Here is a 57,671-nt window from a genome sequence, read left to right on the forward strand (position 1 = left end):
GCCGGAAACTCTAACCTCCGGCGCTCCAACGTTGGGGTTCGGTCCACGCACGCCGGAAACTCTAACTCCGAACGCTCCATTTTTCAGGGACCAGACCACACATCCAGTCGGCCCACCATCCGGATGTTGTGGCCCCTGGTGAGACGCGCACACTCCGGCGCCGGCATGGGCTTTGCAAAAAGGTAGCCCTGTCCATAGCGGCATCCGAGCGCCTTCAGGTACTCAGCTTCCGTTGCCGTTTCGATCCCCTCAGCTACAATCTCGGTTTCGAGGCTGAGCGAGATCAACGCAATGGCCTGGACAATGGCTGTTTCGACACTGGTCCTCCCAAGCCGCGAGACAAAGGAGCGGTCAATCTTGAGCGTATCGACCTGAAACTCACGCAAATGGGATAGGGACGCGTACCCGGTCCCGAAATCGTCAAGAGCAACCCGGATACCTGCCCGCCGGAGTTGGCCGAGCTTGTCCTTTACGAGAGAAGCGTTGCGCCCGATAAACACGTTTTCCGTTACCTCAACCTCAAGGCAGGAAGGCTGAAGCTGGTAGGTGTTCAGTCGGTCCAGAATGCCAGCGACGAGACTGCCATCAGCGAATTGGGATGCTGACAAGTTGACGGCAATGCGCCCAAAAGCGACGTCGGCGTCAGTCCATTCCCGAGCCTGCCTGACCACCTCGTCCAAAACATAGTCTCCGATCTGCCGCGACAGTTCCGGATCATCGAGCGCTGCCGAAAAAGCTCCCGGCGCGAGCACTACACCGTCGGGCTGGCGCCAGCGGACAAGAGCTTCGAATGAAGCGTGCGCTCCTGTCGCGAGTTCGACCTGCTGCTGGTAGTGGACTTCAAGCTGCCGGTTGGCGAGCGCTTGATAGATTTGGCTAATGTGGGCGGTCTTCGCCTCCGCAGCTACTTGTAATTCGGGAGTAAAGAACCGCCAAACGCCCCGCCCGGCATCCTTGGCAGAATAGAGTGCCAGATCCGCGCGCTTCATCAGGTCGCTGACTCCACAAACAGCCGTCACAATGCCGACCGATGCTCCAAGATGCACCTTGGCTCCGTTGCATTCGATCGGCCGGCGGATTGCTTCAATAATCCGTCTTGCCAACTCCCCCGCGTCAGCATCTACCGTCCGGTCCGGGATAATCGCGAACTCATCGCCGCCGAGACGGGCCACAAGAGCCTCGGCCTGTAGCGACCTCAATCGTGATGCTATCTGACGAAGGCACTGATCACCCGCCGCGTGCCCGTGGGCGTCGTTGACGCCTTTAAAATCGTCCAAGTCGATGAGCAGCAGAGTGACCGGCTGTCCAGCCGATTGTTTCACGGCATCCTGAAGCGCGGCTTGGCAGGCTGACCGGTTGGCAAGGCCGGTCACAGGATCTCTGCGAGCCAACGTCTCAAGCTTATACTTGAGGCGCTTTTGCTCTGTTATGTCCTGCTTCATCCCACACCAGCGTTCAGAAGGCTGCCCCCAATCGACAGGAGCGCCGACAACCCGGAACCACCGCTTACGCCCATCTGCCGTAATGGCAGGCCCTTCGACATCGAACGGCTCTCCACGTGCATGGGCACGGCCCACAGCTTCCTTGAGGCGAGTCCTGTGTGGTTCGAGGTACATGTTATAATGCGGGCCGTAAGGGACCGGCGTTCCGATCTCCATCCCGTGGATCTCGAACATTCCGTCGCTCCAAATCAGCGCACCCGATTTGGTGTCTGACTCCCAAGCACCGATCTTCGCAATTTTGGCAGCCTGATCCAGAACGCGCTTCTGCGTTGCCAAAGTGACGGCTTGCGTGCTGATGATTGTTGCTTGTCCGGCAAGCTGCGCAGCTTGCGTTTCTGCCGTGACCCGCCGTTGGTGCGCTTTTAGGAGCGACGAGGCTACCTCGGCCAACTCTATTAGAGCCTCTTGGTCTGCTATGCTGAAGGTCCTGGGCTGCACATCGACGATGCAAACCGTACCGAGAGAGACATCGGCCTCAACACCGATGGGACAACCGGCGTAAAAGCGTATCCCGCCGTCTTGGGTCACGAGCGGGTTGGACGCAACGCGAGGATCAGCCGTCGCGTCCTCAATTGTTACGATCTGTCCGGATGCGATCGGGTAGTTGCAGAAGGCGAGTTCACGCGGGGTCTCACAAAGTTCAAAGCCGTGCTTTGCTTTGAACCATTGGCGATCAACGGCCACCAACGAGACGAGGCAGATCGGAACATTGAACAGCCGCGCACCCAGTTTGCTGAGTGCGTCAAACTGCGGCTCTGCTAACGTGTCAAGGATCGCCAGATCGTCTAGTGCTTTAAGGCGCGCAGCTTCGTTGGCCGGGATGGGAAACTTTGCGGGCATATTCATCGGGATGTACCTTCAGACTTGAAGCGCGTAACCTCGTCCCCGAATGGTACATATCGCGCCACTTCCCAGCTTTTTGCGCAGACGCGATATCTATACCTCGGTGACATTCTCATCGGGATTGTCTAAACCGCCGTAAAGATGGTCGAGTAGCAGCTCCCTTGTAGCTGCGGCACCGTGACACAAAGCTAACGCTGCAAGAACGGCGAACTCCTTTCGATTGAGAACAAGTTTCTGCCCATTTCTAGCCACGCGACGCTCACCGAGATCGATAACGATCTCGCCGCACTCGATAAGCGAGCGCGCGTGACCGCAGGATCTCCGAACAACCGAATGAATACGCGTGGTCAGTTCCTGAAACGCAAACGGCTTTTCCAGGATGTCGTCTGCACCGCATTTTAGAGCAGACACCTTGGTCGCCACCGACCTGTCGGATGTGAGCACGATGAGCGGCGTACGAACTTGCCGGTTCCGAAGCGCTCGAAGGGTCGGCTCTGCGCCGCCAGGAATGCCGTCTTGGTCCAGGATGATCAGCCCAAAGTTGAAGCTCGAAGCAAGATCTACCCCTTCATCAATTTCGTGGGTCGGTTCGAACGTATTGTCGGATACTGCAAGTGCGGTAGCCTATGTACCGACTGCGCACCGTTGGCTGCTGATCAGCAGAATGCGCATGTACGAGCCTAATGGCGTCAGTGTAAGAAACTGCCCCGAGAACAGCTCGTTTCCGTCTGCCGAGCTCTTTCAGGGGTGGGAGGGGTGGCAGGGTCGCGGCCACCCCAGCTTCATCAAGCGGCTTTGACGCCAGCGAGGAACCCGTCAACTTCGCGGCGGAGATCGCTTGAATGCTTAGCAAGCTCTCGGGCGGCACCAAGGACCTGAGTGGCAGCAGCGCCGGTCTGGCCTGCGTCATACTGCACACTCAGAATATTGGACGTCACTTCTTCAGTGCCCTGAGCTGCTTGCTGAACGTTGCGCGAAATTTCAAGCGTGGCAGAATCTTGCTCCTCGATCGCGGCAGCGATGATGGTCGAGGTTTGCGACACCTGCCCGATAACTGAACCGAACTCTTCGATTGCGTGCACCACCTCCGTCGTGGAAGTCCGGATCGATCCAATTTGACTCCCGATGTCGGCGGTAGCTTTCGCAGTCTGATTGGCCAGCTCCTTGACCTCTGCGGCAACGACCGCAAACCCCCGTCCGGCGTCGCCAGCACGAGCCGCCTCTATGGTTGCATTAAGAGCGAGAAGGTTCGTCTGAGCAGCTATGGTATTTATGAGTTCCACGATGTCACCGATCCGCTCTGCTGCTTCAGCAAGACCACGGACTTTGACGTCTGCTTCACGAGCGCTGGACACGGCCTGCTCAGTCACGCTGCGAGACTGATGCACTTGGGACGCGATCTCCTTTATGGACGCGGCGAGTTCCTCAGTCGAAGCAGCCACTGTTTGCACATTCGCGGAAGTCTGTTGGGCAGCCGTGGCGACTCCGCTGGAGGTCCGGTTCGTTTTATCGGCGACGCCGGTCATGGACTCGGCAGTCGCTTCCATCTCCGTAGCCGCAGCAGACAGCGACCCTGTTAGCTGACCAACGGTTTTCTCAAATGCCTTGGTCAGCGAGTCCAACGCCTGCGCGCGACGCATCTTGGCGGCGTTCTCCGCTTCTTGTTCAGCAGCCAGCCGACGAGCTTCGACAGCGTTGTTCTTAAAGACCTGAAGCGAGCGCGCAAGCCGGCCCACCTCGTCTTTGCGATCTACTCCGGTAACGGCCACGTCAAGATTGCCTCCCGCAAGGGCGTCAAACGCGGAGGTGACGCCGTTGACTGGGCGGGTAACCATCCCAACGATCATCCAAGCCAAGAAGACAACTGACACTACAGATCCGAGAGCGGCGCTGCCGATTAGAGTAGTTTTGGTGTCTAGCGCAAGCTTTTCCGCAGCATTCTTCTCGCCTTCAAGCTCAGCAGCGACTTTCTCTTGACGAGTCCCCAACAGTTCACGCAGCGCAACGCGAGCGGTCCTGCCCTCACCGACGGATATCAGCCGTGCTTCCTCGTTCTGGTTATTCATTCCAAGCGCTATGCTCCGCCCCAGAATGGAATAATACGCATGAACAGAGTCTCTAATCTGTTCATTAGCTCGGCGACGATCTTCGGTGTCGGCGAGTTCGATGAGCCTATCCGTGACTCTGGAAAGATCACCCTCTGCGGAATCAAAGTCCTTTTTGTTTCCTGCAAGAACTTGCACGTCGGTGTTAATAATTATGTTCTTTTCCTGGATTGTAGCTTCGTTAACTACAGCCTCAAGCTCAGCCAGCAACGCCTTGCGCTCGGCTGAAACATCTATGACCCGATCCGTTGTTGCCGCGAGTGTGGTTAGGCCATCAGCAGCCAGAAAAACAACGGTTGCAAGCACCAGGACCAAGACAGTTACTGGAATAGCGATTTTTTGTAGAAGACTGAGGTTGCGTAGCGACTCCATGGTGCCCGCCAAATATGCTGTGCTTACCGGACGCAGCCAAGTTAGGGGCCGAAATAGTTAATAGACGATTATACATAACCTCCATACATACTCCGAATCGTCAATCTACGGGTGCGGTTCTAGTTTCTGCCGACGCCGCTGCACGGGAGATGTTCATAATGCTGATTGGTACTGGTAAGATCGATTTGTCGGCTGTTAACGCTGGCGTGTTTTGAACTGCTACCCTTTCTTGGACCGCTCGGCTGGGCCATCTCCAGGGGGTTTCGATCAGGGCGTGCCGGGTGCCGCTGACCGATTTAGAAGCGTGATCGGGGGCTTGTAGCCGATCGCGCTGTGCGGGTGTTCCAACCGGGGCTCCAGCGCCGGCGAGAACCGCGTGTAGGTGTCGACGACCGTCAGAATCCGGATCTTGCGGCCGGTGGCGAGTTGATCGTGGACGGAGCCGAAGGCGGGCGCGCAGCGACCAATTCCATGGCCCAGGTCTCGTTCGCCGCCACGGCCGGGCGACGGTCCTCGCGCAGCTTCGCCTTGACCCGACGCTTCGGCACCTTGTTCCGGAGCTGCAGACCTAACTCCTCGTAGAGCCTGTAGAACGCTTGGCATTGACCATCCACCCCTCGCGCCGGAGCAGCATGTGCACGCGCCTATAGCCGTAGCGCACACGGGTCTCGGCGATCTCCCGGATGCGCTTGATCAGAGCGGCCTGCGAGCGACGCTTCCCCTTGTAGTGGTAGGTCGACGCCTCGGTCCCGAGCACGCTGCAGGCTCGACAGATCGAGACCTTCCACGCGCCGTGGACATCGTCGACCAACCGGCGTCGTCGCGCAGGCCTCAAAGCTAATGGGATGGCCCGCCCCGTCCTCCCGTCGCACCCTGCATCGACGGGGCCAGAATACATCGGCTGGTGGCAAACCGGAGGAGTTGATCATGATGCGCAACAAGCCTCGCGGAGCCGCGGGCTACGGCATCGACCTCGGCGAGAACCTGTTCCACGTCGTTGGCACCGACGCCGATTGACGTCCGGTCCAGACGCTGAAGTTCCGCCGAGACACGCTGCTGACCTTCTTCGAATGAGCCGAGCCGGCGCTGGTCGGCATGGAAGCGTGTCCCGGTTCGCAGTGGCTCGCGCGCAAGATGGCCTGCTGCCGTTTGTCGGAAAAATAGCGACCACCTCACCGATCGGCAGTTGCTGCACCTACGAAAAACAGCGCACCATGCGCCAAGGCTTTAATTCAAGCGGCATAGAGGTTCAGCGGCAGGTCTATGTTTCTCAGAACGATGCCAGAAGAGGGCAGGAACCGCGTGCTTTTCCGCTGAGTTTGTCCTGACTACGCCGCCATTGGCATCGGACCCGCCGAGGCTACTCCTTGATGTTTGCTCTCCCGCCTGGGAGTGATTAGAGCATCAGCACTCTTCGATTGATTATCTGCGGCACTCACATTGGTACGGATCTGATGATGGCTTCAGGGGCCAGTGAAACCGAGTTTCTGAACTTCCCAGGGGAATGCGCGGCGCGTATGCGGGAGATCGACTGGGCCGCCACGCCTCTCGGACGGCCGAACGGATGGCCGGCCTCGCTCCGAACCGTTGTCGGGCTGCTGCTCTCCTCCAGCTTCCCCATGTTCGTCGCCTGGGGTCCGGACCTCAGGTTTCTCTATAACGATGGCTATGCGGACATTCTGGGCCGTAAGCATCCGGCCGCCATGGGAGCCCGGTTTCAGGACGTATGGTCGGAAATCTGGCACGAGGTCGGCCCCTTGGCGTCCGTTGCGATGGCAGGAGAGGCGGTGTATCGGCGCGACCTGCCGCTCTTCATGAACCGTCACGGTCGATATGAACGGACCTGGTTCACCTTCTCCTATTCGCCCCTTCGAGATGATAACGATCAGGTGAGGGGTATGTTCTGTGCCGTGACGGAAACGACCGAAACGGTCATTGCGGGTCGTCGGCACGATTTCCGCCGGGGACTGGAGGAGCGGCTGCGCCCCCTTGCCCAGCCGCGCGACATCATCCGCGCGGCGGCTGCCTATTTGGGGGGGGTCCTCGGCGTCGGACGGGTCGGCTACGGGGAGGTGGAAGGCGACCAGACCCATGTGACGATCGAAGAGGACTGGACCGACAGTACTATGGCGAGTGTGGCCGGGCGGCTCAACATGAATGCCTTCGGTCCGCCAATCATCGCCGAACTCAAGTCCGGCCTGACCATGTCGGTCGACAATGTATCGGCCGATCAGCGGCTGACGCCCGATGCGGTAGCCTCCTTCATGTCCATCGAAGCCCGATCGGTGCTTGCCGTTCCTCTCATCAAGGGAGGCGTGTTCCTGGCCATGCTCTTTCTCCACACCAGAGCGCCGAGAGCGTGGGACGCAGAGGAAAAGCGGCTTGCCGAGGAGGTGGCGGAACGGACCTGGGCGGCTGTCCAGAAGGCCCGAGCCGATGCCGCCCTTCGCGCCAGCGAAGATCACTACCGGAATGCCATCGAACTGAACCCCCAAGTTTCCTGGACGGCGCGCCCCGACGGACAGCTCGACCACGTTTCAACCCGTTGGAAGGAATGGACGGGGACCACCGGACTCGGCGCCACATGGGCCGAGGGCCTACATCCCGACGACCGGGAACGAACCTTCGAGGTTTGGGCGACATCGTTGTCCACCGGCGAGCCATACGACATTGAGCACCGCGTTCAGCGCCTGACCGGTAAATACCGATGGGCGCGGTCGCGGGCGTTTCCGCGGCGGGACCACCGCGGGGAGGTGGTCAAGTGGTACGGTAACACGGAGGACATCCACGAACGCAAGGAAGCGGAAGAAGAACTCAAGCGCGTGATGGGCGAACTAGCCGATCAGGCGGCGGCGCGCACGCGCGAACGCAACCGCCTCTGGGAGCTAAGCCGCGATCTTTTTGCGATCATGGGCCTCGATGGCTACCTCAAGCTGGTCAATCCGGCCTGGACACGGCTTTTGGGTCACAGCGAGCAGACACTTCTCACGACCCATTTCTCCCACCTCGTTCACCCGGATGATCACGAAGCCATCGCCTGGCTGGTTCAGCGGCTCTCCACGGGACAGACGGTAGAGGGATTTGAGGATCGCATCCTTCACGCCGACGGCCGCTATCGCTGGATCTCGTGGACTGCCGTGCCGGAGGGTGAGATCTTCTACGCGGTCGGACGCGACATCACCGAGGATCGGGAACGCGAGGAACACCTGCGCCAGGCGCAGAAGATCGAGGCCATCGGCGCCCTGACCGGCGGTGTCGCTCACGACTTCAACAACCTCCTGACCGTCATCTCCGGCGGGCTGGATATGCTCGGACGCACCGACGACCGCGACCGGCTCCGCCGCATTATGGACGGGATGCGGCAGGCGGTCGACCGCGGCGCGACGCTGAGCCGACAACTTCTCACGTTCGCTCGGCGGCAGCCGCTGAAGGCCGAGCCCTTCGATGTCGCCGGACAGCTGGATGGGATGCGGGACCTGCTCGACCGGAGCCTCAGGGGAGACGTGATCGTCCGCTTCGACCTCGCGGACGGGCTCTGGCCGGTGAAGGCCGACCCGGGAGAGTTTGTCCTCGCGGTGCTCAATCTGGCCGTGAACGCCCGGGACGCGATGCCGCGCGGTGGTACGATCATCCTCTCCGGTCGCAACCGGTCCGGATTGACGCGGGGCGACGACGCTGTCGAGATATCCGTGGCGGATACAGGCGAAGGCATGTCGCCGGAGGTGCTCGCGCGGGCCTTCGACCCCTTCTTCACCACCAAGGACATCGGCAAGGGATCCGGCCTCGGACTGGCACAGGTGCACGGGTTCGTCACGTCCTCCGGGGGACGTGTCGAGATCCGCTCGTCCGTCGGCGCCGGCACGACCGTGTTGATCCGCCTGCCTCGTTCGGACAAGATGCCGGACTTGCTCGCGGCTCCCGCTGTGCCGGCCGATCTGCCTCCTCCACTAAGTTGCGGGAAGGCGGGGTGTATTCTGCTGGTGGAGGACGACCAGGAAGTCGCCGCGCTCGCCGTGCAGATGCTGGCTGATCTCGGCTACGAGGCAATCCATGCGGCCAACGGGCACGACGCGCTGGGGGCGCTCGCGAAGGCTCGACACATCGACGCCGTCTTCTCGGACATAATGATGCCGGGCGGGATGAACGGTGTCGAACTTGCGCGCGAGATCAAGGCCCGCCGGCCAGGGTTGCCGGTCATTCTGACAAGCGGCTACGCCGATGCGGCCGTGCTCGGCGACGGAGAACCGGGCCAGACCGTCCTTCCGAAACCATACCGACTGAGCGAGCTGGGCCGTGTTCTCGGCGACGCTCTGGCACGGGAGCGAACGGACGGGATCTGACCGGAGGGCTGACCCGGCCCGGTGCGCGACGGTCCCGTACCGCGGCGTTGGCCGGCGTCGGAGGCTTCTGGGGCTATCCTCCGGCATGATCGACGCCCGCTCGGATCGCCTCAGATACCCTGGCCGCCCGAGACTTCGATCCTCTGGGCACTCACCCAGCGGTTCTCCTCGGACAGCAGGGTCGCGATCATCGGCCCGATGTCGTCCCGCACGCGACCCGACCGAGGGCGGTCATCTCGGCGAAGAAGCGGTTGAACTCCGGCGTATCCCTAACCGCCCCGCCGACGAAGTCGGTCTCGATCGCGCCGGGTGCGACGCAGTTCACCGCGATGCTGCGAGCGCCGGATTTCTTGGCTATAGACCGTGAGCACCTCGACCGCGCCCTTTGCCGCGGCATAGGCCGACCATTCGGGCACGGAGACACCTGTCAGGCCGCTGGGCAGGTTCACGATCCGGCCGCCGTCGGTGATCAGCGGCAGCAGCGCCTGGTTCAGGAAGAAGTCGCCATTGAAGTGCACATCGACGATAGCGTCGAACCGTGCCTCCTTGGACTCAGCCAAGGGGGCGGTGTCCCCGTGGCCCGCATTGTTGACGGGATAGTCGAGGAGATCGGCTCCGAAGTTCTCCTGCAAGGCGTCCGCAGCCGATCGGCAAAAGCCGCGAAGGCAGACGCGTTGCCCACGTCGAACGGCAGGTCAGCAGATGCTCAAAGCTCGTCGTGAGCATTGGACGATGGCGGCCACGGGAATTTTGAGCACTAGTTCACGGAAAGCGCGCTTCGCTTCGCAGCCTCCTTCGTGGAACAAAAGATTCCGGCGCATGCGGTGGTCCTGTGCCACAACGCGGTCCTCGACGTAGTGACCTCCAAGCTCGAAACGATGCGGCCTCGGTCCCGTTTTGGTCTGAACGCGGAGGCGGTGCGGTCGCACGAGCGGACGCTCACTGTGTTGCGATAGGCGACTTGATTCGACATCGAAATTCTTATCGAAGCCTATGCGATCACCGCAAACGCTCAGCGCCGGCGGCAGCTGGAAGGTATCGCCTCCGGATTCAAGAGCGCTGTTGGCGGCGTCGTGGACCAGGTCGGTCGTGCATCGGGCGAGCTCCGTTCGACGGTGCAGTCGCTGTCCGCGGCATCGGAGCAGGCCTTGGCCCAGTGCTCGGCTGTTGCCGCCGCTTCGGAGCAGGCTTCGGCTAACGTGCAGACTGTTGCTTCCGCGGCTTAGGAGCTGACATCCTCGTTTTCGGAGGTCAGCCGTCAGGTCCACGAGGCGTTCAGCGTGGCCGGTCGGACCGTCGGCGATGCAGACTGGACGGCTGCTCAGCTCCGTGAACTCTCGGCATCGGCTCACAAAATCGGCGAGGTCGTCGAACTGATCAGTACTATTGCGGCTCAAACCAACCTGCCTGTTTTGAATGTCACGATTGAGGCGGCGCTGGTAGGAAAAGTAGGCCGCGGTTTTGCCATCGTCGCCGCCGAGGTGAAGCAACTCGCCGACCAGACTGCCAAGGCCACCCAAACCATTTCCGCCCAGATCGGCGAAATTCAGGGAGCAACCGATCAGGCAGTCTCATCGGTGACGGAGATCGGTGGAGTTATCAGACACCTCAACGGCATTGCTTCGGCGATCGCCTCCGCCGTCTAAGCAGCAGGGTACTGCCACGCGGGAGATCGCCGTCAACGTCAGCCAGGCATCAACCGGGACGGCAGAATTGTCCGGGAACATCGTCGGCGTCTCTAAGGCGGCATCTTCGACGGCCGAGGTCTCTCGTGGCGTTCTTCCGTCTTCCGACGTTCTGTCCCAACAATCAGGTATATTGCAGACAGAAATCGGGAGATTCCTGGCATCCATCCGGGCGGGTTAATTGTAACAGTTTAATAAGGCGGCGGAGTGGTAGTGGTTTTTTATTCCATTTTAGCGCCTAAATATCTTCTCAGTTTTCTAAGACTAGCATGCCATGCTTGGACTGCTTCCGTATCTCGTGCTTGATTGTAGTACGCTTCAGAAGTCGCGTAGTCAGAATGGTGAAGGAGCGCCTGTGCGATGTGTATGCTTTCTGGATGCAAGCGACTGAGTGTCGTTACGGCGCTGTCCCTGAACCGGTGTGGTGGGATGCCTACACCGAATGCTGTCTTTGTTCTCGACCTTATCGCTCCATAGAGCGACGCGTCAGACATCGGTTGAGCGCGCCACGAGATCCAAACGCGATCGCTATCTCTGCCATTGAGGAGGAGTGGACGGAACCGCTGGAGATATTGGTCGACATGCTCGGTGAAGTGCGAGCTAAGAGGCTGATCGAAAGTTCGGCGGTTCTTCGTCTCTGCCGGACTGAACGCGATGTAGTAGCTCGTGCCCTGCTTAATCAAGTGATGATCCAGCCTCATGGCAGCGAGGTTCCGCCGTCTGATAGGCCTACAAGCGAGAAGCGCGATAGTGAGGCCGTCACGATACACTGCAGCCCGCCATACCTCTCGACCCTCGTATTCGTGTTCGGCTTGCCTCATTAAATCGAAGCCAAGCCGAAGCAATTCATCTACCGGTACGATCTGCTCATGCTTGTTCCGGGCCGGTCGCGCTCTCGTTTTCAAGCGAGCGCGAGCACGCCTGAGAAGCGTCTGGTCCATCTCAGGTGCCATGACGCGAAGCGCTTCGGATAGGTTTGTGATCAGGTTTCTGCAGGTGATCGGAGCGACGGACCCATCCAAATTTGCAAGGTATCTGCGTAAACGATCCTCTGTGAACCGCTCTGTCGGGCTTTCGTTCTCGTCCAGCAATCCGTTGAGTTGAAGGAAGGTCAACCAACGCCCGTACGCATCCAACACAGCTTTTTTTGTGGTGTCACGCCAGTTCGCAGCCGCTCCGCCCACTTCGAGAAGCCCTCGTTCCGCAGTTGCATCGAGCCATGCGGCTCGGTCTGCGGATGGCCAATGCTCAAGCTTCAGGCACCGATGACTGAGATTGCTTTTATAGTCAGTCACTTCCAGACTCCTCGACGACAGCGGTGCGAAGTTTGAGGACAAGATCATCGAAGCGACCTACCGCGTGTTTATCTTGCACACCTGAATAGCTATTCTGAGTTGTTTGGGCGCTACGGTGCCCTAATACGCGGCGCATCACTTCAATTTCACCAGGTCTTTCCGTTAAGTACAGCGTGGCTGCAAAGTGACGTAGAAAGTGGGGGTAAATGTTCAGGCCAGTTTCGGCGTGGATGCGTTTTTTGAAGTACCGACCGAAATGCGCTCCACACTTCGGCCGATCCGGTGTTGCACCTGGGAACAAAAAACCTTTCGGGTTATGTCCTAACAGGGGAAGCCATTCACAAACGTAATTATCTAGAAGCCGTGCACTTTCGGTAGGGAGCTCGTGCTCGATTTGCATTCCGTTCTTCACGTCGGTCCCGTCCACAGCAACGATTGTTCGGGTGCCGAACTTCTTGATATGAACGCCAAGCCGCAAGCTAAGAAGGTTGGTGCTTCTGATGGGACGCACGAGCAAAAGCTCTAAAGCAACGGCGATCTGCATCAAAAGGGCGTTTCTGGTTGTCTTGCTGGTACTCCGACGCAAACGCTTTTCAATCTTGATTGGAAGTAGAAGAATCGTTTGGCTATTCTTTGGGTCAGAAAATTGCTGAAGTGCCTTTTTCGGCAGAGGCCGCATGCCCGCATTCCTCGGAGTGAGGTTCTGGCGAAAGCGCGCGATCTTATACACGGTCGCTGTATCGGCTCTGACAGCATGCTTTGCGATTAGGAGGAGGACATGTGCGATCATCGACAGCATCGTGCTCGGCTCCCCATTATTTCGATCGAGGTGGAACTGGAGAGCGAGCTTGGGCGCATCGCCTTTGACGAGATCGCTGAGCGATTTGATCGATGCAAGTGGACGGCCACTATGACAAAGCCCGGCAACAATCTGGAGGACGCTATACCGATAGGACTTAACGGACGCGGGCCGAAGCGGGCGATTAGGTCCATTCTCGGCAAGAAGATCACCTTCCTCGGACATCGCGGAAAGCCACGCGTCAACTTCGGCCACGAAGCTCGGTACAATGTCTTTCCAAGCCGGCGTGTACACCTCCACTCGGGACGGGATAGCCACGCTTTTCAGCCCCAGTTGGCTATCGGTGGCCAGCTGGCGCCAAACTTTGCAGACGTCGTAATAGTGCCTATCCGGGTCGGTCTTAAACGTGGTTTGGCGGTAGGCATCGATGTAGCCGGCCAGAACCGTATCATCGACCGCCCTCGGGCCAATTCCTTGTTCCAGGCAGTACCTGATCAACCGGCTAAGCGCCCAAGGCATTTTGCGCGTTGCCAGGCAGCTTCTTACGGCCGCCCATTCCTTATCTTGCGCGATCATCTCCTTTGTCGACGACACCTTAAGGACGAAGCGCCTCAGGGCGAAGCCGACTTCAGACCGGATGGTTCGCCAGCGATGCGGCCTCATCTTCGCGTGAGCCGGAGAGAATTTCCCGAGCCGATCGCGAAAGAAGTCGAAGGAGGCCGTGGCCGATTCAGGCTCGAACCCGAGAACCCGGCAGAAGCAGCGGATGGAGGACGTGAGATTGCGCCGGCGGCTTTCCGGAAGGATCGCATCGGCCTGCACAACAATCATGAGATCCGCCATAGTGGCGACGACCTCAACCGCTGAAGGCCTTTTACTGCTAGAAGCGCTCATTGCAGATGCTCCGGTTCGGTTATTACGAGGACGCATGCGGTATCGAGCGGACACAGATGGACATGTTGTCCAGATAAGGACAACGTACCATCTTTAAATCCGGTCATTAGACGTGGACCGTTGTCCTGATTTGCTTGTAAGTGCTTGAAAAGAACGGACTAGACCGGACAGAGATGGACAGTCAAACCAGCCCTGTCCTGCGCCTATTCTAGAAGCTGGCGAGCGCGGTAGGCGCGCAGGTCGCTCGGCCTTATGCGGACGAGTCGACCGTCACGGATCGCCGGCAATTCACCGGACGCAATCCGCCTTCGGATCGTTCGTTCGCAGGTCTGCTGAAGGTTCGCGACGTCCCTGATCGTCAGTAGACGTTCAGGCACAGGCTGCCGGCTTCGTTGAGCGGCAGTTGGTTCGACGACGGATGAACTTCGGAGGCGGTCTGGAGCCGCGCGCCCACCCGGCGGACTTTCGCCTCTGGTCCTGTGGCTCATTCTGCCCGCTCCTCCTCGAGCCGCTTCACAAGCGCCTCCAACTCGGATCGGGGGATGAGGACACGGCGGCCGATTTTGATGGGCCTGATCCTGCCTTCGTTGATCAGGCCGTAGAGCTTTGTCCTTCCTATACCGAGGACCCGGCACGCGGCATTAACTCGGTAAGCGAAAGGCTCGTCCATAAAGCGCATTGGAGCCTCCGTTCGTGGAGGCTCTCTATTGATCACTCCTAACCGCCGGTGTCTTCCCTATTAATTCGGTCAGCGGGGACCTAATTTTTGAGGACTCGGCCCTTCCTAATGTTCACAAATCGGCGCGCTAACTCAGCCTGACGATACGTGACATTGAACAGGTTTCTATTGGTCAGGTACCGCCACGATATAAGTCTCCGCAGTATCTCTGCAATAGTCCCTTGTAGAACTTCATCTTTTCGGCTTATTGATGCTGTCCCTTCCCAATCTTCAATGTCTATGATAAGCTCGGCAATGTACATAGCGATAACGCGACTACCAAAATATCTTGGTCGACCTACCTTGATCTCTTTTTCGGCTTCCCTGATACCTATCTCACACGCAAGCTCCAGAAGATATAGCCGTGAAATGAAATCGTCACAATCTATACTTCCGCCGTTTTGGCCGCCTCCGGCATTTTCGATGTAGAGGAGAGCGGCAGCACTTACGTCGTCGTCGCTTCCCGTCAGTAAACGGCCGAGATTTTCGGTGACTTTTTGAATGTTTCGTAGGTGCTTCACGGTCGCTTTGTAGGCATTGAACGGCTGCGGCCGATTTTTTTCGTACTGTCGACCGTTGGCTCTGAGTAGCCATAACTCAATTGAATTGATGAACAAGCTCCTCGCTTCAGGATGCGGCTTACAGATTTTACAAAGTTCCGCCGCGTGAGCGGCAGCGATGTGGATTTCGCTCGCAGCGGTTTTACTCATTTTCGCCGCCAGAAAGCAGATAGTTGGACCAGGCTTGCATGAGCTCTCGTCTTTTCTGAAGTGCATCACCTCTACGGTATGCTCTTTCGGTCTGATCTCCTACGACGTGGGCTAGTGCAGCCTCCGCTACTTCTCGTGCGAAAACGGTTTCTTCGCCGCACCAGTCACGGAACGCAGAGCGGAACCCGTGCACTGTGACGTCGACATGCATGCGCCTCAGCACCATATCTAGAGCCATGACGGAAAGAGGGCGACCTGGTTTGCTGCCGGGAAAGACGTAATGGTCAGGCACCGATCCAAGGTCGGCCAATTGCTTGAGGATTGACAGGGCGCGAGGAGTTAAGGGTACGCGGTGCTCACGGCCTGCTTTCATCCGTTCGCCTGGTATGGTCCAAAGACTCGCTTTGAGGTCAAACTCCTTCCAGATCGCTTCGCGCGTCTCCCCAGACCTAGCGGCAGTTAGGATCGTAAACTCGAGCGCTAATGCCGCCACCCCGTCTCGTTCGCGTAATCTTACAACAAACGCTGGCACCTCCCTGAAGGGCATTGCGGCGTGGTGCCCTCGGGTCAGCCTATGCCGCTTCGGCAGCAAGTTCGCGAGATGCCCCCGCCAAGCCGCTGGATTCTCGCCTGACCGATAGCCTTGTGCTTTCGCGGCATCGAGTACCCTTTCTATCCGGCCGCGCAAACGCGATGCCGTTTCCGCCTTAGTCGACCATATCGGCTTCAGAACCGAGAGCACGTCGTCTGTGGTGATGTCGGAAACGAGCTTGGGACGAAGCGGGGCCGCATACACTTTCAGGGTCATGTGCCACTGCGCGATGTGCTTGACGTTTCGAAACTGCGGCTCCATCGCTTTCAGATAAGCATCTGCGACGTCACCAAACGTGGGAACGCGCCGGGCGTTCTCTCGACGAGCTTCTATTGGGTTCTTCCCGGCGTGCAGTGTTGCTCGTGCTTCTTCTGCAAGCTCGCGTGCCTTTGCGAGCGGCACCGAATGCAACCCGCCTAAGCCCATCTCACGAAGCTTGCCATCGCGACGGAACAGAAACACCCACCGTTTCGCGCCACTCTTATCGACGACAAGGTACAAGCCTCCGCCGTCGGAATGGCGCCCTGGAACTGTGATCGTTGCCACAGATCGCGCAGTTAGTTTTTTGATCGCTCGTGCCATAACCTAGCGCACCATCCCAACAATTGCCCTAACATGAGACGTGGATTGTAGCGGACGAGCACGTACGACGGCAAACAGAACACCGTAGAAAAGCGGCTGTTTCGCCGGATTTTCGGATAGCAGCGCGCAATGACGAACAGGAGTATGGCGGACTCCCTCTCCGCCAATTTCCCGAGGGCACTTTCCACCCCTAGCATAACTGCCTGTTCGGCTTGAGGAATTCCTCTCCTGCCGCTCCCGATCCGGGAGTGCCGAGATGGACAACGCGGGCCATGTATCGCACCATGTAGCGTCCGATGTATCGCTGGAATCCCGGAGATGAACCGGGCGCTGGTCGAAGCCGCGACCCATCCGGAGGCGCTGGAACGGATCGCCGATGCCCGAGGATGGCAGGACCGGCACAATCCTATAATGGAAGCCCGCCGGGCAATATCGGCAAGCTTGATCATGAAGGCGAGACGCGCGAATTCCGCGATGCCGTGCCCTCCATACCATGTGCCAGCCTGATGCGGCCACGCGCCGAAGTCCGAGGCCGGAACGGGCTCGAGTGGAAGCTGCGGGAATCTATGAAACAGTACGAGCAACCGGAGGTCGCCGATGCCTGACGACGAGGACATCCTTGCGCGGCGCGCCCTCGCCATCGCCGCATAGACAAAAATGGGTCTCCCGTGTTCTGGCGTCTGCGCTTGATCAGAAGGTGCAGGCGCTCGCCGGCCTCGGACAGATCGCCCGGCTCGGTCTCCGCCGCGCCTAGGAGCCCGCATGGCTCCGCTTCACGCCGCACGAACAGTCGCTGGAGGCATCTGCTCAACTTCGCGCGTCTCCTCCTGGAGCGCCGCTTCCAGACCACCACGGCCGGCGCCAGTCCGAGCTTCTCGCTCCTCTTCGAAATGAACGAACTCTTCGAGGCCTACATCGGACGTCTGGTCGTCCGCGCCTTCGCCGGAACCCCTATGGATGTCGTGCTTCAGGGCGGCCGTCTCCATTGCCTCACCGAGGCGGATTCCGGCCGCGGCGCCTTCCGGACCCGCCCGGACGTCCTGATCCGTCGAAACGGGGTGGTCACCCAGGTGATCGACACCAAGTGGAAGCGCATCTCGGCCCGTATCGACGATCCGCGCCAGGGTGTGAGCAAGGCCGACATCTATCAGATGCTCGTCTATGGCCACGTCTATCAGACCGCCCGGCTGACCCTGCTCTATCCGCACACTTTGGCGCTGGGGGAGAGGGAGGGGGTCCAAGGGAGCTATCAGGTCACAGGGCAGGAGATGGCGCTTCAGACGGCAAGTTTCGATGTGGGAGATGGTACCCGGGCGGCGGAGCGACTGCGTCTGATGCTGGAGCCGACAGTGCCGGCCGGACAGTTGAGGGTTTTTGGCTGACCGCGACGAGCGCGCCGCCAACTCAAGTCCCGTTGAACGGCATCGTTTGCCAAGCAGAGCGCATGCCGAATTGTTGGCCCGGAACGCCCAGCATCGCCCGAAGCTTATGCGGAACGCCCCCCTCAACCGCCATCTTGAACCGCGTCGGCGGTTCACCATGCCATCAGCTTGTCCCGCGCGGGGGACAGGCTGATGGAATACCGCTCACCCGGCCATGCTACTCGTCGTTATCAGGCCGGGGTCGTCGACTTCATGCGCTTTGCTTTGTTGTAAGGGTACAGCGAGTATCGCGGTCGGACCTTCGGTTCTCAATGACCCAAGGTAGGCTTCTTAGTTCAGATTCTCGCGGAGCGTCGCCCCGGTGTATCGGGTCCTGGTGAGGCCGCGCCGCTGCAGTTCCGGCACCACGTAGTCGACGAAGTCCCGCAGATGGCCCGGTACCTCCAGGCCCTTGGCCAGGATAAAGCCGCCGTTCTGGCCGGTCGCGTCGTGCAGTTCCTCCATCCGATCCACGATCTGGCGCGGGGTGCCGCGGAGCGCGAGCGTCTTGGCGATGGCGTTCTTGCGGCCGAACTCGCCGATGGTCATGGTCGGGTCGCTGGTCTCCACGGCTTCGGCGAAGCTGCCCCAGTGAACGTTCTGGGCCTTCACGGCGTCGGCCACCTCCGACAGGGGCATGTCGTTCGGCAGGCTGGCGAAGTCGAGGCCGTACATGTGGGAGAGCTCGATCAGACCGGCTTGGGGCGGGATCTTCTCCACATACTGCCGTTCCTTCTCCAGCGCATGCTCCACGCTGTCGGCGACCTGGACGCGGATCGACCAGAAGACGCCGAGATCGCGCGGGCGGCGGCCATGGGCGACGAGGCGCGCGTCGAGGTCGGCCCGGTGCTTGCGCATGCTTTCGATGGTTGCCCGGCCGACGAACTGGTATTCGGCGAAGGTGGCTGCGAGATCCATGCCGGCGGGTGACTGGCCCGCCTGGATCAGTACCGGCCGGTGCTGCGGCGACGGCGCCACGGGCAGTGGGCCGCGCACGTTGAAATACTTGCCCTTGTGGTTGATGAGGTGGACCTTCTCCGGATCGGCGAAGATGCCGGTTTCCTTGTCGAAGACGATCGCGTCCTTCTCCACGCTGTCCCAGAGCGCGCAGGTGACGGCCATGTGCTCGCGGGCTTTCACATAGCGCTCGTCGTGGTCGATCATCTCCTCGTAGCCCCAGCACGCCGCCTCGTTCTTGTAGGCCGACGTGACGGCGTTCCAGGCGATGCGGCCGCCGGTGACATGGTCGAGGGAGTTGAACAGCCGGGCGACGTGGAAGGGGTGCTGATAGGTGGTTGACATGGTGAGGCCGAAGCCGACGCCCTTGGCGGCGCGGGCCATCAGCGGCACGAGCGGCATCATATCGTGCTTCGGCCAGCGCATGCCGTAGCGCACGGCGGCATGATGGTTGCCACCGTGGTTCTCCGAGGTGTTGGCCGAATCCCCGAAGAACAGCATGTCCATGACGCCGCGGGAGGCGAGACGGGCGCAGTCCTCGTAGAGATCGGGCGCGCCGTAGTAGGGATAGCCCTTCCAACTCGCGTCCGCCCGCCACAGATAGTCCGTGTGGATGTGCGATAGGTCGGCGGCCATGTGGATGATGGTCGATTCAGCCATGCGCTTGCTCCGTGATTCCTTGCAGCGGCATTGCCCGCATCACGCGGGGGCGTAGATCCAGAAGTCGGCCACGACGGCGGCGCCGGGAGCCGGCAAGGGCGGGACGCCGACGCAGACGAAGGGGTGCGGCCGGGCGCCGTAGCGCTCGCGCCAGGCGGCCGTGATCCCGGCGAAGGCGGTGACGTCGTCGACGAAATACTGGGCGCGGACGACATTCTCCGGCGCTGTTCCGGCTGCGGCGCAGATGGCCTCCAGCATGGCGTAGATGGCCTGGCCCTGGGCATGGCCCGCATGGGCGAGCCCCGGGAAGGCCGCCGAGCTGGCGGCCCCCTCGATCTGGCCGTCGGTCCCGAACGCCATCAGGCCGGACGGGAAGACGAACTCGCCGACGCGCACGCACGGGCCGTAGGTCGCCATCGGCGGAAGGACCACGTCCACCACCGTCTTTTTACGGCGGCTGTCGGCCTTGAGGCCGATGAGGTTGATCTCCACGATGCCGCCGACCGTGCCGTAGGACTTGGTCGGCACCACCGTGACCGCGCAGGGAATGTCCGCGAAGTGCTGCTGCCAGATCTCGGCGAAGTCCGGATAGTGCTCGGCCTTCTCCACGTAGACCTGGGCCTTCACGGCGTTCTCGAGCGACGATCCGGCCGCCTCCATGGCAGGCTTCAGCTTGTCCAGGATCAGGAATTCGGTCTGTTTGCGAATGTCGAGGCCGCCCCACCGGGCGTGATCCGGGATCCGCACCTTGGGATGCAGCCCATCGCCGGCCCCGGTCGCCATCTGGCCGGCGATGAAGATGAAGTCGTCGCAGGTGATGGCCGGCACGAAGCCGGACCAACTGGGTGCCGCCACGTCCTTCGGATAGACCCGCTCGATCCGGTAGGCGTCGTCGGGAACGGTGGCGATCAGTGAGGCGGAGATGGAGGAGGTGCCGGCAAAGCAGCGCTCCATCACCACGGACGTGCTCGGCGGGATGTAGTCGCCGAAGGCCGCCCGGCGGGCCTGGTGGTAGGGCTCCACCGGCGCCGGGGTCGGGTAGTACTGGTCGAGCCGCACGCCGCGGGAGAGGTCCGAGCCGAACGACGTCAGGATATCCTGCATCCGCTCCAGGATGTAGTCGCCCTCCCGGCGGAGCGGCGGCAGGCCGAACAGCGGAAAGCCGGGCGGTCCGGACACCGGGCCGGTGTCGCCGGTCGCAAAGTCGAAGGCCTCGTGCCCGGTCAGGAAGATGAAGGGGCCGGCCTTGACGGCATAGGCGTAGGCGACGCCGCTGCCGGCGAGACTGGCGACGGATCTCACTTCGATGGTCGACATGGGAAAGCTCGCGTTGGCCGGACGGCCCGGCAAGGGTTCAGGACGGAACGGCGAGGTAGCGTCTCAGCAGGATGGTGGTCGTCCAGTGGAAGACCTGGTCTGTCAGGAAACCGACCAGGCAGATGGTCACCAGGGCGACGAAGATCCGGTCGGTCTGAAGGAGCAGCGAGGACTGCTGAAGCAGGTAGCCGAGGCCGGAGTCGGCGGCGAGGAGCTCGGCCGGGATGATGCTGACGAAAGCGGACGCAAGGGCGAGCCGCATGCCGATCACGATGAAGGGCACCGCCGACGGCAGCACGATGAGGCGGAAGATCTGCGCCTCCGACGCGCCGAGGCAGAGGGCTGCGTTCTGGCGGATCTGCGGCGTGCGCAGCACCCCGGCGATGGTGTTGATGAGCACGAGCGAGACGGTGCCCCAGAAAACCAGCGCGTACTTGGCGGTCTCGCCGATGCCGAACCAGATCACCACGATCGGGATCATGGCGGTGGGCGACAGGAAGCGAGTGATCTGGACCATGGGGTCGAGGAGATCGTGGAGGGACTTGATCCGCCCCATCAGGAGCCCGACCAGGAGCCCGACCGAGACCCCGGCCGTGTAGCCGACCGCCACCCGCGAGAGGCTCATGCCGATGTCGCTGTAGAGCTGCCCGCTTTCCGACATGGGACCGAACGCCTTGAGGACGGCGAGCGGCGGCGGGATGAGGAAGGGCCCGGCGACATAGTGCGAGATCAGGTACCAGCCGACGAACGCGAGGGCGAAGGACGCCATCACGTAGGCGACGCGGCGCGCGACGGCGCGCTGGGCCGCCGTGAGGCGGCGTGGGACGACCGTCGGCGCGCCCGGGCCGGGGCCGGGCATGGCCCGGCGCCCGCGATAGGCGGGCGAGGGGGCGTGGGACGCGGTCATCGGCCCGCCTCCTCACCGGCCGGCCCGTGGAGGAGCCGTTCGAGCTGGGCGTATATCCGGCCGAGTTCCGGATCGCCGGGAACGCGCGGTCGGGGCCGATCGACCTCGACCACATGGGCGATCCTGGAGCCGGGGCCGACGCTCATCACGGCGATGCGGTCCGCCAGGGTCAGCGCCTCCATGATGTCGTGGGTGACGAACACGATGGTGCGCTTCTCCCGCTCCCACACCTCCAGCAGCGCCTCGTGCATGCGGCGGCGGGTGATGGCGTCGAGCGCGGCAAACGGCTCGTCCATCAGGAACACGTCCGGCTGGACGGCAAGCGCCCGGGCGATCTGCAGACGTTGCCGCATGCCGCCCGAGATCTCGCTCGGCACCTTGTGCCTGTGCTCGGCGAGGTTGACGAGCGTCAGGCATTCCTCGGCGCGGGCGCGCCGCTCGCCCGCCGGCAGGCCCTGCAGCTTCAGGCCGAACTCGACGTTCTGCTGCACGGTCTGCCAGGGCAGGAGCGCCGCGTTCGCATCCTGGAAGAACATCACCCGCTCCTTGCCGGGGCCGGCGATCGGCTTGCCGCGGTAGAGCAACTGACCGCCGGACGGCTTGTCGAACCCGGCGAGCAGGTTGAGCAAGGTGCTCTTGCCGCAGCCGGATGCGCCGAGAAGACAGACGAACTCGCCGCTTTCGATCGTCAGGTCGACGTTCTTCAGGGCGACGTAGGGCTTGTCCTCACCGAAGACCTTCAGGAGGTTGCCGATGGTGTAGACCTCCTCGCGGGCCGGGCGGACGGCCCGGTCGAGAGGGGGCTTGGCCGGGGTGAGCGTGGCAAGGGACATGCGCGTCTCCTCAGATGCGACCACGGGAAGGGCGGATCAGCAGGGCGGCGGGGCTTCGGCGACGAGCGTCGGGTCGAGTTCCTTCAGGCCGTCCCAGACCCATTCGCCAAGGTCGGACGGCTCGCTGCGAAGACCGGCGCGCTGCTGCCACTTGTTCTCGCGGCAGAAGTCCTCGAAGAAGACGTCGTCGATCTTAAGCACACGCTCCATGATACCGCGGGACGTCAGGACCTCCTCGCGGGTCAGGCCGAACCGCTTGTCGAGGTAGGCGATGGTCTCCTCCTCCTCGGCTTCGGCGATCTTGCGGCCTTCCTGGAGCGCGGCGACGAAGCGGCGGACCTTGTCGGCGTTCGCCGGGTCGGCGAGGTATTCCTTGCGGGCGCCGAAGACGCTGTAGCCCTTCACGTAGCCTTCGGCGGTCGTCAGGAAGTGCACCTTGTCGCCGCAGATCTCCTTGGCCTTGGTGGGCGCCGGGAGCCACACGAAGAAGCCGTCGATGTCGCCCTGGCAGAGCGCCACGGGCATCAGCGGCGGATCGAGGTTCTTCACCGTGACGTCGGCCTCGGCGATCCCGTTCTGCGCCAGATACTCGGAGATGAAGTAGGAGCCGGTCGATCCGACGCGGGTGGCGATGGTCTTGCCCTTCAGGTCCTCGGGCTTCTGGATCTCGACCTTGGTGACCCCGATGTAGCCCTTGGAGTCGCGATTGGACGCGGCGATGACCTGGTAGGAGCCGCCGTTCTGCCAATACTGAAGCGCCGGCAGGTCGCCGGAGAAGATGACGTCGCCGGCGCCGGTCTTGAAGGTCTGGAAGGCGGTGGTGCCCGACGGAAAGAGGCGGATCTGCACGTCGAGGCCCTTCTCGGCGAAGATCCCGCGGGCCTCGGCCATCCACATGCTGTCGGTGCTGACGCCGGGCTGGGCGAACACCTCGAGCTTGTCCAGGTCGGCCGCGAGGGCCGGCGCCGCGGCAAGGAGGCCGGCGGCCAGAGACGCGGCGATGATGGCGGGCCGGAGAGCCCATTCTCGGACGGCGGTGACTGCGCTCGATCGCATCGACGATCCCCTCCAGGTGCGTTGACAAGTGCCGCGCTGCCGGGAAACCGGTCGTTTCCAGCGGCTTGGCGACCCGGGTAGGGCTTTGCAACGGGTGCGCCACAACGTATGATGATGGTTCAAGAGCGCTTTGCCCGACCGGGGCCGTCCCCAGCCGGCGCGCCCGGGTCCTGCGGAAAGCCGCAAGAAAGCCGCAAGATCGATTGCCGCGAGGGCGGGTTCGGCCCTCTTCCGCATGGGGCGACGGCCGTATTGCGGGGATGGTCGGGACAGCCTTATGGCCCGGATCAGCGGGCGGCTCGGCCCCGATTTTTATAAGCTGCGGTTATGTTCGTCTGCTCAATCGGCGTCCACTTGCCTAGCCGCATCGGGCCGTCCGCGCCGGCTATCCGCGAGCGCCGTTGCATGAAGCCGGCCTCCCCGAATGTTTTTCTCCGAGGTCATCGGGCGGCGCCGCGGCGCGCCTCCACCGGAATGGCGATCCGCGGGCGGTTCCCGTCGGGCGCGGCGAGGGGCGGGTCCTGGACGGTCCGTCCGCGCCCTTTCACCGTGCCCGTACGGCGGGCCGCGGCACGCAAGTTGCGACCTTACGGATCAGGACGAGACGATCCATAAGGACGGATGAACGCATGACGGGTCTTCAGGCAGTCTCCGGCGCCGCCATCGCCTGGAACATCGTGACGGCGGCCGGAGGAACCGTGGGGGCGATCCTCGCCTACCATGCGGGCCTCCCGCTTCCGTTCCTCCTCGGCTCGCTGATCGCTGTCGCGGTCATCTCGGCCGCAGCCCCCGTCCGGATCGCGCCGCGGTTCCGCAACACCATGGTGGCGGTGCTCGGCGTGCTCCTCGGCAGCGCCTTCACGCCCCAGTTCGTGGAGACGGCCGCCTCCAACGCGGTGGCCTTCCTGTTTCTGGTGCCGTTCACGCTCGGCGCCACGGCGATCGTCTTCACCATTCTCCGCCGGACCACCTCCCTCGACCAGACGACGGCCTACTTTTCCGCTGTCCCCGGCGGCGTCAACGAGATGACGATGCTGGGCGCCGAGCGGGGCGGCGACGAGGCCGCGCTGGCCGTTCATCACTCCATCCGCGTGATCCTGGTCATCGTCGTGGTGTCGCTCATCTTCGCCGCCCTCTACGGGCGTGGCGCGACGGTCGGCGTGCTGCCGAAGGCGGAGAGCCTGGACCTCCGAGACTACGGGCTCATCGCACTGATCGGTGCCGGCGGTGTCGTTCTCGGGCGGATGGCGCGGACGCCCGCACCCTTCATCCTCGGCCCGCTCGCCGTCAGCGCCGTCGTCCACGTGGTCGGGTGGACGGACGTGAAGCCGGACTTCCTGCTGGTCTCGGCCGCGCAGATCGTGGCGGGGTCCGCGCTCGGCACCCAGTTTCGCCGCTTCTCCCGCCGCGATCTCGTGTCCGCCGGAATGAACGCGGTGAAGATCGCCACCCTTCTCATCGTCCTCACCGTCGCCTTCGCCTACGCCATGACGTTCGTGGTCGACCGGCCGTTCGGGGTGCTCTTGATCACCTACGCGCCGGGCGGGCTCGGCGAGATGGGCCTGATCGCCCTTTCGGTCGGCGCGGATGCGGCCTTCGTCAGCACCGGACAGGTGGTGCGCTTCTTCCTCGTCGTCAGCTTCGCGGCCTTCTTCCATCGGCCCTACGCCAGCCTCCTCGGCGGGGCTCTCCGGCATAAGGCTGGCTTATGAGGCGGCGCACAATCAGACGGCATCCTGCATCGAGCCGATGGGCAGTGCGCCGAGGTCGCTGGCCAGCAGGTCGCCGCAGACGAAGCGGTCGGCCGCGAACGGCGCATGGCGGGCGAGCTCCGGCAGGACGTGGGAGGTCAGGATGTCCGTGCAGATCCGTGTCATCCGCTGCGCCACGTCACCGAGCCGGTGCGCCGGGGCGGCGAGATCGATGAAGCGGGAGAATTGCATCTCCGGGATCGGTGCGACGACCAGCTCGCCCACCTGCACCCGTCCGGAATAGAGGCAGAGCGGCGTCATGATGCTCCAGGCCTGTCCCTGCCGCACCAGATCGATGATCGGCGCCGAGGACACGAAGTTCAGCGCGCGGGGGAGGACCAGGCCGTGACGATCGAGCTCCCGGTTGATCGTCGCCGACATGCGGTGGCCGCTGCCGTAGCCCACGTAGGCCAGCCGATGGCCGAGTTCGTCGAGCGCCGCCAGGTCGGTCGGCGGCCGCATGCCGGCGGGCAGGACCAGGACGAAGGGTTCGCCAATCAGGGTGTGCCGCTCGATGCCCTCCAGGTCGTCGAGCCGCTCGGTGGTGACGATGATGTCCATGTTGTTGCGCAGGAGTTCCGGCACCAACGGCCCGACGATGCCGCTGGTCACCGACAGGGCGCCGACGAAGCCGCGGAGCGCCGGGACGAGATGCGGCACCAGCGCGGGCGCAATGGATTCAATGATGCCGATGCGCAGCTCCGGCACCTCTACGGTGCGGTAGCCCTTGAGAAGGTGCTGCAGATCCTGCACGTCCGACACGATCCGCATCGCCCGCTCGCGCAGGAGAGCGCCGGCCGGCGTCAGCCGGTACGGGCGTGCGCTCCGGTCGAACAGGGGGGTGCCGAGTTCGCGTTCCAGTTGGGCCATGCGCTGGGACACCGCCGCCTGGGAGACGCCCACCTGTCCGGCCGCCGCGGTGACACCGCCGGCCTGACACACCGAAAGGAAGATCTCGATCGCCCGAAGATCCATGTCTGGTGACCCTTTCGCCCTCGGCGCGAACGGGGAGGAGATCTCCCCCCATCGCACACGTGTCCGGGCGGTGGCACGCAAGAACAAGGCCACAAGCGGCCAAAATTGATTGGATCTGTCTTGAAACGCATTGCCGTCGCGGTCTCGTCCGGTCTCAGGGGTTATGTCGCGCCGATCCGGGAACGGCCTCAGATCGGCGTGATGCTGGTGGTGGTGACCCTGGTGATGTCGGGAAATGCGCTCGTCGCGCCGGTGCTCTCGCTCTACGGCCAGACGCTCGCCGCCTCCAGCACGCTGGTCGGCATGATCATCACGGTGTTCGGCGTCGCGCGCCTCTTCGTCAACTATCCCGCCGGGGTGCTGTCGCAACGCTGGGGGCGTCGTCCGCTCCTTGTGATCGGCCCGGCGGTCATCGTCGTCGGCTCCGTCGGCGCCGCGCTCGCCGGCTCGATCGAGTGGCTTCTGGTTTCTCGTTTCGTGCAGGGGCTGGGGTCAGGCATCTACATGACGACGTCCCTGGCGGCGATCGCCGACCTTAGCCGCGACGGCTCCCGTGGCCGCCTGCTCGCGCTCTACCAGTCCGGCATCTGGCTCGGGGCCGGGCTCGGGCCGGTGGCGGGCGGAACCCTCGCCCACCATTTCGGCCTCGCGGCGCCCTTCTGGGCCTATGGGGCGGTCTGCGCCGCCGCGGCGATCGTGGTGCTGGCCCAGCTTCAGGAGACCCGGGTCAAGGATCCGCCGATGGCTGCGCCCGACGGATCGGCGACACCGCCCGCGCCGGTCTCGCTCTGGCGCCTGCCGCTCTTCCCGGCGCTCTGCGCGATGACGTTCGGCACCTTCTTCACGCGGACCGCGACCCAGTGGCTGACGATCCCGCTCATCGCCCACACCCGCCACCAGATGGGCGTTGACGCGATCGGGGCCGCCCTGGCGGTGTCGGCCGTGGGCACCTTCCTGATGCTGCCGATCGCGGGCGTCCTCATCGACCGGAGGGGGTCCCGTCAGGTCATCGTCGCGTCGACCGGGGTCACGGTCGGGTCGCTCCTCGTCATCGCTCTTGCGCCGCACGTGGGACTGTTCTGGCTCGGGATGCTGCTTCTCGGCATCGGGCTCGGCCTCTCGGGGCCGGCCGTCTCCGCCTGCTCGGCGGAGATCGTGCCCCGCGCCGCCTACGGACCGGCCATGGGCATCCTGCGCACATGGGGCGACGTGGGCTTCGTTCTCGGCCCCATCCTGGTCGGCGCGATGAAGGACGTCGGCAATATCGGAGCGTCCGGCGCCGTCGCGATGAACGCACTCATCCTCCTGATGCTTCTGCCCGGCTTCCTGCGCGCCCCGAAAGCGATTGCATGATGCGGTCGCCACAATGCCGTCCTAGCCCGTACGGTTCTGCTCTTCCCGGTCGTGACAGGTGATCGAGCGCGTCGTGATCAGTACGAGCCGTGTCCACTTCTGGGATGTCTCGGCCATCGCGGTCGTGGACAAGGCGATCATCGGTTGGCCAGCGACTAAGCTCACGGCCCGCTGCGTGGGAATCTGAACAACTGAAGCCGGCTGCCGGACCGACGTTGCGAGCCACCATCACAGAGCCTATCCGGACAGATTGCCACGCTGCACCCTTAGCATAGAAAGGTGGGCTCCACGTCCGAGCGGATCATGCTATTCAAAGTCAGCGCGCGCGCCGATAGTGCAAAGCAATTGCGCCATTGCGGAGCGGCTTCGCCGAGATCAGTTCGAGCCGTCGCGCACTGGGTAGCCCGGCTTGATACAGGGTCGGGCCATGGCCAGCGATCCTGGGATGGACGAGCAGTTGATACTCGTCGATCAAATCCAGCCGGTCGAGTTCGGTTGCAAGTTTGCCGCTACCGAGCAGCACGCCGGCCGGAGTGGCGTCTTTGAGCCTCTGGACGCCTGTTCGCAGGTCGTCGGCGATGTGGTGGCTGTTGGCCCACGGAAAGTCCGTTCGCGTCAACGACACCACGAACTTCGGTTTGGCGTCCAGCTTGACCGCCCACTCGCGGATCGCCGGCGGCGCCTCCACGTCGCCCCGGGCGACCGCCGGCCAGTAACGCTCCATCATCTCGTAGGTGATGCGGCCCCACAGCATCGCGCCGCGCTCGTCCATAAGGCGGGTGAAGAACGCGTGCGTCTCGTCGTCCGCGATCCCCTGTTCGTGGTCGACGCAGCCGTCGAGGGTTACGTTCAAGCTGAAAGTCAGGAGTCCCATTGAAAACACCTAAGCCATAAGCTTGGAGAGATCCAAGGCCCACGACGCACGATCGTTGTTCAACGTTCTCTCCCGGTCGACAGCTGCCGGAACTTGGGTTCCGAAATGCGCCAGGAGAGGACGTCCTGGACCTTAAACGACAACCCACGACATCGCATCTAAGCGACGTCGACTGTCGGGTCGGTCGAGCGCAGCAGCGCGGGCTCGGACAGAGCGTCGGCAATGGTCGTGTGGTCGAGAACCCTCCGGGCCGAGTTCGCCACTTCGGAAAACACCTTGCGGATGCGGCAGGCCGCTTCGTCCCGGCAGTCCTCGCACCGCCGATAGGCCGTGCGGCTGAGACAGGGCAGTGGCGCGATCGGGCCGTCGACCAGCCTGAGGACATGGCCGAACGTGATCGTGTCGGCCGGCCGAAGCAGCAGATACCCGCCGGCGGCGCCGCGGCGCGCCTGGACCAGACCGTCGCGCTTCAGATCGACCAGGATCTGTTCCAGAAATTTCTTCGGAATGCGCTCGTTCTCGGCGATCTCCGCGGCCGACATGGACCGAGGACCGGACTCGGCCAGGGCGAGTAGAGCCCGCAACGCATATTTCGACTTCTGAGAGATCATGGTCCGGAACGGCGGGTCATTTCCTAGTTGCACATAGAGTATGACAGACCTTGCGATTCTTCCAGGCGACTGGCCGATCAAAGCACCCGCATTCTGTCGCCTGCCTCGCCGCGTATCGGGTGGGGCGATCGAATGGCTTGCGGGACGGCGCCACCCGGCCATACTCTACTAGTGCCGAAGGCGTTCCCCTGTCGGGGCCGACAGCCCGGATCCGGTAGACCCGTGGTCGTCGCAAACCGCGCGGTGCGCCAAGCTTTCGCATGACACCGGAGCGATGTCTTGCCGACCTGACGTTACCGCCAGAATGGGCGAACCCGTCAGGAGCAGGATCGCCCTCACCAGGGTCTCTGCGGAAGAGAGTTCTCCTCTTTCGCAGTCGATCTTTGGAATGGACCGGCGACCGCTTTTCCGATTTCCTCCTGAATCAGTAGGGTTTATCGAGAAGGAGCGTTGCATGACCTCGACCGTGATCATCGGCCTGTCGGGAAGCCTCAACCGTCCGTCGCGGACACGGGCGCTCGTGGAGACGGCCGTAAGCCGCGCCGCCAGCCGCATCAAAGCGCGGTCCGTGGTGGTCGACCTCCTCGATTTGGGGCCGGACCTCGGGACGGCGCGGCGTTTGTCCGACCTCTCGGCGGTGGCCCGCGGGACTGTCGACGCGATCATCGGGGCCGACGCCCTCGTGGTGGCGAGCCCCGTCTACAAAGGCAGCTACACCGGCCTGTTCAAGCACCTGATCGATCTGATCGACCCCCTCGCCCTCGTCGGAAAGCCCGTGCTTCTGGCCGCGACCGGCGGCGGCGATCGCCACGCGCTGGTCGTCGAACACCAGCTTCGGCCTCTGTTCGCCTTCTTCGAGGCCGCGACGCTCGCGACCGGGATCTACGCGTCCGAGAAGGAGATCGACTACGACGGCACCGTGTCGCCGGGGCTCTCCGATCGTCTCGATCGAGCCGTCGCCCAGTTCGAACCTCATCTCGGCGCCCGCGCCACCGAACCGCGCAGCCCGCGGACGCTGCCGCCCGCGCGATCGAGCGAACCGATCGCCGCCGCCGCAAGCGCCTGACGGCGCCCGCCTTCCCGACCCATAGACCCCCGCAAGATCGAGCGCCCGTTGCGGCGCCAAGGAGAAGTCATGTCCAGAAAGATCCGTCTCGGCGCCTTCCTTCCCGGCGGCGGCCAACACATCGCCGCCTGGCGCCATCCGGACGCGCCCGCCGACGGTGCAACCAGCTTCCAGTTTCATGTCGACCTCGCCAAGGAAGCCGAGCGCGGGCTCTTCGACGCCTATTTCCTCGCCGATACCCTCGCGATCGCCTTCGGCGGCGGGATTGAAGTCGGCAATGCGAAAGTCGCCGGGTTCGAACCGGTGACGCTCTTTGCGGCGCTGGCACCGCTCACAACGCACCTCGGTTTCATCGCCACGGCGTCGACCACCTACGAGGAGCCGTACACCATCGCCCGCAAGTTCGCCTCGCTCGACCTGATCTCGGATGGCCGCGCGGGTTGGAACGTGGTGACGACGGCGACCGAAGGCGCGGCTCACAATTTCAACCTCGACCGGCAGCATCCCCACGCCGTCCGCTACAGGCGCGCGGCCGAGCACGTGGAGATCGTCAAGGCGCTCTGGGACAGCTTCGAGGACGACGCCTTCATCCGCGACAAGGAGACGGGCCGCTTCTTCGACCCGGCCAAGGTCCACTACACCGACCACAAGGGCGAGCACTTCAAGGTGCGGGGGCCGCTCAACGTCAGCCGCAGCCGCCAGGGCAATCCCGTCATCGTTCAGGCGGGTCAATCCGACGACGGCCGCGGCCTCGCCGCGGCGACCGCCGAGGTGATCTTCACGGCGCACCAGAAGCTCGAGACGGCGCAGGAATTCTACCGCGACATCAAGAACCGCGCCCGGGGCCTCGGCCGGAACCCGGACCACATCCTCGTCATGCCCGGCGTCTCTCCCTTCGTCGGCCGCACCAGCGCGGAGGCGCGGGAGAAGTACGAGCGGCTGACCAGCCTGATCCTGGAGGCGGACGGCATCGCGCTGATCGAGGGCCTCACCGGCGGCACGCTCGACCTCACCGGCGTCGACGTCGACGGACCGCTGCCGCCGGTCGGCCCGACGGAAGGCATGAAGTCGCGCCAGGCGCTGATCCGCCAGATCGCCGACGAGAACGGCTTCACGATCCGCCAGCTCTACCAGCACGTGGCGAGCGCCCGCGGCCACTTCACCGTCGTCGGCACGCCGGTCGAGATCGCCGACACGCTGGAGGACTGGTTCCGCAACGGCGGCGCCGACGGGTTCAACATCCTGCCGCCGTGGCTGCCGACCGGCCTCACCGACTTCGTCGACCTCGTGATCCCCGAACTGCAGCGCCGCGGCCTGTTCCGGACCGCCTACGAAGGCAGGACGCTGCGCGAGAACCTCGGTCTGCCCGTTCCGGAGAACCGCTGGGCGGCCGCCCGTCGAACCGTCCATGCCGCGGAGTGAGATCATGGTTTCCCTCGACACCACGTCCCTTGCGATCCGCTCGCAAGCCGGAACGGCCGGCGCGCTCCTTGGCCGAAGCACCGCCGTCGTCGGCCAGACCGCCCGCCGCTATGGCCTGCTCGCCGGCTTTCTCCTCGCCTGGCAGATTGGCTCCACCTACGGCTGGATCAACCCCACCGTGTTCCCGCCGCTGGACCGGATCCTCGCCGCGACCTGGTCCGGCGTCGCGGGCGGCGCCCTCATCGACGACGTCGCCATCAGCCTGCAGCGGTCGGGTCTCGCCTTTGCGGCGGCGGTCGGGCTCGGCGTTCCGCTCGGGCTCTTCATGGGCCAGATTAGATCGGTCGAGCAGGCGCTCGATCCCATCCTGCAGTTCTTCCGGCAGACGTCGGCGCTGGCGCTCTATCCGGTGTTCATCCTGCTGCTCGGCCTCGGCGAAGCCTCCAAGGTCTTCGTGATCTTCTGGGCGACGCTCTTCCCGATCCTCCTCGCCACCATCGGCGGGGTGAAGGAGGTGGACCGCAAGCTCATCGAGATGGCCGCCACCTTCGGCGCCTCGCGATCGACGATCTTCCGAAAGGTGGTCCTGCCGGCATCGGTGCCGTCGATCTTCGTCGGCCTCCGCCTCTCGGCGACGACCGCGCTGCTGCTGCTGATCGCGGCCGAAATGATCGGGGCGAACAAGGGCTTGGGCTTCCAGGTGATGAACGCCCAGTACAATTTCCAGATCCCGCAGATGTTCGCCGCCATCCTGCTCCTGGCCCTCCTCGGCCTCTCGGCCAATGCCGCGCTCGTTGCGCTCCAGCGCCGGTTGTGCCGGTGGGACGACGCCGCGCGCTGACCCAGCTCTCCGCTCTCCTTCTCCAACGACAAGGACCCACGCCCATGACCTTCCATGTTCGCGCGTTCGCCCTTTCGGCGACGCTCCTCTTCGGCATCTCGCCCGCCTCCGCCGACGTGACCATCCGCTATCTCGCGAGCCAAGGCGGCCTCTCCGCCCACGAGCTTGCCGCCGAACTCGGCTACTTCGACGGAGCCGGCATCACGCTGGAGAACGTCGGCTACGCCCAAGGCGGCCCGGCGTCCCTCGTCGCACTCGCCGGTGGCAGCGTGGAGCTCGGGTCGGCCGCCACCGCGGCGGTCCTGAACTCGATCGCGGCCGGCAACGACTTCGTCGCGGCCTTTCCGTCGAACGGCATCAACGACGAGGCCCAATCCATCTTCTACGTGCTGGACGACAGCCCGATCCGGTCGGTGGAGGACATCGTCGGCAAGACCATCGCGGTCAACACGCTCGGCGCCCATCTCGACTACGTCGTCCGGGAAGCGCTGCACCAGAAGGGCCTGCCGGAAGACAGTGCCAATCTGATCGTGGTGCCGGGGCCGCAGCTGGAGCAGGTGCTCCGGTCGGGCCAGGTCGACATCTCCGCCTTCGGCTACTGGCAGACGACGTTCACCGGGGCCGCTCTCAAGACTGGCGGCCTGCGCGCCGTGTTCGACGACACCGACGTGCTCGGCGAGATCGCCGGCGGCTTCATCGTGCTGCGGCGCGACTGGATCGAGGCCCATCCGGCCGAGGCGAAGGCCTTTGTCGAGGGCTCGGCCAAGGCGCTGGACTTCGCACGCGAAAATCCCGAGAAGACCCGCGAGATCTTCGCCCGGGTGCTGGCCGACCGCGGTGAGAACGCCGACGTGGCGCAGTATTTCGCCGGCTACGGCGTGCGCGAGGGCGGCCTGCCCGTCGAACGCGACATCCAGTTCTGGATCGATGTGCTGGAACGGCAGGGTGGCATCCCCAAGGGCAAACTCATCGCCAAGGACATCCTCTACACCGGGGCCGACGGCCCGGTGGCGAACTGAGGGGCCGCGATGACCGTGCAGTCCGCCGTCCGTCGTGGAGAGGTCACGGTCCGTGACCTCTCCAAGTCCTTCACCTTGAACGGCCGTCGCCTCGATGTGCTCCGCGGCATCCAGCTCGATGTGGACGGCGGCGAGGCCTTGGCGATCGTCGGCCCGTCCGGCTGCGGCAAGACCACGCTCCTTCGCGTGCTTGCCGGGATCGAGCCGCCGGACGACGGCAGCGTCCTGATCGACGGGCGTCCCGTGCAGGGGATCGGCACCGAACGGGCGATCATCTTCCAGGAACCGCGGCTTCTGCCCTGGCTGACGGTGCTCGGCAACGTGTCCTTCGGGCTTCAGGTGCGCGGCACGCCGAAGGCCGAAGCGGAGAGCCGCGCCCGCCACTACATCCGCCTCGTCGGCCTCGGCGACTTCGAGAGCGCCTATCCGCGACAGCTGTCGGGCGGCATGGCGCAGCGTGTCGGCATCGCCCGGGCGCTGACCGTCCAGCCGGAGATCCTGCTGCTCGACGAGCCTCTCGGCGCCCTCGATGCGATGACCAAGCTCACCATGCAGGAGGAATTGGCGCGGATCTGGCGCGAGGAGAACGTGACGCTGATCCTCGTCACCCACGATCTGGAGGAGGCCATCGTGCTCGCCGACCGCGTGCTGGTGCTGCCGAAGGAGAAAGGGGCCGCGTCGCGGGTGATCGACATCGATCTTCCACGGCCGCGCGATCGGAGCGAAGCCCGGTTTGTCGCCATGCGGCGACGGCTGATGGCCGAGTTCGGTCTGCATTGATCAAAGCCGTGCCTGAGGGCGACGGCCGATGATCGAGGAGCGCACCGGTTCACGGCGCTGAATCGGAACGGTTTTGCCCACAGGGCGGCCATGAATGACGCGCTCCAGCTCGGCGTTCCAAATCTGACCGTGGAACAGGAATTTCGTGCCACATCTTTCGACTGATCCATGATGGACGGTTCGGAAGGCCCGGCTGATCCGCAAATGCAGCCTTGTCGACCGGCTCAGCGGCGGCATCCGGCTCGTCCGATCAGTTGACAATTCATATCGGATTCGTAGGATTACCCCTATCAAGACCGCAGGAGGACACCCATGGCCACCATCAGACAGCTCGTTCTGGGTACTGCCGCCAGCCTCATGCTCGGCCTTGCGCCGGCTATGGCGGACGTGACGATCCTCAACGTCAGCTACGACCCGACCCGCGAACTCTATAAGGAATTCAACGCCGCCTTCGCGGCCGACTGGCAGGCCAAGGGCGGCGAGGCGGTGACGATCGAGATGTCGCACGGCGGCTCCGGCAAGCAGGCCCGGTCGGTGATCGACGGGCTCAACGCCGATGTGGTCACCCTGGCCCTCGAAGCGGACATCAACGCCATCGCCGAGGCGACGGGCAAGATCCCGGCCAACTGGCGGACGCTGCTGCCCAACCAGAGCGCACCCTACACCTCCACCATCGTCTTCCTCGTCCGCAAGGGCAATCCGAAGGGGATCGTCGACTGGGGCGACCTGGTGAAGGACGGCGTCGAGGTGATCACGCCCAATCCGAAGACGTCCGGCGGTGCCCGCTGGAACTATCTCGCCGCCTGGGCCTGGGCCGACAAGGAATACGGCGGGGATCGCGAGAAGATCCTCGCCTATCAGCGGGAGCTGTTCCGCCACGTGCCGGTTCTCGACACCGGCGCCCGCGGCTCGACCACCACCTTCGTCCAGCGCCAGATCGGCGACGTGCTGCTCGCCTGGGAGAACGAGGCCTTCCTCGCGCTGAAGGAATTCGGCGAGGATGCCTTCGAGATCGTCGTGCCGTCGATCTCCGTGAAGGCCGAGCCGCCCGTCGCGCTCGTCGACGGCAACGTCGATGCCAAGGGCACGCGCGAGGTTGCCAGCGCTTATCTCGATTTCCTCTATACGGACGTCGGCCAGCAGCTTGCCGCCAAGCACTTCTACCGCCCGTCCCGGCCGGAGGCGGTCGCCCCCGCCGATCTGGAACGGTTCCCGGCGACCGAACTCGTGTCGATCGACAGCGACCTCTTCGGCGGCTGGGTGAAGGCGCAGCCCGAACACTTCGGCGACGGCGGCATCTTCGACCAGATCTACAAGCCGGGACAGTGACCCCCATGGTTGCCGCCGCCCTGTCGGGGCCTTTCCGCAAGCCGAGCATCCTGCCCGGCTTCGGCCTGACGCTCGGCCTCACCCTCGCCTGGCTCGGGACCATCGTGCTGATCCCGCTCGCGGCGCTCGTCCTGAAGAGCGCCGGCCTCGGCTGGGAGGCGTTCGGCACGCTCGTCACGGATCCGCGGACGATCTCCGCCCTGAAGCTCTCCTTCGGGGCGGCGCTCGTGGCGGCGACCATCAACCTCGTCTTCGGCCTGCTGCTCGCCTGGGTGCTGGTGCGCTATCGCTTCCCGGGCCGGCGGCTGATCGACGCCTTCATCGACCTGCCCTTCGCGCTGCCGACGGCGGTCGCCGGCATCGCGCTCACGGCGCTCTACGCCCCGAACGGGTGGATCGGCCAGTTTCTGGCCCCGCTCGGCATCAAGGTGGCCTATACGCCGCTCGGCGTCGTCGTGGCGCTCGTCTTCGTCAGCCTGCCCTTCATCGTCCGCACCGTCGAACCGGTGCTCGCCGAGATCGACCGGGAGGTCGAGGAGGCGGCGGCGAGCCTTGGGGCCAACCGGCGGCAAACCGTGTTCGGCGTCGTGCTGCCCACGCTGATGCCGGCGCTGCTCACCGGCTACGCGCTTGCGCTTGCCCGCGCGGTCGGGGAGTACGGCTCGGTGATCTTCATCGCCGGCAACATTCCGTATGTGTCGGAGATCGCGCCGCTCCTCATCGTCATCCGGCTGGAGGAGTTCAACTACGCCGGCGCGACGGCGGTCGCCGCTGTGATGCTGGCGATCTCCTTCGTCATGCTCCTCGTCATCAATCTCATCCAGGCCTGGTCCAGGCGGAGGTTCGGCGATGGCCGCTGACGTTGCGCTTTCCGTCCCGGCGGCCGAGGAGGCGCCGTTCGGCGACGTCCGATCGGCGGCGCGCCCGGCCAAGCCCTGGCGCCCGCCGACCGACGAAACACCCGTCGTCCGGCGCACCCTGATCGGGATCGCGCTTGTCTTCCTCGGCTTCGTGCTGTTCCTGCCGCTCGTCGCCGTCTTCGTCGAGGCGCTCCGCGGCGGCGTCGCCCTCTATTGGGCGGCGATCACCGAGCCGGACGCGCTGGCGGCGGTCCAGTTGACCCTGCTCGTCGCCGTGATCGCCGTGCCGGTCAACCTCGTCTTCGGCGTCGCCGCCGCCTGGGCGATCGCCAAATACGAGTTCAGGGGCAAGAGCCTCCTGACCACGCTGATCGATCTGCCCTTCTCGGTGTCGCCGGTGATCTCCGGCCTCGTCTTCGTGCTGCTGTTCGGCGCGCAGGGGTTCTTCGGGCCGTGGCTCCAGAGCACGGGCGTCCAGATCATCTTCGCCGTGCCGGGGCTGGTGCTGGCGACCCTGTTCGTCACCTTCCCGTTCGTCGCCCGCGAGCTGATCCCGCTGATGCAGGAGCAGGGAACGGGAGACGAGGAGGCGGCCCTCTCCCTCGGCGCCAGCGGCTGGCAGGCCTTCCGTCTCGTCACGCTGCCGAACGTGAAGTGGGCGCTGCTCTACGGCGTGCTCCTCTGCAATGCCCGAGCCATGGGGGAGTTCGGCGCGGTCTCCGTCGTGTCCGGCCACATCCGCGGCCTCACCAACACGATGCCGCTCCATGTGGAGATCCTCTACAACGAGTACGCCTTCTCGGCGGCCTTCGCGGTCGCCTCGCTCCTTGCCCTCCTCTCGCTCGTCACGCTCGCCGCGAAATCCATCCTGGAATGGCGCTATGCCCAGGATATCGCGGCCACGCGCGGCCGCGGCCACTGAAGGTCTTTGCCCATGGACATCCGCATCGAGCGCATCGCCAAGACCTTCGACCGCTATCCGGCGCTCAACGACATCTCGCTCGACATCCGGTCCGGCGAGCTGGTGGCGCTGCTCGGCCCGTCCGGCTCCGGCAAGACCACACTGCTCCGCCTGATCGCCGGGCTGGAGCAGCCGTCGGCCGGCCGGGTCTGGTTCGGCGCGGAGGACGCCTCCTCGCTGACGATCCAGGAGCGCAACGTCGGCTTCGTCTTCCAGCACTACGCGCTCTTCAAGCACATGACGGTGCTCGACAACATCGGCTTTGGCCTGCGCGTCCGCCCGTCCGGCCGGCGGCCCGCGAAGGCGGAGATCCGACGGCGCGCCGAGGCGTTGCTCGACCTCGTCCAGCTCTCCGACCTCGGCAGGCGCTTCCCGGCGCAGCTCTCCGGCGGCCAGCGCCAGCGCGTGGCTCTCGCCCGCGCGCTTGCCATCGAGCCGCGCGTCCTTCTCCTCGACGAGCCGTTCGGCGCCCTCGACGCCAAGGTGCGCAAGGACCTCCGCCGTTGGCTGCGCGAGATCCACGACCGCACGGGCCACACCACGGTCTTCGTCACCCACGACCAGGAGGAGGCGATGGAACTCGCCGACCGGGTGGTGGTGATGTCGAACGGAAGGATCGAGCAGGTCGGCAGCGCCGACGAGATCTACGACGCGCCGGCCTCGCCCTTCGTCTTCTCCTTCATCGGCGCGTCGAACGCCCTGCCGATCCGCATCGCCGGCGGGCAGGCCCTCTTGGACGGGACCGTTCTGGACCTGCCCCCGCTCGCCGAGCGCGACGGGGAGGCCCGCCTTTATCTGCGGCCGCACGACCTCGCCGTCGTCGACGCGGGCGAAGGCACCATCATCGGCACGGTGGCCGCAGTCCGGCGGACCAGCGGACACCGCCTGGTCGAACTTGCGATCGGCTCCGCTGGCGATCGCGTCGAGGTGGAGGTGCCAGCGAGCCGAGCCGTCAGCGCCGGCGAGCAGTTGGCCGTGAAGCCGCTGCGTTGGCGCATCTACCGGGACACGAACGCGCAGGCCCTGGCCGCATGATCCCCGTCCCGATCTGGCCCCGCTTCCTTTCGCTGAGACCGACGGAGCGGCCGGTCCGGATCGGGATCGTCGGATGCGGACTCACCGGCGCGGCTGCGGCCGTCGCTGTCGCCGATCGCTTCCGCCGTCCGGTGGATCTCACCCTGGTCGATGCCTCCGGACGGTTCGGCTACGGTCTCGCCTACGGGGAAGGCGCGCTTGCGGGGCTGACGCTCAACGTCCGGGCCCGGGACCTGTCGCTGTTTCCGGATCGACCGGACGACTTCGTCGACTGGTTGATCCACCGGGGTCACGGACCCCGCCCCGAGATCAGCGCGGGTTTTCCCGAACGGTCGCGGTTCGGGGCCTATGTCGCCGACCGTCTGGCCGATCGGCTGAAGGGGCGCCGCGATCTCTCGGCCACCCTGTTGACCGATACGGCGATCGCCGGGCATCCGGTCGACGACGGCATCGAGATCGCGTTCCGCCGGTCGCCGGCGAGACGCTTCGACGCCGTCTTTCTGGCAACCGGCTGGGGCCTTCCGGCCACCCCGCGCCGCTTCGGCCGCAGCCCCTTCGCGCCGCTTCCGGAGGGCCTCAAGCCCTTGGACCGGATCCTGATCGTCGGGACGGGCCTGTCGATGGTGGACACGCTGCTCACCCTCAGGGCGGCCGGGCACGATGGACCGATCGAGGCGATCTCCCGGTGCGCGTTGCTGCCTCATCCGCACACGACCGATCCGGCCGATCCCGGTCTTGTGGATCTTCGCACCGTCGGATCCCTGTCGGGTCTTGTGCGGGCCGTCCGACGGACGATGGCGACGCGAGAGAAGGCCGGCGGCTCCTGGCAGGGCGTCGCCAATGTGGCCCGGTCCCAGGTGCAGGACGTCTGGACCTCCTTCGGCGTCGCCGACCGGCAGCGCTTCCTCACCCATGTGGCGCCCTATTGGGAGAACGCCCGGCACCGCCTGCCGATGGGCCATTATGCGTTCCTGATGTCCGAAATCGAAGGCGGCCGGCTGATCCTGCGATCCGGGAAGGTACGATCCGTCGAGCAGGTGACCGACGGATACCGGACGATCCTCGAAGAGGCGCCCGCGGAGGGTCTCGTCCACGACCACGTTTTCGACTGCACCGGTCACCGGCCCGCCGTCGAGAGCCCGCTCATCCGCTCCCTCGCCGCGCAAGGGCTGGTCCGCCTCGATCCGCTCCGGCTCGGCCTCGATGTGGCGCGCTCCGGCCGGGCGCGTCTGCGGCGGGGCATCGCGACCGCGCCCGTCTTCGCCCTCGGACCGCTCGGGCGCGGCAGCCTCTACGAGATCACCGGCGTGCGCGAGATCGTCGAACAGGCCTTCAGGGCCGTGGATGCGATCGATAAGCTGGAGCGCCGGAAGGCCCGCGGCGATCAGGCGCCTGCCGCCTGGGACGTGTTCGCGTTCCGCTGACGGGCTCGGCCGGCCGCGCTCGGAAGTCCCTTGTTGCCTGCCCAGGGCGAGAGGCATGCATGTCCATTGATCAGGCCGCCATCATCGCCTTGGTCGGGCTTCTGCTCATCGCCTATGCGAGCGAACGCTTCCGGATCGAGGTCGTCGCTCTCGCCGGACTGGGGACAGCGATCGCGTGGGGCCTGGTCCCCTTCCCCGACGCCTTTTCCGGCTTCTCCAATCCGGCGGTCGTCACGGTTGCCGAAATCCTGCTGCTCGTCGGCGTCCTGACCCGCACGCGGCTCATCGACCGGCTCGCCGCCATCCTCGCCGCCCGTCTTCGCGGCGAGCGGGCGGTGATCGCGGCGGTCTGCGGCCTCGGCGCCGCCGTTTCGGTGTTCATGAACAACATCGGCGCGCTGGCCCTGATGCTCCCGCTGACGGTCGCCGTCTGCCGGGCCGCGTCGGTCCGGCTCGGCCACGTGCTGATACCGCTCTCCTTCGCGACGCTCCTCGGCGGCACCTGCTCGCTCATCGGAACGCCGGCCAACCTCGTCGTCTCCTCCGTGCGCACCGAGGCGCTCGGGGCCCCGTTCGGCTTTTTCGACCTCGCCGTCTACGGCGGTCCGGCGACCCTCCTCGGTCTCGGTGTTCTTGTCGCCCTCGCGCCCATCCTTCTTGCCGGACGCGGCGACGACGGCGGTCCCCCGCCGATCGCCGGGCCGCGCCGGTTCCTCGCCGAATTCAAGGTGCCGGCCGTCTCGCCCCTGATCGGGCTGACGGTGGATCAGGCGGAACACCACGCGGGCGGCACCATTCACGCCCACATCCGGGCCGGCCGGCACGTGTTCGGCCGCCGCGACGCGGTCCGGATCCTGGCGGGCGACGTGGTGCTGATCGAGGCCGACGTCGCCGACGCGATCGCCCTCCGGGAGCGGGGCGACGCCGATCTCGTCGACGACGGCGCGGCCGACTGGGCGGAGGCGGTCGTGCTGCCCCAGAGCACGGTCATAGGCTCGACGGCGCGCGGCATCGCCGCCTTTGAGCACCACGGGGTGACCGTCGCCGCCATGTCGCCGCAGACGAGCCGGATCGAAGGCCGCCTTGCCGATGTCCGGATCGCCATCGGTGACGTCCTCCTGCTCCGCGGTCGACGCGAGGCCATCGACCGGGCGATCGAGGACACCGATTGCCTCGCCGTCTCGCCGCGCGGGCTCGCCGCCATCCAGCCGAGCGGACCGATGGTCCTGGCCGTGTTCGCCGCCGCGGTGACGCTCGCCGCCACAGGCCTTCTGCCGCCGGAGATCGCCTTCGGCGCGGCGGTCCTCGCGCTCGCGTTGTCCGGGTTCCTGGACCTCCGTACCGCGCTCGCGAGCCTCAACTGGCCGGTCCTCCTCATGCTCGCGGCGCTGATCCCGATCGGCACCGCCTTCCAGGAGACCGGCGCCGCCGCCGTGATCGCGCAAGGGCTGCTCGATCTCACCGGCGCGTCCGGCGCCGTCGCGGTGATCGCGGTCATCCTTACCGTGGCCGTCATCGTGACGCCCTTCGTGAACAACGTCTCGGCCGCCACCGCCCTGGCGCCGATCGCCCTCTCGCTTGCCGAGGCGACGGGCCTTCCGCCCGATCCCATTCTCATGGCGGTCGCCGTCGCCGTCTCCTTCGACTTCCTCACCCCCTTCGGCCACCACAACAACACGATCGTGATGAGCGTCGGCGCCTACCGCTTCGCCGACTTCGTCCGCCTCGGGCTGCCGGTCCTCGTCGTCTGCGCCGGATCGATCCTCCTGATCGCAGCTATGAAGATCGGGTGACGGGTACCCTCGGCTGTGGGTATGCGGTCCGGCGTTCGCCGCGCCGGTTTCCGCGTGCGGTCATCAGTGGCCGGAACTTGAGTTCCGAAATGCGTCGATTGCGTTGTTAAACCTGGCGCAGAACGTGGGCCGATGCGGCTGCAAGTTCGTTCGCCTGCAGACGCAATCGGCGTCTCGTCCTCTCAGGCCACGACGTTCCCGGCGCGGGAACCAGCTTGGCCAGCGTTTGGAGGGTCTGCGCCGCGGCGGCGAGGTGGAACTCGTCCCTGGTCCCGTTCGGACCGCGCAGCCTCAGCCAGTCGAGGCGCAGGATCCGCTTCAGGTGTGCAAAGAGCATCTCGGCCTTTTTTCGCTCGCGGCGGGAGACGGGTACTCCTCCGCCGCGGCGATGTCGCGGGCCCTGGTGAAAGCTCGCCTGCTCGCAGGCCCATAGGCCAGCAAGGCAGCGTCGGACCCGGATCTGAAGGCCGTTTGACAGTCAACGATCGCGGCGGTGCGAAGCGTCAATCCCGCTGGCGCCGATCGATCGAGGAAGTCCACGGCGTCTTGTTTCCGTGACACGCGACGCGGCGAGCCGCGCGACAAAGGCGCGAAACGCCTCACGGGTGTTTGTGTCCGGGCGAAGGGGAACTCCCTTTCGGCAATGCTGGAGCACGCCACGATGGTTACCGTGACCGGAACAGACAAGAACGACAAGGCCTGGCTGATCGAATACAGCCTCGTCCTTCAGGACTGGATCGTCCTGGGCGGACTGCAGGGCAGCGGTGCTGCCGACACGATCGACGGCAAGGGTGGGGACGACACCATCTTCGGATGGGGAGGCGATGACTGGCTGTACGGCGGAAGCGGGAAGGACCGCATCGCCGGCGGCAAGGGGAACGACCACATCTTCGGTGGCGACGGCGACGACCACGACCTCGGCGGCGGGGACGGCGACGACTACATCGACGGCGGCAGCGGCTACAATGTCTTCTACGGGGGCGCGGGCAACGATTCCCTCATCTCGCTGAACGGCACCGAAGGCAATGCCCTCCACGGCGGCAAGGGCAACGACACCTACATCATCGATTCAGCCAACGATCGCGTCGCCGAGTACGACGGCGAAGGCTACGACCGCGTGCTGTTCCGCGGCTTTGAATTCAGACCCAATCTCGAGATCCTCTACGACCCGAACCAGACCAGCAAGGATCCGGACGTCCTATTCACCTCCGAGATCGAGGAGATCGTCTACGACGGTCCGTCCAAGACATCCGTCGTCGTCGAGGGAACCTCGACGAACAACATCATCCGGACGAAGGACGGGTCGGACACCATCTATTCCCACGGCGGGAATGACGTCGTCCACGCCGGCGGCGGTCAGGACACGGTCAACGGCGGCAATGGCAACGACAAGCTCTACGGCGGCGACGGCCAGGACGAGCTCTCCGGCGACCGGGACGACGACGTCCTGGACGGCGGCACGGGCGCCGACCGTCTGTTCGGCGGGATCGGCAACGATCGGTATGTGGTCGACAATGCGGACGACCTTGTTCTCGGCGAAGTCGTGGGCGGCGGCTTCGACGTCATCGAATCGGCCGTCCTCAGCACCATGGCGCTGAAGGACGTCTGGGCGAACACGGGATCCGACCTGCGCTACGTCGAGGGCCTCGCCTACACCGGATCCGCGGCGGCGGTCCTCACCGGCAACAGCTTGGGCAACCAGCTCAGCGCCTTCTGGGCGGCCGGCGCGACCCTGAAAGGCGGTGCCGGGGACGACACCCTCTATGGAAGCGGCAAGGCCGACGTCCTTGAAGGGGGCGACGACGACGACACGCTCTACGGCGGCGGCGGCCACGATCACCTGGAGGGCGGCTTCGGGATCGACACCTACTTCGGCGGCACCGGCAACGACACCTATGTGGTCGACGCCAGCAGCGAAAAGGTCGTGGAGCAGGCCGGCGAGGGCTATGACACCGTGCTCGCATGGGTCGACTACGTGTTGTCGAGCAACGTGGAACGGGCGGATCTGCTGTCCGACATGGGCGGCAGCCTGATCGGCAACGACCTGGCGAACACGCTCACCGGCAGCAAGGTGGGCGGCAACACGCTGAACGGCGGCGGGGGCAAGGACAAGCTGACAGGCGGCAACGCCAGCGACACGCTGATCGGTGGAACCGGCCAGGACAGCATGTACGGCTTTCTGGGCGACGACACCTTCCATGTCGACAGCGCCGACGACATCGTCCACGAGTGGCTCGATTCCGGAGAGGACAAGATCGTCACCAGCGTGAACTACAGCCTCAACGACCTGATCTACGGGTACGTGGAGGAGCTCGTCGCAGAAAACCTGGACAAGAGCTTCGTCCTCTCCGGCAATCAGCTCGACAACACGATCCGTGCCGCCGGAAAGGACGACACCCTCAGCGGGAAGGGCGGCCAGGACCGGCTGTTCGGCTATGCCGGCGCGGACACCCTGTCGGGGGGTGTGGGGGACGACCGTCTCTATGGCGGCCTCGGCAACGACAAGCTCTTCGGCGGCGAGGATGACGACACGCACTACGGGGGCGGCGGAGCCGACACCTACTTCTTCAAGTCCGGCGACGGGGCGGACACGATCGCGGACTTCGAGGACGGTTTGGACAAGGTGGCGGTAACCGGCGGAAAGCTGTCCGATCTGGTGCTCGGAGAGACCGCCGATGGCGTGACGATCAGCTTCAGCGGTCTCGACTTCTCGGTCCTGCTGGCCGGCATCAACCCCGGCGCCGTCACGGCCGCGGATTTCGTCTTCGCTTGAGCGGCCAGAACTGATGGACGAAGGCCCGGCGGTCCCCAGCCGGGCCTTCTTTTTTCGGAGGCTGAAACATTCGGCGGCATCGGCCGGAAACCTCGCCGCCGCAAGGTCTCTTTCGTGAGCCGACCCCACCGGGAGAGCCTTGATGCCATCGGACGAGATTGAACGGATCGAAGCGCGGTTCGCGATTCCCCGCGCCGGCGAGAGCACGACGGGCAGCCGTCCTGCGGCCCGTCGATGGACCAGGGCCGGCCGCGCCTCTCGGCCGACCGCGCACGCGGCGCGGCCCTTCTTCAGGGACCATGCAGCATGATGCCCAGCGCCTTTCTCGCCCGCCTCACACCGGCGCGGCGCGCCTTTGCGGCAGCGGCGGTCGCCTCGGTGGCGGCAAACGTCCTCTCCCTCGCCGGGGCCTTCTACTCGGTGCAGATCTTCGATCGCGTCTTTGCAAGCGGCAGCCACGAGACGCTGCTCGTGCTCTCGGTCCTGTTCGCGGGACTGCTCCTGGCGCAGGGCGTGTTCGAGCGGATCCGCGGCGGGCTGATGGCCGAGGTCGGCCGGTGGATGGAGGCGAGCCAGTCGCCGGCCATCCTGCGCTCCGCCATGCGCCGTCAGGCCGACGCCGCCGCGGACCTTCGCGATCTCGCCACCGTGCGCAGCACCATGACCGGCCAAGGCTGGACGGCCGTGATGGACCTGCCGTGGTCGCCACTGTTTGTCGCCATCCTCTCCCTGGTGCATCCCTGGCTCGGTCTGCTCGCCGCGGCAGCGGGTGCCCTGCTGCTCGCCCTGACGGTGGGTCTCGACCGGTGGACCCGGTCGCAGGTCCGCGCCTCCGCCCCGGACCTCGTGCGGGCGCAGCGCCTCATATCGGCGGCATCCCGGGCCGGCGATGCCGTGGAGGCGATGGGCCTCTCCGCCAGTGTCGCCGCGACTTGGGCCGAGCTCAGCGCTCCGGGTCAGGCCCGCGTGCACCGTCTGGCGCGGACGGGCGCCACCGTCCAGGTGGCCGCCAAGGTGGTGCGGCTGGCGGCCCAGCTCGCCGGGATGGGGCTCGGCGCCTATCTGGTTCTGGACAACCATCTGACCGCCGGCCTGCTGGTCGCGAGTTCCATCCTGCTGGCGCGCGCGCTGGCGCCCGTCGAGCAGGTGGCCGCCGCCTGGCGGTCCTTGCAGGACGCCCGCGAGGCGCTTCGCCGTCTCGATCGGACCGAGGCGGAGGGCGCCGGCGACAAGCACAGCCTGGCGCTGCCGGACTTGGCCGGGCACGTCGCCGTCGCCGGCCTGTCGCTCGCCCTGCCGGGTCTGCGCCGGCCCATCCTCGACGGCATCACCTTCGACCTCGAGCCCGGCCAGTGCCTCGGCATCATCGGCCCTTCCGGCAGCGGCAAGTCGAGCCTTGCCCGGCTCCTCCTCGGCCTTGCCCGCCCGTCCGGAGGCGAGGTCCTCCTCGACGGACTTCCCGCCCCCATGTTCGACCACGACCGGTTCGGCAGCCAGATCGGCTACCTGCCCCAGGACGTGCAGCTCTTGCCGGGGACCGTCGCGCAGAACATCGCCCGGTTCCGGCCGGCGGACCCGGACAGCATCGTGGCGGCCGCGACGGATGCGGGGGTCCACGCGCTGATCCTGTCCCTTCCCAACGGCTACGACACCCTGCTTCAGGAGGGCGGCGCGCCGCTCTCCGGCGGGCAGCGGCAGCGCATCGCGCTTGCCCGGGCCCTTTACGGAAACCCGCGGCTGCTGGTGCTCGACGAGCCCGACAGCGCCCTCGATGCCGTCGGCGAGCAGGCGCTGGTGCGGACCGTCGCGGCGCTCCGCCAACGGGGGACCACCACCATCCTGATCGGCCATCGCATGGCGGCTTTCCGGACCGCCGACATGCTTCTGGTGCTGCGGGACGGGCGCATGGAGCGCTTCGGCCCGCGTGAAGCCGTCATCCGCTCGTTCCAGGCGAGAACCGGCGCCGCCCTGCCCGTCGATCCCCGCCGACACACGCTCCAGACCGCAGAGGCCTGACCATGCTTCGATTGGCTTTCACCCAGCCCGTAGACACCGCGCCGGCCCTCGACCCCGACGGCGCGCCCTCGGTGACCGGCCACATCCTGGCCGTGGCCCTTGCGGCCGCGACGCTCTTCGGCGGCTTCGGGCTCTGGTCCGCCGTGGCGCCGCTCGCAAGCGCCGTCATCAGCGGCGGACAGCTCCAGCTGGAGCGGGACGCGCACCCGGTCGCCCATATCGATGGCGGGCTGATCGCGTCCGTGCGGGTTCAGGAGGGCGACAGGGTCGCGGCCGGCGACCTGCTTCTGCGCCTCGACGACGTGACCGCGCGCGCCAGCCTTGCCGCGCTGGAGAGCGAGCGCGAGGCCCTGGAGGCCCGGCGGATCCGGCTCGCCGCCGAGCGCGACGGCCTCGATCGGCCCGCCTTCGATCCGGCCGAGGCCGGCGAGGCGGCGGTCGCGGCCGAGATGCGCATCTTCGTGGAGCGACGCCTCGGCCGGGCCGGCCAGGCGGCGATCCAGGCGCGGCGAAAGGCCGAACTGATGATGGAGACGAAGGCGTCCCGGGCGGCGCGCGACAGCCTCGACGACCAGCTCGCGCTGATGGCCGAGGAGCTGAGCGGGGCCGAGAGCCTCGCCCGCAAGGGGTTCTATCCCAAGTCCAGGCTGCTTGCCCTGCAGCGCGCGGAAGCCGGCCTTCGCGGAAGCCTTCTTGCCGAGGAGGCGCAACTGGAGCAGGTGGCCGAGGAGATCCTCAAGGTCGACCAGGAGACCGAAGCGCTTCGCCAGGACCACCTGAGCGCCGTGGTGACGGAGATCGCCGAGGTCGAACGCCGGCTGGCCGATCTCGACCACCGCCGCCAGCCGCAAAGCGCCCTCCTCGCCCGCCGCAACGTGGTCGCGCCGGTGTCCGGACGGGTCCACGACATCGCCTTCGCCACAGAGGGCAACGTCGTGTCGCCAGGGCAGCGGATCCTGACGATCATTCCGGACGACGGTCGCTTCGTCATCGACGCCCGCGTGAGACCCCAGGACATCGACAAGCTCCATGTGGGCCAGGAGGCCCGCATCCGCTTCCCCAGCCTGCCGTCCCGCCTTTCGCCGGAGATCGGCGGCACGCTCGCGACCCTGGCGGCCGACCTTTCCGTCGATGCGAAGACCGGGGCGGCCTACTACAAGGCGCGTATGCAGGTCGACCCGGCCGCCCTCGCGACGGTTGGCGAAACGGCGGCGCTGGTCTCCGGCATGCCGGTCGAGGCGCACATCACAACCGGGCAGAGAACGCTGTTCGACTATCTCGTTCAGCCGATGACGGACTTGCTGGCGCGCGGCGCCCGGGAGACTTGACCATGACCCACATGCGTCAAACACATGTCAAAAAGCTGCAGAGCGTGCAAGATTGATCCCTCCGGATGCCTACGGGTGGTGATCACAACAGTAGGGATCGGCAATGACGCGGGCGGTCGAGTGACCTTGCACCCGTATCGGCCCACGGTCCCCGCCGAGTTTTTCAACGAATGGGTTACAAGCAGACATCGTTCTCCGGTGTCCGACTCCTCCGACCTATCAATCCCTGGGGTGCCTGAGGGCTTCGACGACGACCTTGAAGGCGGGGAGATTCTGCCGCCGGCTGGGATAGTAGAGATAGTAGCCGGGGAAGGTGGGTGACCAGTCGTCCAACACGATTGTTAAACCGCCTTTGGCCATCGGGACCGTCGCTAAGTCCTCGGGGACGTACGCGATGCCGTAGCCGGCGAGGGCCGCTTCCACCTGACGGGACGAACTGTTGAAGGTCATCGGCCCGCCAACCTTCACCCGGAGGTCCTGGCCGTCTTTCGAAAACTCCCAAACGTATGCGCCGCCCGAAGCCGAATGGCGAATGTTGATACAAGCGTGGCCGACGAGGTCCCGCGGGTGCTGAGGAATGTGCCGTCCGGCGAGGTACGCCGGAGAAGCGACAGCCACGAGGCGCCAATCCGGTCCGATACGGTAGCCTCTCCCGATCAGGGCTGAAGGACACCGACTTGTCGCATCGACCTTTCACACGTGCTCTTCCGTTTATGCTGGCCACCGCCGCGATCACATCCGTACAGGCAGAAGGCATCTCCATATCCCCCAACGGACCGGACATCGGTTTCCGGTCCGTCCGAGACCTTCACAGGCGTGGTGACGGTCACACCGCTCTTCGCCGCTAACGAGCAGAGCGACGCGACCGAAGCCGAAGAATCGACGGATGCCATCCGGTCTGTCGCCCCGGCCCCGGACGATTTCAGAAAAGGTGCCACTCGATCGAGCGTGGCCGCTGGACCCTTCCCCGCCTCACGTCGCGCGGCCGCAGCAATGAGGGCGGAGGTGCTCAACTCAGTCGCTCCAACGCCAATGCGATCCCTTGGCCGCCGCCGATGCAGAGCGTCACGATACCCCGACGAAGCCCGTCACGGCGCATGGCATGGAGCAGACGGGTCACAAGCACCGCCCCCGTCGCTCCGATCGGGTGACCATGGGCGATGGCGCCGCCTTCCGGATTGATGATGTCGAGTGGGATGCCAAGTTGGGCGGCGACGGCGAGAGGTACGGCCGCGAAGGCTTCGTTGATCTCGAACCGCTCGACGTCCGCCAAACTCCATTCGGCGCGATCCAGCACCTTGCGAACCGCCGGAACGGGACCGATTCCGAACAGGCCGGGCTCCACGCCAGCGACGGCGGATGCAACGAGGCGGCCGATCGGCTCGATCCCGTTCCGTTCGGCATAGCTCCTCTCGGCCACCACCATGGCCGCGGCGCCACTGTTGAGCCCGGGCGCATTGCCTGCGGTGATTGTTCCGCCGTCACGAAAGGCCGGACGGAGCCGGGCGAGAGACTCGGCCGTCGCATCGGGACGGGGTGCCTCGTCGGTCGAGAAGACGACCGTTCCCTTGCGGCCTTGGACTTCCAACGGGACGATCTCGGCCGCGAAGCGTCCGGCGTCGCGCGCCGCTGAAAATGCCTGCTGCGACCTCGCAGCGAAGGCATCCTGCGCTTCCCGGGTGAGGCCGGCACCGATCACAAGGTCTTCCGTATGCCAACCGGAATGCCGGGCTGAGAAGGCATCCTCCAACCCGTCGACGATCACGGCGTCCAGGATCCCCGCGTTGCCCATACGGTATCCCCACCGGCCTCCACCGAGGAGGTAGGGGGCGCGGTCCATGTTCTCCATGCCACCCGCGATCCCGACGTCCACTTCGCCGGCCAGGATCTCCAGGGCGACGGAGGCAATGGCCTGCGCGCCGGATCCGCAGACCCGGTTCACCGTGAGCGCCGGGACTTCGACGGGCAGGCCGCCGGAGAGGGACGCCTGCCGGGCGGGGTTCATGCGGTTCCCCGCCTGCACGACGTTGCCCATGACCACAGTGCCCACACGCTGCGGATCAATGCCGCTGCGAGCGACCGTTTCCGCGATCGCCCGAGCGCCGAGCGTCGTCGCAGGGACCTCCTTGAGGCTGCCGCCAAAGCCGCCGATCGCGGTACGGACCGGGCTGCAGATCACGATTTGCCGATGGGTCAAGGTTCAGCTCCATTGTCTGGTTTTAGGACGGCACCGCTCCCTCCGGTCGTGAAGCAGAGCGACTTTGCGCTTCAGACGCCCAAGGCATCGATCCTCGCGCCTTGTCGTTGTCGATGCAGGCCGCTTCGGCGATCAGGTCGTTTGTGCCGAGCCAGCGTTCGTAAGGGACCGCATTCGAGACCTTTCGTCTGTCCAGCCCATCTGGCCGCACGAAAAATCGGATGGCGACGCGTCAGGGGACGGACGGGCAGCCTATAGCCGTGACCGCGACGGCCTATTCGGCAGCCCGGGATAGGATGAGAAAGGCCGTCGCCGGCTCTTGCAAAGCAGGCATGGAAGGCGGCTTGACCGCCTCCACTCGCTCGACGGTTTCGGGGGCGGATGCGCTCGGCCTGATCCGGAACCACGTGGCATAGAGGGCGGGGAGGAACAGGAGGATCAGCACGGTTCCGACAGCGGTTCCTCCAATGAGGGTATAGGCCATCGATCCCCAGAAGACGGAGTGGGTCAGCGGAATGAAGGCGAGGACCGCCGCGAGCGCCGTCAGGATCACGGGCCTCGTCCGCTGCACGGTCGCCTCGACGACGGCGTGGTAGCCGTCCAGGCCCGCGTCGCGGTTCTCCTTGATCTGCTCCGTCAGGATGAGCGTGTTCCGCATCAGGATCCCGGCCAGGCCGATGAGACCCAGGATGGCATTGAATCCGAAGGGCTGGTTGAAGGTGAGGAGTGCCGGGACGACACCGACCAGACCGAGCGGCGCCGTGAGCAAAACCATCCCCATCATCGAGAAGGAGCGAACCTGCAGCATGATCACGATCAGCGTCACGGCGATCATCACGGGGAAGATTTTCCCCAGGGCCACGTTGGCCTTCTCCGCCTCCTCGATCGAACCGCCCATCTCGATGCGGTAGCCGTTCGGCAGGCTTGCGATCAGCGGCTGAAGGGCTGTCATGACGGCCTTCGACACTTCCGGCGGCTGGGTCTCCTCGTTGATGTCCGAGCGGACGGTGATGACGGATGCCCGATCACGGCGCTTGAGAACGGGATCCTCCATGCTGATCTCCGACCGGCCGATCTGGTCCAGGGGGATCTGGCGCCCGTTCCAGCTCATCAGCGAGAAGTCGGCGAGCCGTGCCGGGTCGAGACGCTCTTTCCCGCCGCTGCGGGCCACGACGGGCACGTTGCGGATGTCCTCGCGCACCTCCGTGACCGGGATCCCGCTGAGGAGGAACTGAAGCTGCCGCCCGACCTCGGCCGTCGACAGGCCGATCTGGTTCAGCCGATCCTGGTCCGGAACGAAGCGGACGACCGGTGACCGGTTGCCCCAGTCGCGGTTGGCCTGTCGCACATCCGGGATGCCACGCATGATGGCAAGCGCCTTCTCGGAAATGTCGGAGAGAACGGCGGGATCCGGACCCATGATCCGAAACTCGACCGGAAAGGCCGTAAAAGGACCGAACACGAGTTGGGTCACGCGTACGGCGGCTTCGGGGGCGAGCCCTTCCGAAACAGCCTCACGCAGGCGATGCTTCAGCGCTTCGCGGGCTTCGGCGTCGGGCGTCAGGACGACGATCTTGGCAAAGGCGGGATCTGGCAGCTCCGGGGACATCGCGAAGAAGAAGCGCGGCGCACCCTGGCCGACATAGCTCGTGACGATCTCCGCCTCCGGCTGATCGGCGAGCCACGCCTCCAGCGTCTCGACGGTGCCGGTGGTCGTCTCGATGCTGGTGCCTTGCGGCAGCCGCACTTCGACGAGGACCTCGGGCCGGTCGGAGGTCGGAAAGAACTGCTGCTTGACGCCGCCCATCCCGACAACCGCCAAGCCGAACGCGATGGCGACCACGGTGCAAGTCATGACCTTGTGGCGGACGGCGAAGGCGATCACGGCCCGCAGGCGACGATAGCCCGGGGTGTCGTAGATCGCGTGCGTGCCGCCTTCGACCGGCTTGATGTCGGGCAGCATCTTGACCCCAAGGTACGGGGTGAAGACCACCGCGACGATCCAGGACACGATCAGCGCGAAGCCGACCACCCAGAAGATGTTGCCGGCATACTCGCCCGCAGCGGAGCGGGCGAACCCCACTGGAAGAAAGCCGGCGATCGTCACCAGCGTGCCGGACAGCATCGGCGCGGCGGTATGGCTCCAGGCGTAGGCCGCGGCCCTGATGCGGTCCATGCCCTCCTCCATCTTCACCACCATCACTTCGATGGCGATGATCGCATCGTCGACGAGGAGGCCGAGGGCGAGGATGAGGGCGCCGAGGGTGATGCGGTCGAAGAAGCGCCCCGTCTCCAGCATGATGAGGAAGACGACCGCGAGCGTCAGCGGCACGGCGGCCGCGACTACGATCCCCACGCGCCAGCCGAGGCTGAGCAGGCTGACGAGGAGCACGACGCCGAGCGCCATCGCGAACTTCAGCATGAACTCGTCGACGGCATTGGTGATGTTCACCGCCTGGTCGGACACCTTCGCGAGCGCGATCCCGAGCGGCAGTTCCTTGGCGATGGTCGCCGTCCGATCTTCCAGATCCTTGCCGAGGGTCAGGCCGTTCCAGCCCTGCTGCATGACAACGGAGAGCATGACGGTCGGCTCACCCTGATGCCGGATGAGATAGGTGGCCGGGTCCTCGTAGCCGCGCCGCACGTCGGCAACGTCGGAGATCTTCAGCGTCCGCCCCCCGACCACGAACGGGGTGTCGGCGATCGCCTGAACGCCATCGTAGGCGCCGTCCACGCGGATGAAGACCTGAGGGCCGCTGGTTTCGATGGACCCGGCCGGGGTCACCGTGTTCTGCCGTTGCAGAGCGGCGATGATATCCTCAGCGGAAGCGCCGAGGGTGGCGAGCCTGCCGTGGGAGAAGTCGACGAAGATCCGCTCCGGCTGCTCGCCCAGGATGGTGACCTTCTTGACGCCGGGGACATGAAGAAGGTCCTGGCGGATCGTCTCCGCTTGGCGCGCCAGCTCGCGCATAGGCATGCCCTTCGCCTTGAGGGCGTAGAGCGCGAAGCTGACGTCGGAATACTCGTCGTTGACGAAGGGGCCGCGCACGCCCGGAGGCAGCTTGCGGGCCTCGTCGCCGAGCTTCTTGCGCGCTTGGTAGAACTCTCCCTCCACTGCGGAGGGTGGTGTGCTGTCCTTCAAGGTGAGGATCAGGTAAGCGGCCCCCGGCCGGGTCGTGGTCTCCACCCGATCGTACCAGGTCAGTTCCTGGAGCCGCTTTTCCAGCGGCTCGGACACCAGGTCCTGCATCTCTCGGGCGGTGGCGCCCGGCCAGACCGCCGTGACGGTCAGAGTCTTGATCGTGAAGTTGGGGTCCTCGGCGCGGCCCATGACGACAAAGGCGTAGATGCCCGCGGCCACCAGGAGAAGGATGGAGAACAGGGTCACCGCCCGCTCCCGGACGGCGATCGCGGAAAGGTTGAGGGTCATTGGGCGCTCCCGCTTTCCGCAAGGGTCCTGACGCGGGCGCCGTCCTGCAGAAGGTGTGCGCCAAGGGAGACGACGATGTCATCCAGCCTCAAGCCCGTCACGACGGCCGCCTCGTCCGTCATCCGGACGAGGCGGACCGGGCTGAAGCGGACGGTCGAGGTCGTCTGGTCGAAGGTCCACACCCCCATCCGCCGGCCGTCGTCGAGTACCGCCCCGAGCGGAACCTGAAGGTTCTCGGGGTTCGCATCCGTCGCGACCTCAATCGTGACGGTGGCGCCGAGCGGCGCATTCGCGGCTTTGCCTCCCAGAACATAGCGCGCCTCATAAGTCCGGGATTGGCTGTCGGCGGCGTCGGACAGTTGGCGCAGTTCGGCCTTGAAGCGTGTTCCTTCGGATCCGAAAAGCGTGGCGTCTGCGACGGAGCCGAGAGTCGGGCGAACGGTTTCCGGGAGCGCCACCACCGCCTCGCGCGGTCCAGCATGGGCAAGGCGGATCACCGGTTGACCGACGGAGACGACCTGGCCGGGCTCGGCCAAGGTCTCCACGATCGTGCCGTCCTCATCCGCGAGCAGAACGGAATAGGCGGCCTCGTTCTCCGCGACGCGCGCCTCGGCCTCCGCGGCGGCCAGGCGCGCCTTGCCCGTATCGAGCGCCGCCTTGGCCTGCTCGTAGCGCTGCATCGAGGTCCAGCCGTTGCGAACGAGGTCGGCTAAGCGGCTCTCGTCGGCCTCAGCCTGGAGGACCACGGCGCGCGCCGCAGTGACCGCATTGCGCCGCGCAGCCAGCGCGAGCCGCAGATCCACGCTGTCGATCCGCATCAGCGGCTGTCCCTCGACGACACGCTGGCCAACCCCGACAAGCCGCTCGACGATCTTTCCGCCCACCCGGAAGCCGAGATTGCTCTGGACACGCGCCGCGACCACGCCGGTGAAGTCGCGCTGCAGGCCGCTCACCGCGACCGGTGCGGCGAGCCTGACGATCGGCGGATCGAGGCGGGCGTCGGCGACGCCAGCCACCTCCGCCGAATGGAGAGGGAACACCGCCCATGCGGCGGCTGCCGATAGGACGGCGAGGACGCTGCCGACGAGGACTGCCGACCTTTTCTTCATGACACGCGCCTCGACCTTTTTAGATTGCGTTCGACAGCTATATGATATATAGAATGCGAACACAATCTAAATTCGGAGGTCAGGATGCGTGTGAGCCGAAGCCAGGCCGCTGAGAACCGGCAGACCGTGATCGACGTCGCAAGCCGCTTGTTCCGGCAGCACGGCTTTGACGGGATCGGGCTGAAGGACCTGATGGAAGCGGCCGGCCTGACCCAGGGCGCCTTCTACAAACAGTTCGAATCCAAGGAGGATCTCGCGGTCCACGCTTCGGAGCGCGCGCTGGAGAGAACCGCCGAACGGTGGGAGACCGAGATCGCCGCGCACCCCGAAGATCCCTTGGGAGCCGTGCTTTCCCTCTACCTCAGCCAAGGTCACCGTTCGGAAGTCGCCGAAGGATGCCCGATCGTAGCGCTCGGAGCCGATGCCATCCGCCATGGCGGCGACGTGAAGCGGTCGTTCGCGGCGGGCGTGAGGAACCGTCTCAATCGCCTGCGCGACCTGATCGGCGAAACCCATCCGCAGGATGCCGACAGCAAGGCGCTGGCGGTGGCATCCCTGATGATCGGCGGCCTGATGCTGACCCGCCTGTTCGAGGAGGCCGAGTTGGCCGACGCTGTCCTGGAGGCTGCCAGCGAGGCCGCCCGCGAGATCGCTTCCGGCTGAACGGGCGGCCAGACACCATTCAGCAGAAGTGGACTTGGTGCGCAGAAAGACCTCGTCCGGCAGAGTCTCCACAGAGGCTCAGGGTTGATGACAGACTCTTGGGCAAGCCCGTTCCGGCGGCGAACCTCGCAATGTTGTCGTCGCCGGGCGCTCCGGTTGGCGGCGACCGCGACGGCAGGAAGGCCTAAGGTTCGCATGGGGACATGACCTTGGACTTGGGTGAAGAGGGCTGCCTGGCCGATCGGCGCGTGTGGCCGACCGGCGAGTCTGGCCAATCGTCAGACGTGACTGCAGGGTACCGGCAGGGTTTCAGTCGGGGCGTGTGAAGCGCTGTTCATAAATAGGTATTCCTGCGCACCCGGATGGCGGACGTAGGTGGGCTGCATGTTGGTATTGGCATCCTCGATCATGAAGTCGAAGCGGAGGTCGCGCTTGCGGCCGGTGGGCTCGGGGCCCATGCCAAACGCACGAGCATGTCGCGGTCCGCGGCAGCCCGTGCGGCCTTGAGTTCGACGAGCATGCCCGCAGCCGTGGTCGCCGCCACGTCCGCAGCCAGGGCGCGCTTCAACGGATAGGTCTCCACGAGGGCACTCAGGTGCGCGAACACCATGTCGATCTGCTCCAGTTCGCCGACCTGATGCCGCGCTGCCTCGCGGTACCCGGCCTCTTCCGGCCGTGGCGCGAAGACCATCTCGCGGCCTGCGCATCCCACCAGCTTCATCCAGCAACCGGCAGCCGCACCGAGGACCACATCAGTCAGGACGTGCATCAGGAGGAGCATCCGACCGGTCATGTTCTGAGGGAACAGCGCGCCGAACCAGCCGCCGGCGGCAGGTCCCTCTGTGGCACCCAGCACAAGGCCTGTTGCGAACAGGGTCGACGTGTCCGTCTCCAGGGCGAACATCGCGGCCGTGGCGATCAACCAGCAAAGCAGGAAAGCGACCCCGGCGAGCGTGGTGCCCACGGCTATGCGTCGCCGGGTCTCGATCTGATCCGTCGCGTGCATCAGGCTCGACAGGACGTAGCTGGCCAACACGACCGGGGTTCCATAGCTCAAGGCCAGAAACCAGTTGGTGGAGATGTCGACCGAGACGCCGCTTGCCCGAGCGTAGAGCGCAATGATCAGAACGCCGGCGCCGAGCAACGCCAGCCGGGCGGCGCCGAAGGCCACGAGCGACACCCGCTCGCCGATCGACGGCCGGAACTGAGGATCCGGCACGGTCCTGGTCTTCGCGTGGCGCTTCTGAACGCCAAGGAGAATGTCCTCCAGCCCCTGAAGCCTCCGCACCGCCGCCGCTCGACGATCCGTCATCGTCTGCAGGCGTGTCCTGGCGGCCGCATATGCCGATGCATTGCGGCCATCGAAGACGGCGCCTGCCAACCGGCGCGCGGCAGCCTCCGGATCTTCCGCGCCGAGGCAACCGGAGAGGTCGGATCGGCTGACCACCACGTCCTCGATGGCAAGGTCCAAGGCGTCCACGGGGGTCATGGTGCCGGGGATCAGAAACGGTTCGGGTGAAAATCGGTTCATCGGATGTCTCCCGCGATTGCGTGCACCCTCAGGCTGACGAACCGGACCCATGCCCGGCAAAGGGACCTTGAAGGGCAGCGCGAGCGCAGATCCGGAAAGGGGTCGGCCAGGTGGCATGAGGCTCGGAAACAGACGGAAACTGAAGGACGAGCCGCAACAGAGGACGCGCCTCACCCCGGCAACGCCGCGCTCCGATGGTTCGGGCGCGGCGTTGCCGGCGCTGGTCTGTCGCCGGGTGCTCCGGGTCGGATCCGATCGCCGCGGTGCCAGGCCCGCTAGATCCCCGGTGGTCGCCAGATCGGTCCGGGTATGTTGAAGGGCCGTGCTGGCGGCTTGGTCGGTCCGGCCGGCTTGGGTGGCGGATTGGCCGCCGGATTGAAGTGCGGCGTCGGACGCGGGATCGGACCCGGACGGCGGGGCGGTTGCGCCGAACCAACCGCCGGGCGCATCGGCTGGATCATTCTCGGCGGTGGCCGCTGGGAGGCATGCGGAGCGGTTGGCAACAGGCTCGCCACCAGGCCAAGGCCAATCGCCAGGACCCGTCGGCGGGTCAGATCGGTCGACATGGAGGCCTCCTCAGTAACCGTAGACGAACTGGCGGAGACCTTCGTAGATCTGCATGAAGGTCTGCGGGTCGTCGCGTGCCACGAGCATCAGGCGCTTGGCATCCATCGCACCATCGGCGGCGAGCCGCGCCATGTCGCTCTGCGCCCGGATCATGCTGCGGTTGAGGGCCGTGATCTCGGCCGGCACGTCGAAGATCCCCTGTTGCGTCTGGCGCCGGCGCTCGTCTGTCCAGGCGGTCAGCACGTCCAAACCGGCGCTCAATCCGAAGGTCATGAGAACGCGCGTCATGTCCGTGTCGGACATGACGATTCCGCGCGCCACGGGGGCGAGCTGCGGATCCAGCATGGCTTCGGCATCCATGCCGATCCGGTACCA

The 57,671-nt window shown here is 65.2% G+C and carries 42 protein-coding genes and 4 pseudogenes (1 of these 46 running past the window's edge); 20 read left to right on the forward strand and 26 right to left on the reverse strand.

The features are described from left to right. Window positions 1-83: 83 nt before the first annotated feature. From BUQ68_RS00005 to BUQ68_RS24070, 4 genes and pseudogenes are all read right to left on the reverse strand, one after another. On the reverse strand, window positions 84-2,348 hold the full coding sequence (locus BUQ68_RS00005) for a sensor domain-containing phosphodiesterase (RefSeq protein WP_075213893.1): 2,265 nt from the start codon (window positions 2,346-2,348) through the stop codon (window positions 84-86). Window positions 2,349-2,438: 90 nt separating this feature from the next. After that, the gene (locus BUQ68_RS00010; RefSeq protein ID WP_083656003.1) at window positions 2,439-2,921 is read right to left on the reverse strand and encodes a response regulator transcription factor; all 483 of its coding nucleotides are present in this window, start codon (window positions 2,919-2,921) and stop codon (window positions 2,439-2,441) included. Window positions 2,922-3,130: 209 nt separating this feature from the next. Then, window positions 3,131-4,822 (reverse strand): methyl-accepting chemotaxis protein, encoded by a 1,692-nt coding sequence (locus BUQ68_RS00015; RefSeq protein WP_075214318.1) that lies wholly within the window; start codon window positions 4,820-4,822, stop codon window positions 3,131-3,133. 339 nt (window positions 4,823-5,161) lie between these two features. After that, window positions 5,162-5,660: pseudogene (locus BUQ68_RS24070) on the reverse strand (IS3 family transposase); the annotation flags it as partial. A gap of 679 nt (window positions 5,661-6,339) precedes the next feature. Between BUQ68_RS24070 and BUQ68_RS00025 the strand changes: the two are divergent. Next, a complete protein-coding gene (locus BUQ68_RS00025) occupies window positions 6,340-9,162 on the forward strand; it encodes a PAS domain S-box protein (RefSeq protein ID WP_075213896.1) in 2,823 nt (940 codons plus the stop codon). A gap of 110 nt (window positions 9,163-9,272) precedes the next feature. Here BUQ68_RS00025 and BUQ68_RS22695 read toward each other — a convergent pair. Beyond that, window positions 9,273-9,856: pseudogene (locus BUQ68_RS22695) on the reverse strand (SDR family oxidoreductase); the annotation flags it as partial. 586 nt (window positions 9,857-10,442) lie between these two features. On the opposite strand from BUQ68_RS22695, the gene BUQ68_RS00040 reads away from it, so the two are divergent. Next, on the forward strand, window positions 10,443-10,808 hold the full coding sequence (locus BUQ68_RS00040; protein WP_075213898.1) for a methyl-accepting chemotaxis protein: 366 nt from the start codon (window positions 10,443-10,445) through the stop codon (window positions 10,806-10,808). 260 nt (window positions 10,809-11,068) lie between these two features. Here the strand turns inward: BUQ68_RS00040 and BUQ68_RS24500 are convergent, their stop codons facing one another. The 6 genes from BUQ68_RS24500 to BUQ68_RS00065 form a co-directional block, all read right to left on the reverse strand. Continuing rightward, window positions 11,069-12,190 carry a tyrosine-type recombinase/integrase gene (locus BUQ68_RS24500; protein WP_083656011.1) on the reverse strand — a complete coding sequence of 374 codons (1,122 nt, stop codon included), beginning with the start codon at window positions 12,188-12,190 and terminating at the stop codon, window positions 11,069-11,071. Continuing rightward, window positions 12,135-13,835 carry a site-specific integrase gene (locus BUQ68_RS22705; protein WP_175577695.1) on the reverse strand — a complete coding sequence of 567 codons (1,701 nt, stop codon included), beginning with the start codon at window positions 13,833-13,835 and terminating at the stop codon, window positions 12,135-12,137. Before BUQ68_RS22705 ends, BUQ68_RS24500 begins: the two co-directional genes overlap by 56 nt. A gap of 203 nt (window positions 13,836-14,038) precedes the next feature. Then, window positions 14,039-14,323 (reverse strand): helix-turn-helix domain-containing protein, encoded by a 285-nt coding sequence (locus tag BUQ68_RS24505; protein WP_083656015.1) that lies wholly within the window; start codon window positions 14,321-14,323, stop codon window positions 14,039-14,041. Further along, window positions 14,320-14,514 (reverse strand): helix-turn-helix domain-containing protein, encoded by a 195-nt coding sequence (locus tag BUQ68_RS24510; protein ID WP_083656017.1) that lies wholly within the window; start codon window positions 14,512-14,514, stop codon window positions 14,320-14,322. The genes BUQ68_RS24505 and BUQ68_RS24510 overlap by 4 nt, the downstream gene beginning before the upstream one ends. Before the next feature lie 80 nt (window positions 14,515-14,594). Beyond that, window positions 14,595-15,263, reverse strand: coding sequence for a hypothetical protein (locus BUQ68_RS23150; protein ID WP_139315107.1), 669 nt, complete (start codon window positions 15,261-15,263; stop codon window positions 14,595-14,597). Beyond that, window positions 15,256-16,437, reverse strand: coding sequence for a tyrosine-type recombinase/integrase (locus BUQ68_RS00065; RefSeq protein WP_075213901.1), 1,182 nt, complete (start codon window positions 16,435-16,437; stop codon window positions 15,256-15,258). The genes BUQ68_RS23150 and BUQ68_RS00065 overlap by 8 nt, the downstream gene beginning before the upstream one ends. Window positions 16,438-17,105: 668 nt before the next feature. Here BUQ68_RS00065 and BUQ68_RS00070 point away from each other — a divergent pair. Continuing rightward, complete coding sequence (locus BUQ68_RS00070; protein WP_075213902.1) at window positions 17,106-17,819, forward strand: 5-methylcytosine restriction system specificity protein McrC; 714 nt, start codon at window positions 17,106-17,108, stop codon at window positions 17,817-17,819. A gap of 330 nt (window positions 17,820-18,149) precedes the next feature. On the opposite strand, the gene BUQ68_RS00075 is transcribed toward BUQ68_RS00070, so the two are convergent. Genes BUQ68_RS00075 through BUQ68_RS00095 form a run of 5 tightly spaced genes read right to left on the reverse strand, consistent with a single transcriptional unit; the run spans window position 18,150 to window position 23,588 of the window. Continuing rightward, a complete protein-coding gene (locus BUQ68_RS00075; protein WP_075213903.1) occupies window positions 18,150-19,475 on the reverse strand; it encodes an NtaA/DmoA family FMN-dependent monooxygenase in 1,326 nt (441 codons plus the stop codon). A 39-nt stretch (window positions 19,476-19,514) separates the two neighbouring features. After that, window positions 19,515-20,792 carry a RidA family protein gene (locus BUQ68_RS00080; protein ID WP_075213904.1) on the reverse strand — a complete coding sequence of 426 codons (1,278 nt, stop codon included), beginning with the start codon at window positions 20,790-20,792 and terminating at the stop codon, window positions 19,515-19,517. A 37-nt stretch (window positions 20,793-20,829) separates the two neighbouring features. Beyond that, window positions 20,830-21,699, reverse strand: a complete 870-nt coding sequence (locus BUQ68_RS00085) for an ABC transporter permease (RefSeq protein ID WP_075213905.1) — start codon at window positions 21,697-21,699, stop codon at window positions 20,830-20,832. Continuing rightward, complete coding sequence (locus BUQ68_RS00090) at window positions 21,696-22,532, reverse strand: ABC transporter ATP-binding protein (RefSeq protein WP_083656021.1); 837 nt, start codon at window positions 22,530-22,532, stop codon at window positions 21,696-21,698. The genes BUQ68_RS00085 and BUQ68_RS00090 overlap by 4 nt, the downstream gene beginning before the upstream one ends. Window positions 22,533-22,568: 36 nt before the next feature. Beyond that, window positions 22,569-23,588, reverse strand: coding sequence for an ABC transporter substrate-binding protein (locus BUQ68_RS00095; protein WP_075213906.1), 1,020 nt, complete (start codon window positions 23,586-23,588; stop codon window positions 22,569-22,571). A 629-nt stretch (window positions 23,589-24,217) separates the two neighbouring features. Between BUQ68_RS00095 and BUQ68_RS00100 the strand changes: the two genes are divergently transcribed. Further along, window positions 24,218-25,300, forward strand: coding sequence for an AbrB family transcriptional regulator (locus tag BUQ68_RS00100; RefSeq protein WP_075213907.1), 1,083 nt, complete (start codon window positions 24,218-24,220; stop codon window positions 25,298-25,300). A gap of 12 nt (window positions 25,301-25,312) precedes the next feature. Here the strand turns inward: BUQ68_RS00100 and BUQ68_RS00105 are convergent, their stop codons facing one another. Further along, a complete protein-coding gene (locus BUQ68_RS00105; RefSeq protein WP_075213908.1) occupies window positions 25,313-26,314 on the reverse strand; it encodes a LysR family transcriptional regulator in 1,002 nt (333 codons plus the stop codon). Window positions 26,315-26,434: 120 nt separating this feature from the next. On the opposite strand from BUQ68_RS00105, the gene BUQ68_RS00110 reads away from it, so the two are divergent. Continuing rightward, window positions 26,435-27,667, forward strand: coding sequence for an MFS transporter (locus BUQ68_RS00110; RefSeq protein WP_075213909.1), 1,233 nt, complete (start codon window positions 26,435-26,437; stop codon window positions 27,665-27,667). A gap of 316 nt (window positions 27,668-27,983) precedes the next feature. Here BUQ68_RS00110 and BUQ68_RS00115 read toward each other — a convergent pair whose 3' ends face one another. Continuing rightward, window positions 27,984-28,541: a dihydrofolate reductase family protein gene (locus tag BUQ68_RS00115; RefSeq protein WP_075213910.1), complete on the reverse strand. Its 558-nt coding sequence runs from the start codon at window positions 28,539-28,541 to the stop codon at window positions 27,984-27,986. A 158-nt stretch (window positions 28,542-28,699) separates the two neighbouring features. Next, on the reverse strand, window positions 28,700-29,152 hold the full coding sequence (locus BUQ68_RS00120; RefSeq protein WP_075213911.1) for an RrF2 family transcriptional regulator: 453 nt from the start codon (window positions 29,150-29,152) through the stop codon (window positions 28,700-28,702). A 454-nt stretch (window positions 29,153-29,606) separates the two neighbouring features. On the opposite strand from BUQ68_RS00120, the gene msuE reads away from it, so the two are divergent. From msuE to BUQ68_RS00175, 11 genes are all read left to right on the forward strand, one after another. After that, complete coding sequence (gene msuE / locus BUQ68_RS00125) at window positions 29,607-30,218, forward strand: FMN reductase (protein ID WP_075213912.1); 612 nt, start codon at window positions 29,607-29,609, stop codon at window positions 30,216-30,218. Between the two features lie 69 nt (window positions 30,219-30,287). Beyond that, window positions 30,288-31,640, forward strand: a complete 1,353-nt coding sequence (locus BUQ68_RS00130) for an LLM class flavin-dependent oxidoreductase (protein ID WP_075213913.1) — start codon at window positions 30,288-30,290, stop codon at window positions 31,638-31,640. Between the two features lie 4 nt (window positions 31,641-31,644). Then, entirely contained in the window at window positions 31,645-32,481 is an 837-nt protein-coding gene (locus BUQ68_RS00135) for an ABC transporter permease (protein WP_083656144.1), read from the forward strand. 44 nt (window positions 32,482-32,525) lie between these two features. Further along, window positions 32,526-33,500, forward strand: a complete 975-nt coding sequence (locus tag BUQ68_RS00140) for an ABC transporter substrate-binding protein (protein WP_075213915.1) — start codon at window positions 32,526-32,528, stop codon at window positions 33,498-33,500. 9 nt (window positions 33,501-33,509) lie between these two features. Next, window positions 33,510-34,280: an ABC transporter ATP-binding protein gene (locus BUQ68_RS00145; RefSeq protein ID WP_075213916.1), complete on the forward strand. Its 771-nt coding sequence runs from the start codon at window positions 33,510-33,512 to the stop codon at window positions 34,278-34,280. 312 nt (window positions 34,281-34,592) lie between these two features. After that, window positions 34,593-35,609 (forward strand): sulfate ABC transporter substrate-binding protein, encoded by a 1,017-nt coding sequence (locus tag BUQ68_RS00150; protein ID WP_075213917.1) that lies wholly within the window; start codon window positions 34,593-34,595, stop codon window positions 35,607-35,609. A 5-nt stretch (window positions 35,610-35,614) separates the two neighbouring features. After that, window positions 35,615-36,469 (forward strand): sulfate ABC transporter permease subunit CysT, encoded by an 855-nt coding sequence (cysT, locus tag BUQ68_RS00155; protein WP_075213918.1) that lies wholly within the window; start codon window positions 35,615-35,617, stop codon window positions 36,467-36,469. Continuing rightward, window positions 36,459-37,391 carry a sulfate ABC transporter permease subunit CysW gene (gene cysW / locus BUQ68_RS00160; RefSeq protein WP_083656025.1) on the forward strand — a complete coding sequence of 311 codons (933 nt, stop codon included), beginning with the start codon at window positions 36,459-36,461 and terminating at the stop codon, window positions 37,389-37,391. Before cysT ends, cysW begins: the two co-directional genes overlap by 11 nt. A gap of 12 nt (window positions 37,392-37,403) precedes the next feature. Then, window positions 37,404-38,465 (forward strand): sulfate/molybdate ABC transporter ATP-binding protein, encoded by a 1,062-nt coding sequence (locus BUQ68_RS00165; protein WP_075213919.1) that lies wholly within the window; start codon window positions 37,404-37,406, stop codon window positions 38,463-38,465. Then, on the forward strand, window positions 38,462-39,889 hold the full coding sequence (locus BUQ68_RS00170) for an FAD/NAD(P)-binding protein (protein WP_075213920.1): 1,428 nt from the start codon (window positions 38,462-38,464) through the stop codon (window positions 39,887-39,889). Before BUQ68_RS00165 ends, BUQ68_RS00170 begins: the two co-directional genes overlap by 4 nt. A 59-nt stretch (window positions 39,890-39,948) precedes the next feature. Further along, entirely contained in the window at window positions 39,949-41,682 is a 1,734-nt protein-coding gene (locus BUQ68_RS00175; RefSeq protein WP_075213921.1) for an SLC13 family permease, read from the forward strand. Between the two features lie 205 nt (window positions 41,683-41,887). Here BUQ68_RS00175 and BUQ68_RS22990 read toward each other — a convergent pair. Next, window positions 41,888-42,081 (reverse strand): annotated as a pseudogene (locus BUQ68_RS22990) (transposase); the annotation flags it as partial. A gap of 94 nt (window positions 42,082-42,175) precedes the next feature. On the opposite strand from BUQ68_RS22990, the gene BUQ68_RS00185 reads away from it, so the two are divergent. The 3 genes from BUQ68_RS00185 to BUQ68_RS00195 all read left to right on the forward strand — a co-directional run bounded on the left by BUQ68_RS00185 (window position 42,176) and on the right by BUQ68_RS00195 (window position 47,799). Beyond that, complete coding sequence (locus BUQ68_RS00185) at window positions 42,176-44,455, forward strand: calcium-binding protein (RefSeq protein ID WP_139315108.1); 2,280 nt, start codon at window positions 42,176-42,178, stop codon at window positions 44,453-44,455. Between the two features lie 306 nt (window positions 44,456-44,761). Then, complete coding sequence (locus BUQ68_RS00190) at window positions 44,762-46,471, forward strand: type I secretion system permease/ATPase (RefSeq protein WP_075213923.1); 1,710 nt, start codon at window positions 44,762-44,764, stop codon at window positions 46,469-46,471. A 2-nt stretch (window positions 46,472-46,473) separates the two neighbouring features. Continuing rightward, complete coding sequence (locus BUQ68_RS00195) at window positions 46,474-47,799, forward strand: HlyD family type I secretion periplasmic adaptor subunit (protein WP_075213924.1); 1,326 nt, start codon at window positions 46,474-46,476, stop codon at window positions 47,797-47,799. Between the two features lie 219 nt (window positions 47,800-48,018). On the opposite strand, the pseudogene BUQ68_RS00200 reads toward BUQ68_RS00195, so the two are convergent. The 4 genes and pseudogenes from BUQ68_RS00200 to BUQ68_RS00215 form a co-directional block, all read right to left on the reverse strand. Further along, window positions 48,019-48,441 (reverse strand): annotated as a pseudogene (locus BUQ68_RS00200) (LysR substrate-binding domain-containing protein); the annotation flags it as partial. Between the two features lie 367 nt (window positions 48,442-48,808). After that, a complete protein-coding gene (locus BUQ68_RS00205) occupies window positions 48,809-49,996 on the reverse strand; it encodes a thiolase family protein (RefSeq protein ID WP_075213926.1) in 1,188 nt (395 codons plus the stop codon). A gap of 274 nt (window positions 49,997-50,270) precedes the next feature. After that, window positions 50,271-53,426: an efflux RND transporter permease subunit gene (locus tag BUQ68_RS00210; protein ID WP_083656033.1), complete on the reverse strand. Its 3,156-nt coding sequence runs from the start codon at window positions 53,424-53,426 to the stop codon at window positions 50,271-50,273. Then, on the reverse strand, window positions 53,423-54,535 hold the full coding sequence (locus BUQ68_RS00215) for an efflux RND transporter periplasmic adaptor subunit (protein WP_075213927.1): 1,113 nt from the start codon (window positions 54,533-54,535) through the stop codon (window positions 53,423-53,425). The genes BUQ68_RS00210 and BUQ68_RS00215 overlap by 4 nt, the downstream gene beginning before the upstream one ends. 84 nt (window positions 54,536-54,619) lie before the next feature. Between BUQ68_RS00215 and BUQ68_RS00220 the strand changes: the two genes are divergently transcribed. After that, complete coding sequence (locus BUQ68_RS00220) at window positions 54,620-55,198, forward strand: TetR/AcrR family transcriptional regulator (protein ID WP_075213928.1); 579 nt, start codon at window positions 54,620-54,622, stop codon at window positions 55,196-55,198. Between the two features lie 406 nt (window positions 55,199-55,604). Here the strand turns inward: BUQ68_RS00220 and BUQ68_RS00225 are convergent, their stop codons facing one another. Together BUQ68_RS00225 and BUQ68_RS00230 are read right to left on the reverse strand one after the other, a co-directional pair. Next, a complete protein-coding gene (locus BUQ68_RS00225; protein WP_139315109.1) occupies window positions 55,605-56,729 on the reverse strand; it encodes a hypothetical protein in 1,125 nt (374 codons plus the stop codon). 576 nt (window positions 56,730-57,305) lie between these two features. After that, window positions 57,306-57,671: the 3' portion of a hypothetical protein gene (locus BUQ68_RS00230; RefSeq protein WP_139315110.1), read on the reverse strand. It continues 261 nt past the right edge of the window; only the last 366 of its 627 coding nucleotides appear in the window; its start codon lies off the right edge, out of view; the stop codon is at window positions 57,306-57,308.

The sequence above is a fragment of the Mongoliimonas terrestris genome, assembly GCF_001927285.1.
Taxonomy (GTDB): Bacteria; Pseudomonadota; Alphaproteobacteria; order Rhizobiales; family Pleomorphomonadaceae; genus Chthonobacter; species Chthonobacter terrestris.

Excerpts from the sequence above, each read along its gene's own strand:
- BUQ68_RS00120 (WP_075213911.1), bottom strand. The coding sequence starts at position 29,152 with ATGATCTCTCAGAAGTCGAAATATGCGTTGCGGGCTCTACTCGCCCTG.
- BUQ68_RS00095 (WP_075213906.1), bottom strand. The coding sequence starts at position 23,588 with ATGCGATCGAGCGCAGTCACCGCCGTCCGAGAATGGGCTCTCCGGCCC.
- BUQ68_RS00065 (WP_075213901.1), bottom strand. The coding sequence starts at position 16,437 with ATGGCACGAGCGATCAAAAAACTAACTGCGCGATCTGTGGCAACGATC.
- BUQ68_RS00100 (WP_075213907.1), top strand. The coding sequence starts at position 24,218 with ATGACGGGTCTTCAGGCAGTCTCCGGCGCCGCCATCGCCTGGAACATC.
- BUQ68_RS24500 (WP_083656011.1), bottom strand. The coding sequence starts at position 12,190 with ATGATCTTGTCCTCAAACTTCGCACCGCTGTCGTCGAGGAGTCTGGAA.
- msuE (WP_075213912.1), top strand. The coding sequence starts at position 29,607 with ATGACCTCGACCGTGATCATCGGCCTGTCGGGAAGCCTCAACCGTCCG.
- BUQ68_RS00115 (WP_075213910.1), bottom strand. The coding sequence starts at position 28,541 with ATGGGACTCCTGACTTTCAGCTTGAACGTAACCCTCGACGGCTGCGTC.
- BUQ68_RS24510 (WP_083656017.1), bottom strand. The coding sequence starts at position 14,514 with ATGCGCTTTATGGACGAGCCTTTCGCTTACCGAGTTAATGCCGCGTGC.
- BUQ68_RS00195 (WP_075213924.1), top strand. The coding sequence starts at position 46,474 with ATGCTTCGATTGGCTTTCACCCAGCCCGTAGACACCGCGCCGGCCCTC.
- BUQ68_RS00005 (WP_075213893.1), bottom strand. The coding sequence starts at position 2,348 with ATGAATATGCCCGCAAAGTTTCCCATCCCGGCCAACGAAGCTGCGCGC.
- BUQ68_RS00225 (WP_139315109.1), bottom strand. The coding sequence starts at position 56,729 with ATGAACCGATTTTCACCCGAACCGTTTCTGATCCCCGGCACCATGACC.
- BUQ68_RS00175 (WP_075213921.1), top strand. The coding sequence starts at position 39,949 with ATGTCCATTGATCAGGCCGCCATCATCGCCTTGGTCGGGCTTCTGCTC.
- BUQ68_RS00105 (WP_075213908.1), bottom strand. The coding sequence starts at position 26,314 with ATGGATCTTCGGGCGATCGAGATCTTCCTTTCGGTGTGTCAGGCCGGC.
- BUQ68_RS23150 (WP_139315107.1), bottom strand. The coding sequence starts at position 15,263 with ATGAGTAAAACCGCTGCGAGCGAAATCCACATCGCTGCCGCTCACGCG.
- BUQ68_RS00150 (WP_075213917.1), top strand. The coding sequence starts at position 34,593 with ATGGCCACCATCAGACAGCTCGTTCTGGGTACTGCCGCCAGCCTCATG.
- BUQ68_RS00085 (WP_075213905.1), bottom strand. The coding sequence starts at position 21,699 with ATGACCGCGTCCCACGCCCCCTCGCCCGCCTATCGCGGGCGCCGGGCC.
- BUQ68_RS00130 (WP_075213913.1), top strand. The coding sequence starts at position 30,288 with ATGTCCAGAAAGATCCGTCTCGGCGCCTTCCTTCCCGGCGGCGGCCAA.
- BUQ68_RS00215 (WP_075213927.1), bottom strand. The coding sequence starts at position 54,535 with ATGAAGAAAAGGTCGGCAGTCCTCGTCGGCAGCGTCCTCGCCGTCCTA.
- BUQ68_RS00025 (WP_075213896.1), top strand. The coding sequence starts at position 6,340 with ATGCGGGAGATCGACTGGGCCGCCACGCCTCTCGGACGGCCGAACGGA.
- BUQ68_RS00210 (WP_083656033.1), bottom strand. The coding sequence starts at position 53,426 with ATGACCCTCAACCTTTCCGCGATCGCCGTCCGGGAGCGGGCGGTGACC.
- BUQ68_RS00165 (WP_075213919.1), top strand. The coding sequence starts at position 37,404 with ATGGACATCCGCATCGAGCGCATCGCCAAGACCTTCGACCGCTATCCG.
- BUQ68_RS00135 (WP_083656144.1), top strand. The coding sequence starts at position 31,645 with ATGGTTTCCCTCGACACCACGTCCCTTGCGATCCGCTCGCAAGCCGGA.
- BUQ68_RS22705 (WP_175577695.1), bottom strand. The coding sequence starts at position 13,835 with ATGAGCGCTTCTAGCAGTAAAAGGCCTTCAGCGGTTGAGGTCGTCGCC.
- BUQ68_RS00220 (WP_075213928.1), top strand. The coding sequence starts at position 54,620 with ATGCGTGTGAGCCGAAGCCAGGCCGCTGAGAACCGGCAGACCGTGATC.
- BUQ68_RS24505 (WP_083656015.1), bottom strand. The coding sequence starts at position 14,323 with ATGAGCCACAGGACCAGAGGCGAAAGTCCGCCGGGTGGGCGCGCGGCT.
- BUQ68_RS00080 (WP_075213904.1), bottom strand. The coding sequence starts at position 20,792 with ATGTCGACCATCGAAGTGAGATCCGTCGCCAGTCTCGCCGGCAGCGGC.
- cysT (WP_075213918.1), top strand. The coding sequence starts at position 35,615 with ATGGTTGCCGCCGCCCTGTCGGGGCCTTTCCGCAAGCCGAGCATCCTG.
- BUQ68_RS00090 (WP_083656021.1), bottom strand. The coding sequence starts at position 22,532 with ATGTCCCTTGCCACGCTCACCCCGGCCAAGCCCCCTCTCGACCGGGCC.
- BUQ68_RS00140 (WP_075213915.1), top strand. The coding sequence starts at position 32,526 with ATGACCTTCCATGTTCGCGCGTTCGCCCTTTCGGCGACGCTCCTCTTC.
- BUQ68_RS00170 (WP_075213920.1), top strand. The coding sequence starts at position 38,462 with ATGATCCCCGTCCCGATCTGGCCCCGCTTCCTTTCGCTGAGACCGACG.
- BUQ68_RS00145 (WP_075213916.1), top strand. The coding sequence starts at position 33,510 with ATGACCGTGCAGTCCGCCGTCCGTCGTGGAGAGGTCACGGTCCGTGAC.
- BUQ68_RS00075 (WP_075213903.1), bottom strand. The coding sequence starts at position 19,475 with ATGGCTGAATCGACCATCATCCACATGGCCGCCGACCTATCGCACATC.
- cysW (WP_083656025.1), top strand. The coding sequence starts at position 36,459 with ATGGCCGCTGACGTTGCGCTTTCCGTCCCGGCGGCCGAGGAGGCGCCG.
- BUQ68_RS00190 (WP_075213923.1), top strand. The coding sequence starts at position 44,762 with ATGATGCCCAGCGCCTTTCTCGCCCGCCTCACACCGGCGCGGCGCGCC.
- BUQ68_RS00015 (WP_075214318.1), bottom strand. The coding sequence starts at position 4,822 with ATGGAGTCGCTACGCAACCTCAGTCTTCTACAAAAAATCGCTATTCCA.